The sequence below is a fragment of the Flavobacterium sp. RHBU_24 genome (assembly GCF_046613695.1).
Taxonomy (GTDB): Bacteria; Bacteroidota; Bacteroidia; order Flavobacteriales; family Flavobacteriaceae; genus Flavobacterium.
The window spans coordinates 57672-115342 of the sequence record NZ_JBKJHD010000006.1; the positions used below are offsets into that span (position 1 = coordinate 57672).

Annotated in this window: 45 protein-coding genes (2 of these 45 cut by a window edge); 33 read left to right on the plus strand and 12 right to left on the minus strand. The window is 44.3% G+C overall.

The window, feature by feature from the left end:
• Together ACLI09_RS07945 and ACLI09_RS07950 are read left to right on the plus strand one after the other, a co-directional pair.
• A protein-coding gene (locus ACLI09_RS07945) for an alpha-glucuronidase (protein WP_411419071.1) crosses the window boundary here: on the plus strand, nucleotides 1-1789 show its 3' portion. Its footprint begins 284 nt before the window's first position; only the last 1789 of its 2073 coding nucleotides appear in the window; its start codon lies beyond the left edge, outside the window; it ends in the stop codon at nucleotides 1787-1789.
• Between the two features lie 96 nt (nucleotides 1790-1885).
• Nucleotides 1886-2971, plus strand: coding sequence for a glycoside hydrolase family 43 protein (locus tag ACLI09_RS07950; protein WP_411419072.1), 1086 nt, complete (start codon nucleotides 1886-1888; stop codon nucleotides 2969-2971).
• Between the two features lie 137 nt (nucleotides 2972-3108).
• On the opposite strand, the gene ACLI09_RS07955 is transcribed toward ACLI09_RS07950, so the two are convergent.
• On the minus strand, nucleotides 3109-5517 hold the full coding sequence (locus tag ACLI09_RS07955; protein WP_411419073.1) for a sugar-binding domain-containing protein: 2409 nt from the start codon (nucleotides 5515-5517) through the stop codon (nucleotides 3109-3111).
• A gap of 61 nt (nucleotides 5518-5578) precedes the next feature.
• Nucleotides 5579-7492, minus strand: a complete 1914-nt coding sequence (locus ACLI09_RS07960) for a sialate O-acetylesterase (RefSeq protein ID WP_411419074.1) — start codon at nucleotides 7490-7492, stop codon at nucleotides 5579-5581.
• Nucleotides 7493-7806: 314 nt separating this feature from the next.
• On the opposite strand from ACLI09_RS07960, the gene ACLI09_RS07965 reads away from it, so the two are divergent.
• The 4 genes from ACLI09_RS07965 (at nucleotide 7807) to ACLI09_RS07980 (ending at nucleotide 12971) form a co-directional block, all read left to right on the plus strand.
• A complete protein-coding gene (locus ACLI09_RS07965; protein WP_411419075.1) occupies nucleotides 7807-9333 on the plus strand; it encodes a xylulokinase in 1527 nt (508 codons plus the stop codon).
• Complete coding sequence (gene xylA / locus ACLI09_RS07970; protein WP_411419076.1) at nucleotides 9305-10627, plus strand: xylose isomerase; 1323 nt, start codon at nucleotides 9305-9307, stop codon at nucleotides 10625-10627. Before ACLI09_RS07965 ends, xylA begins: the two co-directional genes overlap by 29 nt.
• A gap of 85 nt (nucleotides 10628-10712) precedes the next feature.
• Nucleotides 10713-11822, plus strand: coding sequence for a glycoside hydrolase family 43 protein (locus ACLI09_RS07975; protein WP_411419077.1), 1110 nt, complete (start codon nucleotides 10713-10715; stop codon nucleotides 11820-11822).
• A 24-nt stretch (nucleotides 11823-11846) separates the two neighbouring features.
• A complete protein-coding gene (locus tag ACLI09_RS07980) occupies nucleotides 11847-12971 on the plus strand; it encodes an endo-1,4-beta-xylanase (protein ID WP_411419078.1) in 1125 nt (374 codons plus the stop codon).
• Between the two features lie 210 nt (nucleotides 12972-13181).
• Here the strand turns inward: ACLI09_RS07980 and ACLI09_RS07985 are convergent, their stop codons facing one another.
• Nucleotides 13182-15803 (minus strand): glycoside hydrolase family 3 C-terminal domain-containing protein, encoded by a 2622-nt coding sequence (locus ACLI09_RS07985; RefSeq protein WP_411419079.1) that lies wholly within the window; start codon nucleotides 15801-15803, stop codon nucleotides 13182-13184.
• A gap of 681 nt (nucleotides 15804-16484) precedes the next feature.
• On the opposite strand from ACLI09_RS07985, the gene ACLI09_RS07990 reads away from it, so the two are divergent.
• The 3 genes from ACLI09_RS07990 to ACLI09_RS08000 all read left to right on the plus strand — a co-directional run bounded on the left by ACLI09_RS07990 (nucleotide 16485) and on the right by ACLI09_RS08000 (nucleotide 22737).
• A complete protein-coding gene (locus tag ACLI09_RS07990; RefSeq protein ID WP_411419080.1) occupies nucleotides 16485-19562 on the plus strand; it encodes a SusC/RagA family TonB-linked outer membrane protein in 3078 nt (1025 codons plus the stop codon).
• A gap of 12 nt (nucleotides 19563-19574) precedes the next feature.
• Nucleotides 19575-21533 carry a RagB/SusD family nutrient uptake outer membrane protein gene (locus tag ACLI09_RS07995; RefSeq protein ID WP_411419081.1) on the plus strand — a complete coding sequence of 653 codons (1959 nt, stop codon included), beginning with the start codon at nucleotides 19575-19577 and terminating at the stop codon, nucleotides 21531-21533.
• A gap of 157 nt (nucleotides 21534-21690) precedes the next feature.
• On the plus strand, nucleotides 21691-22737 hold the full coding sequence (locus ACLI09_RS08000; protein WP_411419082.1) for a LacI family DNA-binding transcriptional regulator: 1047 nt from the start codon (nucleotides 21691-21693) through the stop codon (nucleotides 22735-22737).
• 54 nt (nucleotides 22738-22791) lie between these two features.
• Here the strand turns inward: ACLI09_RS08000 and uxaC are convergent, their stop codons facing one another.
• Genes uxaC through ACLI09_RS08015 form a run of 3 tightly spaced genes read right to left on the minus strand, consistent with a single transcriptional unit; the run spans nucleotide 22792 to nucleotide 26225 of the window.
• Nucleotides 22792-24207 (minus strand): glucuronate isomerase, encoded by a 1416-nt coding sequence (uxaC, locus tag ACLI09_RS08005; RefSeq protein WP_411419083.1) that lies wholly within the window; start codon nucleotides 24205-24207, stop codon nucleotides 22792-22794.
• Nucleotides 24208-24223: 16 nt separating this feature from the next.
• Nucleotides 24224-25384: a mannonate dehydratase gene (uxuA, locus tag ACLI09_RS08010; protein ID WP_411419084.1), complete on the minus strand. Its 1161-nt coding sequence runs from the start codon at nucleotides 25382-25384 to the stop codon at nucleotides 24224-24226.
• A gap of 19 nt (nucleotides 25385-25403) precedes the next feature.
• Nucleotides 25404-26225, minus strand: coding sequence for an SDR family oxidoreductase (locus ACLI09_RS08015; protein ID WP_411419085.1), 822 nt, complete (start codon nucleotides 26223-26225; stop codon nucleotides 25404-25406).
• A gap of 425 nt (nucleotides 26226-26650) precedes the next feature.
• Between ACLI09_RS08015 and ACLI09_RS08020 the strand changes: the two genes are divergently transcribed.
• The 5 genes from ACLI09_RS08020 to ACLI09_RS08040 all read left to right on the plus strand — a co-directional run bounded on the left by ACLI09_RS08020 (nucleotide 26651) and on the right by ACLI09_RS08040 (nucleotide 34068).
• Entirely contained in the window at nucleotides 26651-27655 is a 1005-nt protein-coding gene (locus ACLI09_RS08020) for an SDR family oxidoreductase (protein ID WP_411419086.1), read from the plus strand.
• Nucleotides 27656-28104: 449 nt separating this feature from the next.
• The gene (locus ACLI09_RS08025) at nucleotides 28105-29010 is read left to right on the plus strand and encodes a glycoside hydrolase family 43 protein (protein ID WP_411419087.1); all 906 of its coding nucleotides are present in this window, start codon (nucleotides 28105-28107) and stop codon (nucleotides 29008-29010) included.
• 55 nt (nucleotides 29011-29065) lie between these two features.
• Nucleotides 29066-30187: an alpha/beta hydrolase-fold protein gene (locus tag ACLI09_RS08030; protein WP_411419088.1), complete on the plus strand. Its 1122-nt coding sequence runs from the start codon at nucleotides 29066-29068 to the stop codon at nucleotides 30185-30187.
• A gap of 110 nt (nucleotides 30188-30297) precedes the next feature.
• A complete protein-coding gene (locus ACLI09_RS08035) occupies nucleotides 30298-32877 on the plus strand; it encodes a glycoside hydrolase family 9 protein (protein WP_411419089.1) in 2580 nt (859 codons plus the stop codon).
• Nucleotides 32878-32898: 21 nt separating this feature from the next.
• The gene (locus ACLI09_RS08040) at nucleotides 32899-34068 is read left to right on the plus strand and encodes an alpha/beta hydrolase-fold protein (protein WP_411419090.1); all 1170 of its coding nucleotides are present in this window, start codon (nucleotides 32899-32901) and stop codon (nucleotides 34066-34068) included.
• Between the two features lie 153 nt (nucleotides 34069-34221).
• Here the strand turns inward: ACLI09_RS08040 and ACLI09_RS08045 are convergent, their stop codons facing one another.
• Complete coding sequence (locus ACLI09_RS08045; protein WP_411419091.1) at nucleotides 34222-35496, minus strand: Glu/Leu/Phe/Val family dehydrogenase; 1275 nt, start codon at nucleotides 35494-35496, stop codon at nucleotides 34222-34224.
• Nucleotides 35497-35842: 346 nt separating this feature from the next.
• Here ACLI09_RS08045 and ACLI09_RS08050 point away from each other — a divergent pair, with 346 nt between their 5' ends.
• Together ACLI09_RS08050 and ACLI09_RS08055 are read left to right on the plus strand one after the other, a co-directional pair.
• On the plus strand, nucleotides 35843-37252 hold the full coding sequence (locus ACLI09_RS08050; RefSeq protein ID WP_411419092.1) for an MBL fold metallo-hydrolase: 1410 nt from the start codon (nucleotides 35843-35845) through the stop codon (nucleotides 37250-37252).
• Nucleotides 37253-37321: 69 nt separating this feature from the next.
• Nucleotides 37322-38512: a redoxin domain-containing protein gene (locus tag ACLI09_RS08055; RefSeq protein ID WP_411419093.1), complete on the plus strand. Its 1191-nt coding sequence runs from the start codon at nucleotides 37322-37324 to the stop codon at nucleotides 38510-38512.
• A 108-nt stretch (nucleotides 38513-38620) separates the two neighbouring features.
• On the opposite strand, the gene ACLI09_RS08060 is transcribed toward ACLI09_RS08055, so the two are convergent.
• Complete coding sequence (locus ACLI09_RS08060) at nucleotides 38621-40234, minus strand: M1 family metallopeptidase (protein ID WP_411419094.1); 1614 nt, start codon at nucleotides 40232-40234, stop codon at nucleotides 38621-38623.
• 51 nt (nucleotides 40235-40285) lie between these two features.
• Nucleotides 40286-42343: a patatin-like phospholipase family protein gene (locus tag ACLI09_RS08065; RefSeq protein ID WP_411419095.1), complete on the minus strand. Its 2058-nt coding sequence runs from the start codon at nucleotides 42341-42343 to the stop codon at nucleotides 40286-40288.
• A gap of 167 nt (nucleotides 42344-42510) precedes the next feature.
• Between ACLI09_RS08065 and ACLI09_RS08070 the strand changes: the two genes are divergently transcribed.
• Nucleotides 42511-43659: a glycosyltransferase family 2 protein gene (locus tag ACLI09_RS08070; RefSeq protein WP_411419096.1), complete on the plus strand. Its 1149-nt coding sequence runs from the start codon at nucleotides 42511-42513 to the stop codon at nucleotides 43657-43659.
• A gap of 83 nt (nucleotides 43660-43742) precedes the next feature.
• The gene (locus ACLI09_RS08075; protein ID WP_411419097.1) at nucleotides 43743-45065 is read left to right on the plus strand and encodes a dihydrolipoamide acetyltransferase family protein; all 1323 of its coding nucleotides are present in this window, start codon (nucleotides 43743-43745) and stop codon (nucleotides 45063-45065) included.
• An 18-nt stretch (nucleotides 45066-45083) separates the two neighbouring features.
• On the opposite strand, the gene ACLI09_RS08080 is transcribed toward ACLI09_RS08075, so the two are convergent.
• Entirely contained in the window at nucleotides 45084-45716 is a 633-nt protein-coding gene (locus ACLI09_RS08080) for a hypothetical protein (RefSeq protein WP_411419098.1), read from the minus strand.
• 109 nt (nucleotides 45717-45825) lie between these two features.
• Between ACLI09_RS08080 and ACLI09_RS08085 the strand changes: the two genes are divergently transcribed.
• The 10 genes from ACLI09_RS08085 to ACLI09_RS08130 all read left to right on the plus strand — a co-directional run bounded on the left by ACLI09_RS08085 (nucleotide 45826) and on the right by ACLI09_RS08130 (nucleotide 51891).
• Nucleotides 45826-46452 (plus strand): M15 family metallopeptidase, encoded by a 627-nt coding sequence (locus ACLI09_RS08085; protein ID WP_411419099.1) that lies wholly within the window; start codon nucleotides 45826-45828, stop codon nucleotides 46450-46452.
• Nucleotides 46453-46550: 98 nt separating this feature from the next.
• Complete coding sequence (locus ACLI09_RS08090; protein ID WP_411419100.1) at nucleotides 46551-47327, plus strand: exonuclease domain-containing protein; 777 nt, start codon at nucleotides 46551-46553, stop codon at nucleotides 47325-47327.
• Nucleotides 47328-47333: 6 nt separating this feature from the next.
• Entirely contained in the window at nucleotides 47334-47945 is a 612-nt protein-coding gene (locus tag ACLI09_RS08095) for a fumarylacetoacetate hydrolase family protein (protein ID WP_411419101.1), read from the plus strand.
• Between the two features lies 1 nt (nucleotide 47946).
• On the plus strand, nucleotides 47947-48291 hold the full coding sequence (locus ACLI09_RS08100; RefSeq protein ID WP_411419102.1) for an Hpt domain-containing protein: 345 nt from the start codon (nucleotides 47947-47949) through the stop codon (nucleotides 48289-48291).
• A gap of 2 nt (nucleotides 48292-48293) precedes the next feature.
• On the plus strand, nucleotides 48294-49541 hold the full coding sequence (locus tag ACLI09_RS08105) for a CinA family nicotinamide mononucleotide deamidase-related protein (RefSeq protein WP_411419103.1): 1248 nt from the start codon (nucleotides 48294-48296) through the stop codon (nucleotides 49539-49541).
• A gap of 79 nt (nucleotides 49542-49620) precedes the next feature.
• The gene (gene rpmB, locus ACLI09_RS08110; RefSeq protein WP_054409746.1) at nucleotides 49621-49857 is read left to right on the plus strand and encodes a 50S ribosomal protein L28; all 237 of its coding nucleotides are present in this window, start codon (nucleotides 49621-49623) and stop codon (nucleotides 49855-49857) included.
• Nucleotides 49858-49892: 35 nt separating this feature from the next.
• The gene (gene rpmG / locus ACLI09_RS08115) at nucleotides 49893-50075 is read left to right on the plus strand and encodes a 50S ribosomal protein L33 (RefSeq protein ID WP_411419104.1); all 183 of its coding nucleotides are present in this window, start codon (nucleotides 49893-49895) and stop codon (nucleotides 50073-50075) included.
• 9 nt (nucleotides 50076-50084) lie between these two features.
• Nucleotides 50085-50237 carry a DUF4295 domain-containing protein gene (locus ACLI09_RS08120; RefSeq protein ID WP_411419105.1) on the plus strand — a complete coding sequence of 51 codons (153 nt, stop codon included), beginning with the start codon at nucleotides 50085-50087 and terminating at the stop codon, nucleotides 50235-50237.
• 97 nt (nucleotides 50238-50334) lie between these two features.
• Complete coding sequence (ftsY, locus tag ACLI09_RS08125) at nucleotides 50335-51288, plus strand: signal recognition particle-docking protein FtsY (RefSeq protein WP_411419106.1); 954 nt, start codon at nucleotides 50335-50337, stop codon at nucleotides 51286-51288.
• A 291-nt stretch (nucleotides 51289-51579) separates the two neighbouring features.
• Complete coding sequence (locus ACLI09_RS08130; protein ID WP_411419107.1) at nucleotides 51580-51891, plus strand: hypothetical protein; 312 nt, start codon at nucleotides 51580-51582, stop codon at nucleotides 51889-51891.
• Here ACLI09_RS08130 and ACLI09_RS08135 read toward each other — a convergent pair.
• Nucleotides 51888-52973: a serine hydrolase domain-containing protein gene (locus ACLI09_RS08135; RefSeq protein ID WP_411419108.1), complete on the minus strand. Its 1086-nt coding sequence runs from the start codon at nucleotides 52971-52973 to the stop codon at nucleotides 51888-51890. The two genes, ACLI09_RS08130 and ACLI09_RS08135, sit on opposite strands and share 4 nt — an antisense overlap.
• Before the next feature lie 453 nt (nucleotides 52974-53426).
• On the opposite strand from ACLI09_RS08135, the gene ACLI09_RS08140 reads away from it, so the two are divergent.
• Together ACLI09_RS08140 and ACLI09_RS08145 are read left to right on the plus strand one after the other, a co-directional pair.
• On the plus strand, nucleotides 53427-53846 hold the full coding sequence (locus tag ACLI09_RS08140; protein ID WP_411419109.1) for a lipocalin family protein: 420 nt from the start codon (nucleotides 53427-53429) through the stop codon (nucleotides 53844-53846).
• Nucleotides 53846-54142 (plus strand): DUF721 domain-containing protein, encoded by a 297-nt coding sequence (locus ACLI09_RS08145; protein WP_411419110.1) that lies wholly within the window; start codon nucleotides 53846-53848, stop codon nucleotides 54140-54142. Before ACLI09_RS08140 ends, ACLI09_RS08145 begins: the two co-directional genes overlap by 1 nt.
• A gap of 58 nt (nucleotides 54143-54200) precedes the next feature.
• Here the strand turns inward: ACLI09_RS08145 and ACLI09_RS08150 are convergent, their stop codons facing one another.
• Nucleotides 54201-54821, minus strand: coding sequence for a porin family protein (locus tag ACLI09_RS08150; RefSeq protein ID WP_411419111.1), 621 nt, complete (start codon nucleotides 54819-54821; stop codon nucleotides 54201-54203).
• Between the two features lie 95 nt (nucleotides 54822-54916).
• On the opposite strand from ACLI09_RS08150, the gene ACLI09_RS08155 reads away from it, so the two are divergent.
• The 3 genes in view from ACLI09_RS08155 to ACLI09_RS08165 are tightly spaced (at most 60 nt apart) and all read left to right on the plus strand, a layout consistent with a single transcriptional unit that may run on beyond the window.
• Nucleotides 54917-55816, plus strand: coding sequence for a site-specific tyrosine recombinase (locus ACLI09_RS08155; RefSeq protein WP_411419112.1), 900 nt, complete (start codon nucleotides 54917-54919; stop codon nucleotides 55814-55816).
• Nucleotides 55817-55876: 60 nt separating this feature from the next.
• Complete coding sequence (locus ACLI09_RS08160; RefSeq protein WP_411419113.1) at nucleotides 55877-57397, plus strand: ATP-binding protein; 1521 nt, start codon at nucleotides 55877-55879, stop codon at nucleotides 57395-57397.
• Nucleotides 57384-57671 carry the 5' portion of a response regulator gene (locus ACLI09_RS08165; protein WP_411419114.1) on the plus strand. Its footprint extends 120 nt past the window's final position, so the window shows 288 of its 408 coding nt (coding positions 1-288); the start codon lies at nucleotides 57384-57386; its stop codon lies beyond the right edge, outside the window. The genes ACLI09_RS08160 and ACLI09_RS08165 overlap by 14 nt, the downstream gene beginning before the upstream one ends.

A 57671-nucleotide genomic window follows, 5' to 3' on the forward strand; every position in this document is an offset into this window, starting at 1 on the left:
CGGACAGGGGTTACTGTATGGTGCTTACGAACTGTTGCGCCGCCAGCAAACCGGGCAGGCAGTATCAGGAGTGTCTAACCCGTCTTATAACCTGCGTATACTTAACCACTGGGATAACCTTAACGGCAGCATAGAACGCGGCTACGCCGGGGAATCTATTTTCTGGCGCAAAGGCGACAGCGCTTTTACCGTTACCGATGCCGATAAACAGCTTTGGCAGGAGTACGCCCGTGCCAATACGTCAATAGGTATAAACGGGGCAGTACTGAACAATGTAAATGCGTCGCCACAGATGCTTTCAACACAATATTTGCAAAGAGTAAAGGCTATTGCCGATGTGTTGCGCCCTTACGGAATAAAAACCTACCTGTCTATTAATTTTGCTACCCCTATAAAACTGGGCAACCTGCCTACTGCTGATCCGCTTGATAAAAAAGTTATAGCATGGTGGAAGGCTAAAGCGGATGAAATTTACAAACTGGTACCTGACTTTGGCGGTTTCCTTGTAAAAGCAAACAGCGAGGGGCAGCCGGGGCCGCAGGATTATGGACGTACCCACGCCCAGGGTGCCAATATGCTTGCCGATATACTTAAAAAGCACAACGGCATAATTATGTGGAGGGCTTTTGTATACAACGCCAGCGAAAAAGACAGGGCAAAACAGGCATACGGGGAATTTATGCCCCTTGACGGTAAATTTAGCGATAATGTTATCATACAGGTAAAAAACGGCCCTATTGATTTCCAGCCACGCGAGCCGTTTAGCCCGCTGTTTGGCGCGACGAAAAAAACACCGCTGATGCCCGAACTGCAAATTACCCAGGAATACCTGGGCCATTCGTACCAGCTTGCATTTTTAGCTACCATGTGGGAAGAATTTCTTAAAAGCGATACCTGGCAGGAAGGTAAAAACAGCACGGTTGCCCGTGTTACCGATGGTAGTGTTTTTAACCAAAAATACACAGCAATAGCGGGCGTGGCAAACGTGGGGCTGGATGCCAACTGGTGCGGGCATCATTTTGCGCAGGCCAACTGGTATGCCTTTGGCCGCCAGGCCTGGAACAATACCATGCCAGCCGCGGATGTGGCTAACGAGTGGGTAAAGCTTACGTTTTTGCCATCGGATGGCGAAACCGCCAAAGGCTGGGAAGATAATTTTTTAAAGCCCGTACAGCAAATGATGCTGGACAGCCGTGAGGCCGTGGTTAACTATTCGATGCCGCTTGGCCTGCACCACATATTTAGCGCGCATGAGCACTATGGCCCCGGCCCGTGGTATGCCCCGGCAAGGGTACGAAAAGACTGGACGCCGCCTTACTACCACCAGGCCGAAGCCGGCGGCATAGGCTTTAACCGCACCGCCACCGGCAGTAATGCCGTAAGCCAGTACCACGAGCCACTTGCATCAGAATTTGCCTCAGTAGAGAAATGCCCGGAGAAATTCTTGTTGTATTTTCATCACCTGCCATGGGATTTTAAACTGAAAAACGGCAGGGAACTGTGGGACGAGCTGTGCTACCGCTACCAGGATGGCCTGGATGAAGTACGCAACTTTCAAAAAACGTGGGATAAAGTTGCCCCTTATGTAGATGCACAGCGGTTTACAGAAGTACAAACCAAATTGCAGCGCCAGTGCAGGGATGCGCAGTTTTATAAAGACGGCTGCCTGCTGTACTTCCAGCAGTTTAGTAAGCGCCCAATACCGTATGATATTGAGCGCCCTGTTAATACGTTAGAATACTACGAGAAAACCGACCCGCTAACCATGCAGGAAGTGGTAAAGCAGTAAGACATTTTTTTGGGATAAATATTTCAGACTTTTTTAAAACCAGTAATAATTTGTAATGTGAAAAGTACCAAAGTTTTTTACACCGTTTTTATTTTAATGGCCTTTTCATGGCTTCAAGCCCAGGTGTACAATGAAAAACCCGTACCTGATAATCCTACGCACGAGTTTAGGTATACCAACCCCATTACGCGTGACAGTGCCATTGCCATGAGGGACCATTGCATTATAAAGGTAGGGGAGAAGTGGTACTGTACCGGAACGTCTGAGCCGGTGTGGACAGGTATCAACCCGGGGGTGCGCCTGCTGGAATCGGATGATTTAATTCACTGGAAACAACATTCATGGTTGATAGATTCTTCTAAACTTCCAAAGGACTGCCCGTATAATGGCAGGTTTTGGGCACCGGAAATTCATTTTATCCAAAATAAATACTGGCTTACCGTTAACAGCGGAAAGGTTACTAAGGAAGACCCCAAAGGGATGGCCACCCACAGCGTATGGTTATTCTCCTCAGATAAAGTTACCGGTCCTTATAAATTGGTTAATGGCCCTTTAACACAACAGTACAATAACGACTCTACCTTATTTGAAGATGAAGACGGGCAAACCTACTTATATTGCAGTGGCAACGGGTTGTTCCAGGCTAAAATTGACCTGAAGAGCGGGAAGCTAACCACCCCGATTACCAAGTTTCTCGATAAAAAGCAGCCAGGCTGGCCGGAATGGATGGTAGGCGGCATAGAGGGGCCTTTTGTAATTAAAAAAGACGGCACCTATTTTATGTTTTTCTCCACCTGGACACGCGGTTACGAGGTAGGCTTGTTAAAATCTAAATCGCCTTTAGGGCCGTGGGAACTTGCCGCGCCCGAACCCATCTTTGGCACACGCAAAAAAGGGTACAGGACCGACATGGCAAAATCTAACGGGTATGACGGGCTAATGTTTACGGATACCGAAGATCCTTACCAGGAAACGGGGCATAATGCCTTATTTATTGGCCCTGACGGTAATGTATGGAGCTCATGCCATTATTTCATGTATGAGAAACGGCCTTACCCTTACAGCCAGACCTTTGAAGCATGGGAAAAAGGCCCGCAAATGGGCATCGAACCGGTTTACTTTGAAAACGGACGGTTCTACATAAAGAGCGCAAGCTGGACCGAGCAGATAATCAGGTATTAAAGAATAGAAGTTGTTTCAAATAATACGGTAAACACCTTTCATTTATAATATAATAGCCAGTCATAAATAGATATGTACTGGCTATTTTTATGCTTAAATAGAGCGGAGGGATGAAATTGTTTAACCTTCTTATTCCCTTATTTTGCTTCTAAAGTAAGAGTCTGGCTTTGTAAACCGGGCGAAGTGGCTTTAAGCAGTATGGCACCTTTTTCCCTTTTACTTTTTATAATTACCAATGCCTGCCCTTTCCAGGCTTTACGGTGGGTAGCCATATAGGGGTCGATATCTTGTAAATTCGCGTTTGCCACGCCAACAATAGTCCCGGCACCTGTAGCCTCGAATGTAAGCTGGTTCTCCGCATTAGGCTGTGGTATGCCCTGTGCATCGGTAAGTTCGACCGTTACATAAATAAGGTCCTGCCCATCTGCTTTAAGCGTGGTGTTATCCGGCCTTAATTTTATTTTAGCTGTTTCTCCTGCGGTTTTTAATGTCCTTATCTCTGTTTCTTTGTCATTAACTATACCTACAGCCTTTAATTCTCCCGGCTGGTAGGGCATCTTAAATACCGCTTTAAACTCTTCATTTCGAGTAGTTGGCTTTTCGCCAATTAAGGCTCCATTGCAATAAAGCCGCACTTTATCATAATTAGAATATACCTCAACTTCAATACTTTTGCCTTCGTGCCCGGGCCAGGTCCAGCTTTCCCAAGTAGGCCAGACAGACCACATTGTTTCTTTAATTTCGCCATGATAATTATTAGGTTCTTTAACAGCGAGGTATATTTTTTTACTACTGCTGTAAAGGATTTCCCTGTAGTGAGAAATGGGTTTTCTCCAGCCAATAAGGTCTATATCGCCGCAATAGGCGCCGTGCCACGGAAAAAATTCTGCTTGCCAGTGTTGCCCTTCTATTTCACCTTTGTAGTAATACCTGCCTATGCTCGATTCGCCCAGGTAATCCATCCCTGTCCATACAAAATCGCCTATAACGTAAGGGAGGTCGTTTACCGCTTTCCAGTTGCTAAAAGCATCTCTGGGGAACGACTCCGTTTGTACAATTATACGGTTCGGAACCCGTTTATGGTCTTCTTCGGCATGGTACATCTGGTAATTATACCCTCCTATATCGTGTGCTGCAAATAATGGGTCGAATATTTCCCAGTCTTCATCCCATGCGGTCATCGCCGAAGTAACCGGACGGGTAGGGTCAAGTTTTCGTATCAGCCCGCCCAGCTTTTGGGCAGTTTCTATTGCTTCGGGCGATTTACGCTCAATGATTTCATTGCCCGTGCTCCAAAAAACAACAGATGGGTGGTTACGATCCCGTAAAACCATGGCTTCAATATCTTTTTGCCACCATGCATCAAAATAAATGGAGTAGTCGTATGTATTTTTTTTCTCCCTCCACCCGTCAAAAGCCTCATCCATAACCAGTAAACCTAAGCTGTCGCAGGCATTTAGAAATGCTTCAGATGGTGGGTTATGGCTGGTTCTTACCGCATTAAAACCTGCTGATTTCAGTAATGCTACTTTTCTAATTTCGGCATGGTCATAGGCCGCAGCCCCTAATGCCCCATTATCGTGGTGTACGCAGCTTCCGCTAATATTAATATGTTTGCCGTTTAAGACAAAGCCTTTATCTGCGCTGTATTCTATTGCGCGTATGCCAAATGATTGTGAAATTTCATCAACAATATTTTTGCCGTCTAATATCTTTATCTCTGCATTGTACAGGTAAGGCATATCCGGCGACCAAAGGTTAGGAGCATTAACTGCAATATTGGCCGAAACTTCTTTGTTTGAATTAGAGGGTATACTTACAGTCAACTCTTTGTTACCGGCTTTTTTATTATTGGCGTCATATAATTGGATAGCCAGTTGTACACTTTTAGATAAAGAAGTTTCATTTTGCAATACGGCTTTTACATTCACAGTAGCCTGTTTACGGTCAGCATGGCGTGTAGCAATAGCCACTCCCCATGGGTCTGTATGTACAGGGTTTGTTGCCGTGAGCCAAACATGCCTGTAAATGCCAGAGCCGCTGTACCACCGGCAATTTTTTTGCTGTGAGTTGTCTACCCGTACTGCAATGACATTATTTTGCCCAAACTTTACATAAGGGGTTATATCATAAGAGAATGATGAATACCCGTAGGGGCGGACCCCTAAAGATGTGCCGTTTATAAACACTTCGGAATTCATATAAACGCCTTCAAAATAAAGGCTTAGCTTTTTACCTTTCTGCAGCGCCGGAATCGTTACTGTTTTTCGGTACCATCCAATGCCTGCCGGAAGATACCCCCCATCTTTACCCATGGGGTTTTTGGCATCAAATGTACCCTCAATACTCCAGTCGTGCGGCAGGTCAAGGTTGCGCCAGCCAGCATCATTATAGTTTGCATTAGAAGCATCAGGATGGTCGCCCAATTTAAACTTCCAGTCGTAGTCGAACTTAGTTTTCCTGTCGGTACTCTTTTTCATTTGGGCATTCAGGCTGATGCTAACCAAGGCAAGCAACAGGGGTAAAAAGCTGATAATTTTTTTCATTTGTTGTGCTTGTAATATTGATTAAATATACCGTAAAATTTTATACATACTACCAGAATTATTATTCATCGGTTCGGAATGGTGCTGCGGGTAGTTTTTCAGTATTTATCAAATTAGGGTTTACCGGGTTATCAGCCCATGCGTACCGTACATATTTAGGGTCTGCAATGTCGTCGCTCCATACAATTACTTTAGAGCCCTCTATTTTTGCCTTAGCCCATACAAATTTTTTATCTGCCCCGGCTATTGCAAACTCTTCGGGTGCTTCGCCGTCGCTGGTAGTAAGCCCTGTAGGCGCATTGTCAAAAGATAGTATAATTTTATTCCCTTCTATAGTATACGATTTAAAAGTTGGACCCGTATACACTAACTTCTTGCCGTAAGCTACTTTTTCGGCGGCTAAGGCCAGGCGTTCGCCCACTTCTTGTTTCCGGTCAGGGTGTATGTCGTTCCATTCCCCCAAGTCGATAGTAACAGCCATTGCCGTATTAGGTATTGACAACGTTTTTGCCTGCGCCTCACGGAACAGTGCCCACTGGCTTTCTGAAGGCAGGTAACGGTAGTCCATAAACCCCGGCAGCTGCGCAAATATAAACGGCAGCTCTTTATTCCACTTACCACGCCAGTCTTTTATAAGTGCTGTTTGCAGCGTTGTATAGTCTTCGGCCTTGCCGGTATTGCTTTCGCCCTGGTACCATACAAAACCTTTTACCTTATAATTAATTATAGGGGCAACCATTGCATTATACAGTGCGGTAGGCTGGTTGTGCAGGGCTATGCCAAAGTTGACCGGCCTGCCCGACGGTGTATTTACACGGCCTACTTTATACTGCCAGTACCCTGTAAGGTTTATAGTGTCTTTAGCGGATGCTATATAGTAGGGCTTATCAGGTACAAAACCGCCTTTGCCCGAATTATTTGTTACCCTTACCGCAATCAGGTTCTTACCGGCCTGCAATATCCCCTGTGGCACCTCATAGCGGCGTTGCGGGTACATATAGGTGGTATTGCCTATTTTTTTGCCATTAATATACACTTCATCCGCATCAACTATGCGGCCCAGGAATACTTTAGCCTTATCAACCGTCATCGATTGTGGTACATCTATAGTGCGCCTGTACCACACCACGCCGTCGAGGTCGCGCACGCCCTGGTCTTCCCAGTAGCCCGGTATGGCAATAGTATGCCACCCTTTTTCAACATATCCGGTACTATACCATTGCTGTGTAATCCCCTTGTCTTCCGGTTCCGGCCTGCCGTTAGCTCCCTTTGCCGTTTGGCTGGCGATGTAGGCGGTATCTTTATTTTTAGTAACGGTTTCTAAAACATCAGGAAATTTTTTAAACCCGTCTTCGCTTATCCACGATTCAATGGGCGTGCCGCCCCAGCTTGCGTTAACAATGCCTATGGGCACCTTGTATTCTTCATACAGCTTTTTTGCAAAAAAGTAGGCTACCGCCGAAAAATCGCCAATATTAGCGCTGGTGGCTGTTTTCCATTCACCCTCCTTAAAATCATTTTGCGGCGCTAAAAGGTTTGTGGTATTGGGAACAAAAAACTGCCGTATCTGCACATTGTCCGCTTTAGCAATGTCTTCCGCATAGCGCACATTGTGAAGTCGCATTTGATGCACCATGTTAGACTGGCCCGCGCACAGCCATACATCGCCTATTAAGATGTCGTTTAATATTACGGTGTTTTTACCTTTAAACTCCATGGTATAAGGGCCGCCCGCTTTCATAGGGGGGAGCTTTACGCTCCACATTCCATCTTTGCCTGTAACGGCGGCATACGTTTTTTTATTAAATTTCAGGGTTACGGCTTCTCCCGCAGAAGCCCGGCCCCAGATTTTTAATTCTTCGCCGCGCTGTAGTACCATGCCATTCCCTACAATTTTAGGTAATGTAATTTGCGAAGCCATCACGGCAAACGACATGAGTGCACTGAAAAGGAACAGGAATTTTTTAAGTTTCATATAATGGTTTTATTGTAAAATTTTGAAATTATTGCCATTACGCGCAATTAAATACAAAGTAAAGATTCTGCCAATTAATTACGCATTTCTTTATTAAATATTAAAGAAATCGTTTTCGTGTTTTTTTTCGTTGTTTTTTCTTGCCAGTTTATACTAAAGAAGTATATTTGGGCAATCCTAATCCTTTACTATTTTATATCATTGAGTTGCGGTAAGATAGAACATGGGTTTAGGATATGGTCGTTTTGACAATAATATAAATAATTATATATTTGTCCCGCTTTTAAATATTAATAATCTTTATAATATAATATATGCTGTTTCTCGGTATTGACTTAGGAAGTTCTTCAATAAAACTATCTGTATATGACGCCGATAAAGGGCATACTTTAGCAGCAATCAGTGTCCCTGAACAGGAAATGGGCTTTTTTGCCGAAAACATCGGATGGGCCGAGCAGGACCCAATCCAGTGGTGGAATTATGTTAAAACAGGTATTGCCACGCTAAAGGCGGATTACAATATAAACTTTTCCCAGATTTCGGCTATAGGCATAGCGTACCAAATGCATGGGCTTGTGCTTACCGATGCGCAGCTCAACCCGGTAAGGCCATCTATAATATGGTGTGATAGCCGTGCAGCGCAAATAGGGGAGGATTTTTACAATAAGATAGGTCATAAAAAATGCCAGGACCGGATATTGGGCAGCCCGGGTAACTTTACGGTTTCTAAACTAAAATGGGTTCAGGAACATGAGCCTGAGTTGTTCTATAAAGCGGTACACATGCTGCTTCCGGGTGATTTTATAGCGGCAAAACTGTCCGGCCGTGCCCAGACTACCCCATCAGGCTTATCTGAAGCGGCACTTTGGAATTTTAGTGAAGGCCGCCTGGCTGTAGAAATTCTTGAGGCATTTGACCTCCCAACATCTATAATCCCTGAAATCGTGCCAACTTTTGGCGAACAGGCTACTATCAGCCCTGAAGTCGCACAGGAATTAGGTTTTAACCCTAACGTTAAAATAACCTACCGTGCCGGCGACCAGCCAAATAATGCGCTCTCATTAAACGTGCTTAAGCCCGGTGAAATAGCTACGACAGCAGGTACATCAGCGGTAATATATTCGGTTACCGATAAAGATGCCAGCGACGAGCAGAACCGCATCAATACATTCCTTCACGTTAACAATACTATAGAGGAAAAGCGAAATGGTGTGTTGCTTTGTGTAAACGGCTCGGGTATCCTATACAGCTGGCTGCGCAGGATAATGTCGCTGGGTAATAATGAGCCGGTTTCATACAACAAACTTAACGCGGAGGCCATGAAGGCAGAACCGGGCAGTAAAGGCCTGCGTTTTTACCCATTTGGTAACGGCGTAGAGCGTATATTTAATAATAAGCCCATATTTTCGGGTATCCAAAACCTTAATTTCAACATACACCAGTCGCCGGAGCTTGTACGTTCCGCTTGTGAGAGCATCGTTTTTGCGATGAACTATGGCTTTGATGTTATGAAAGAGTCGGGTGCGGGCGGCACAGTAGTGCGTGCCGGTATGGCTAACCTGTTTTTAAGCCCTGTTTTCAGGGAAATATTTGCTAACACTACTAATACTACTGTAGAGCTGTATAATACTGCAGGAGCAGATGGTGCGGCACGCGGCGCGGCATATGGTGCCGGGTTCTACAAAACGCTGGACGAGGCATTTACCGGGCTGCACTGCCTGGAGCGTATAGAGCCATCTACACAATTATCAAGTGTTTACACTGATATTTACCAGGAATGGAAAATGAATATTAACATTGAATATAAACAAAATGAGCAGTACAAAACAAGCTTACTTTAGTACAGTAGACAAAATAAAATTTGAGGGGCGCGAGAGCAATAACCCCCTTGCTTTTAAATGGTATGACAAAGACCTGGTTGTAGCAGGCAAACCATTAAAAGAGCACTTCAAATTTTCTATGGCCTGGTGGCATACCCTTGTAAACACAGGTGGCGACCCGTTTGGCCCCGGTACCGAAAAACATTCATGGGACAGCAACGAAGACGCTGTAACCCGCGCAAAAGATAAATTAGATGCCGGTTTTGAATTTATGGAAAAACTGGGCATCGAGTATTACTGCTTCCACGATGTGGATTTAGTAGACGAAGCCCCTACATTGGCTGAATTTGAGCAGCGTGTACAGGCGGTTGTAGCCTATGCTAAAGAAAAACAGGAAGAAACCGGCATTAAACTGCTTTGGGGTACCAGTAACCTGTTTAGCAACCCACGCTATATGAACGGTGCTTCTACTAACCCTAACTTTGATGTGGTTGCTTATGCTGCTGCACAGGCAAAAATAGCGATTGACGCTACTATTGCCCTTGGCGGTGAGAACTATGTGTTCTGGGGTGGCCGTGAAGGTTATATGAGCTTGCTGAACACTGACATTCAGCGTGAGCAGGACCACCTTGCTCAGTTCCTGACTATTTGCCGCGACTATGCACGCAGCAAAGGCTTTACAGGCAACTTCCTTATAGAGCCTAAGCCTATGGAGCCTATGAAGCACCAGTATGATTTTGACGCGGCAACCTGTATTGGTTTCCTTAACAAATACGGCTTACAGAACGACTTTAAACTTAACCTTGAGGTAAACCACGCTACGCTTGCAGGCCACACCTTTGAGCACGAAATGCAGATAGCCGCTAATGCCGGCATGCTGGGCAGCCTTGACGCTAACCGTGGCGATTATCAAAACGGCTGGGATACTGACCAGTTCCCTATAGATATTTATGAAGTTACACAGGCTATGCTTGTTTTCCTTCAGGCAGGAGGCCTTAAGGGCGGCGGTATTAACTTTGACGCCAAAATAAGGAGGAACTCAATAGACCTTGAAGATAAATTTATTGCCCACATTAGTGGTATGGATATTTTTGCACGCGGCCTTATAAGCGCAGAGCACATTTTGAAAAACACTAATTATACACAGCTTCGCAAAGAGCGCTACGCATCATTTGACGCTGGTAAAGGTGCGGAGTTTGAAAAAGGCGGACTTACACTGGAAGACCTTAGCGCTTATGCCCGCCAGAACGGTGAGCCAAAAGCATTAAGCGGCAGGCAGGAACTGTTTGAGCAGATTATTGCTAACGCATATTAATACATTATTTAAGCCATTTTAAAGATAACCCTTTAAAATGGCTTTTATCTTTTTAATTAACTATATCGATTTAGTAAAATACAATATGAAAAAACAAAATACAATAGTATATAACGCAGCAAAGTCAGTAATCCTTTTGTCGGCTGTGGCTGCAACCTCATGCAATGGTAAAGCCGATAAGGCAGCTGATACTGAGGCACCGAAAGAAGCCCCGGCTACAGAGAAAAAATTCTTGTCAGAGCCGCTGATTTCTGAAATTTATACGGCTGACCCTTCTGCCCACGTATTTGACGGTAAAATATACATATACCCGTCGCATGATATTGATGCGGGTATCCCTGAAAATGACAATGGCGACCATTTTGCCATGGACGATTACCACATCCTTTCTATGGACAGCATTGGCGGCAAGGTTACTGACCATGGTGTAGCGCTTTCTGTAAAAGATATCCCCTGGGCAAAACGCCAGCTTTGGGCACCGGATGTTGCTAAAAAAGGCGATACATACTATCTGTATTTCCCGGTAAAAGATAAAGATGACGTTTTCCATATCGGTGTTGCTACAAGCAAGTCACCTGCAGGGCCTTTTAAAGCCGAAAAGGAACCGATAAGCGGCAGCTACAGTATAGACCCTGCTGTCTTTACAGATGAGGATGGTACTTCATATATGTACTTTGGTGGTATATGGGGCGGACAGCTGCAACAGTGGGCAACCGGAAAATTTGATGCACAGGGCTCTAAAACAGACTCTAAACAGGAAGATAAACCGGCATTATCGTGCAAGGTGGTAAAACTGAGCAAAGACATGCTGCAGTTTGACGGTACCCCTGCCGATGTTGTAATCAACGACAAAGATGGTAAGCCTTTGTTAACTTCTGACCATGACAGGCGCTTTTTTGAAGGCTCGTGGATGCACAAATTTAACGGTAAATATTACTTTACCTATTCTACAGGCGATACGCATTTCCTTGCTTATGCCATAGGCGATAAACCTACAGGCCCTTTTACCTACCAGGGAACATTTATGAACCCGGTACAGGGATGGACTACGCACCATTCTATAATTGAGGTTAAGGGTAAATGGTATATTTTTTACCATGACACGCAACTATCGGGTAAAACACACCTGAGAAACATAAAAGTTACCGAGCTTACCCACAACGCGGATGGCACCATCGAACTTATAAACCCGTAGGTTAAACCATTAATAACTCATTTCATGAAATTAATAAAGAGGAGTATATTTTTATGGTCGTTTTTTATGGCTTGTGGCTTTACAAATGCCCAGGACGTAAAAGATACGTCGTTTAAAGATGCATTTAAAGGCAAATTTTATATCGGTGTCGCGCTTAACAGGTGGCAGTCTAACGGAAGCAATCCTGAAGAACAAAAGCTTATTAAAGCGGAGTTTAACAGTATTTCGCCTGAAAATGACATGAAATGGGAGAATATCCACCCCAGTAAAGACACCTATAATTTTGAACATGCCGATGCCTATGTAAAAACAGGAAAACAGATGGACATGTTTATTATAGGCCACACGCTGCTTTGGCATTCGCAAACCCCGGACTGGGTGTTTAAAGATGATCAGGGGAATTTACTTACCCGCGATGCATTGCTTAAGAGGCTCGAGGATCATATAAATACAGTGGTGGGGCGCTACAAAGGCGTTATAAAAGGCTGGGATGTGGTAAACGAAGCGCTGAACGAAGACGGCACGTTACGTAAATCTAAATGGTACAACATACTGGGAGACGACTATATAGTGAAGGCCTTTGAATATGCCCACGCTGCCGACCCTGACGCAGAGCTGTATTATAATGATTATAACTTATATAAAAAGGAAAAGCGTGCAGGCGCGGTTAAAATTGTAAACCAGCTAAAAGCAAAAGGCGTGCCTATAAAAGCAGTAGGGGAGCAGGGGCATTATAGTTTAACCGGACCGGCAATTAGTGAGGTAGAATCTACCCTGCAGGATTTTATAAAAGCGGGTGTAAATGTTAATATTACCGAGCTGGATATTTCTGTACTTCCTGATAAAGGAGCCAGCACCACAGCAGATGTATCTAACAATGCCGCATATAAAAAAGAGCTTGACCCGTATACTGATGGCCTGCCGAAGGATATAGAGAAAAAACTGGCAGACAGCTACCAAAGCCTGTTTAAGCTTTTTATGAAGTATGAAAACAAAATAGACAGGGTTACTTTCTGGGGCCTTTCAGACCGTAATACCTGGCTGAATAACTGGCCTATAAGGGGGCGTACAAATTACCCGCTGCCTTTTAACCGTGACCTGAGCGCTAAAACCCAGGTTAAAGAGGCAATTTTAAAGGCGGCCAAATAAATTTGGTGTCGCTACATCCTACCTCTTAAAGTTACATATTTAATACACAGAGCCTGCCGGAAATCATCCGGCAGGCTTTTTTTATTACGGTTATATTAGCCCACCTGAAAATAGGCTATAGAATACAAATACAGGATTTGATATACTATATAGCAACAAAAAAAGGGCAATCATGTTACCGATTGCCCTTTACTTTTTGCATTCTATTGCTTATTTAATATTCAGTGTTTTCTTAATCAGGCTGCTGCTCGATTTGTTTGGCTCGCCGGGCTGATAACCGCCTACGGCTATTTCTATATTGCCGGTAAACTGGGTGAGTGTACCATCTTCTGTAACATAAGACATATCTTCAGGAGATACATTAAAGGTTACTACTTTGCTCTCACCGGGTTTAAGGTTAATACGCTCAAAGCCTTTAAGCGCTTTTATGGGTGCTTTAATCTTAGCGTCTGTATTGCTAATGTACAGCTGTGCAACTTCGTCTCCGGCTACTTTGCCTGTATTTGTTACTTTAACCGACACTTTTACAGGCGCGCCCTTTTGTACTTTAGAAGGTAAATCTAATTTATCATACGCAAAGTTGGTATAGCTTAACCCGTACCCAAAACCATATAGCGGAGTGCCTTTAAAATAACGGTAGGTGCGGTTGTTCATAGTATAGTCGCTAAATGCAGGCAGGTCGCTGTCGCTTTTGTAAAAAGTAACGGGCAGCCTTCCTGAAGGGTTGCAGTCGCCAAATAAAATATCCGCAACCGCTGTTCCGGTGGCCTGTCCGCCATACCACGCGTTTAGTATTGCCGGTATATTTTCTGATTCCCATGGGGTTGCCACGGCACTGCCGGTCATCATTACAAATACCACGGGCTTGCCAGTTTTTTTAAGGGATTTCATTAACTCCGTCTGTATTGCAGGAAGTAGTATCGATGTGCGGTCGCCACCTTCAAACCCGGGGTCGTTTACCTTCATTTCCTCGCCTTCAAGCTGTGGCGAAATTCCTCCTACAAATACAAATGCGTCGGCGTCTTTATATTTGTTTGCGATGGCATCAAAATTGCTTTTAACATATTTTCCGGCGCTGAGCCTTATATGCCCGCTTCCATCGCCCTGAAAGTACTCAAGGGTTATGTTATACACTGTGCCTTTCTTAGCATCAAGCTCATAGGTTTTTGCACCCCAGCGGTTCCTTTCCCAGGCATCGAGCACTTTTTTGCCGTTAATTAGCAGCCTGTACCCGTCATCACCATCAACTTCAAAAGTTATCATATCATCCGCAGCGGGTTTGTAATTAGTAGAATACCGTGCTGAAAAGTTTTTTGCAATTATCGCGCCCGTTACCTGCTCGCCTTCCTGCCACATGTGCTCAGGTGTTTTTTCGGTGGTTACAACCGGCGTGCCGCTAAGCTGTACGTTATTAAAATATTCTGCTTTAAAGCCGGGTTTGCCATCATAGCTATATTCGCTACTTAAATCCTTGTAAGCAAGTATATTATTATTTGTAAAGTTTACCGCTTTTTCAAATACTACTTCAGTATTAGCGCCTACTTTATTTTTAATACCCTGCAGCACTGTTGACAGTTTTGTAGGTATACCATTATAGTTACCCAGTATAGATATAGCATTATCGGCATTAGGGCCTAATACCACTATCTTCTTTAATTGTTTGCTGAGGGGCAGGGTCTTATTTTCATTTTTAAGCAGCACCATTGATTGTTGTGCCATTTTTAAGGCAAGGTCGGTATGTTCTTTACGCTCCAGCGCGGCGCCGGTTATGTTACCGTAGGGATTAATAGAAACGGGATCGAACATTCCTAACTGAAAACGTACCATGAACAGGCGTTTTATAGAGATGTCTATTTGCGACTCCGGAATCATGCCGTCTTTAACAGCCTTAACAAGCGCTTTGTAAGCATCCGTACCACAATCTATATCAGTACCGTGAAACACAGCATCTGATGCTGCCGATTCGGCATTGGGGTGGGTTTTATGATTTTTAAAGAAATCATCGATGGCCCAGCAATCCGATGTTACATAGCCTTTAAATTTCCATTGGTTACGTAAAATGTCATTCATTAGTATATCGCTGGCGCAGCAGGGCTGCGTACGGAAAGCGTTATAGGCGCACATAACACCCACAACGTCAGACTGCGTAACCAGTTTTTTAAACGCGGGCAGGTAAGTGTCCCATAAGTCATAGGCGCTTACATCTACATCAAATACGTGCCTGTCGGGTTCCGGCCCACTGTGCACCGCATAATGTTTAGCACACGCGGCCGCTTTAAGGTATTTTGGATCGTTACCCTGCAGCCCCCGTACAAAGGCATCGCCCAGCATCGAGGTAAGGTAAGGGTCTTCGCCATAGGTTTCCTGGCCGCGGCCCCAGCGCGGATCCCTGAAAATATTTATATTGGGTGTCCAGTAGGTGAGGCCCATGTAACGATTTGTAGGACGGTCTTCCTTAATAGCTGTATTAAATATTGCACGCCCTTCGGTGGCTGAATAATCGGCCATCGTAAATAAAGATGTTTTATCAAATGTTGCCGCCATTGCAATTGCCTGCGGGTATACGGTAACCTTGTAAGGTGTGCGGGCCACCCCGTGCAGGGTTTCGTTCCACCAGTCATACGCCGGTATACCAAGGCGTTCTATGGCGGGAGACGCATTAAGCATCTGAGATACTTTTTCCTCCAGGGTCATGCGGCTTACAAGGTCGTCTACACGGGTTTCAAAACTTTTGTTATGGTCCTGAAAAGGGTATTGGTTTTGTGCGGCGCATTTATTGTGCTGAAATAAAATAATTACAGCGAGTACTGTAAATCGTTGATACAGGTTCATTTGTTTTAATTTTAGTTTTTAAGTGTTAATGGCAGATATTTATCAAAAATATGCCATGTGGTACAGATATGGTTATATACAATTAAATAGTTACGAATACGTTTTAGTGAATGGTATAAAAAAGCCTCATGAGGTGTTATAAAAAAGCTGCATTATGAATTTTTATTTAGCAGATTATAAACTCCGGTATAATACGATGGCCCGTTGGCAAAAAAACATTCTAATGATAATTTGCCTAAAATTAAAACATATTATAGTTATAGGCAAGTAGCCACAATTGAATAAATACAAATTAAGCAGGAGATATAATTTTATTAAATTACCTCAAAATAAAATATTCAATGAAACACACTTTTTATTGAATATTTGATTGTTTACCTGCTGTATTGTAAGTTATATCTAATATATTCTAATTATTGTAAAAATGTATAAAATACACTAATTAATTTACTAAAACGTATTCGTAGATTTTCGGATGGTTTTTGTGCTTGGTAAAAACTAAATTCTACTTTTGGTGCTGTTACCATAAGATGCTGTTTATTATTAAGAGTTGATATGTGGGGGGATGCGTATTGTTTTTTTACGAAATCGTTTTAGTTGCACACTACTCCATAATTAATATCTTAAATTATAAACAATCTAATTAATACAAAAATAACTAATAATTAACCGATTTAACTTATGGAGAAAATCTACAAAGTATCAATTTTATCAAAACGCTTGATACTCTTATTTGCGTTATTATGCATTCCGCTTAGTTATGCGCAGGCGCAGACTACCGTAACAGGAAAAGTAATTTCCGGGACAGACCAGTTAGGTATTCCCGGTGTAAGCGTTATGGTTAAAGGTACCACAAATTCAACTTCAACTGATGTTGATGGTAACTTTACAATCAGCGCCCCGCAAAACTCAGTTTTAGTGTTCAGCTCAATCGGGTTTACAACACAGGAAGTTGTTGTAACCCAATCAACAATTAACGTTACCCTAACAGAAGAGTCAAAGCAACTTGAAGAAGTAGTGGTTATAGGATACGGTACCCAGCGCAAAGAAGCGGTAACCGGTTCAGTAGCTTCAATAAAAGGTGACGCATTACGTGAAATGCCTACAGCTAACATTACACAGGCGCTACAGGGACGTGTTGCTGGTGTTGAAATTACGCAAACATCGAGCAGGCCGGGTGCCGCATTGCAAATACGCGTGCGGGGTGCGAGGTCGCTTGATGAGAATGCTAATAGCCCACTAATTGTACTTGACGGTATACCTTTTGGTGGTTCGCTATCAGATATTAACCCCGGCGATATTAAGAGCCTTGATATCCTTAAAGATGCTTCGGCAACTGCTATTTATGGTTCAAGGGGGTCCAATGGTGTTATCCTGATTACTACCAATAAGGGTGTAATGGGCCAGGAGGCTAAAGTTACCTACAACGGCTACACCGGGGTACGGACTGTATTTTCGAGGGTTCCGATGATGAGCGGCTCTGAATTTGCACAGCTTCGCGCAGATGCCGGTGTAATTGGGGTACAGTTTCAAAACACCGTAGACGAGTCTAATGATGTAAATACCGACTGGCAGAAACTTATCTTAAAGGATGCCGGTATGATAACCAGCCACGATATAGGTATAGCCGGTGGAACACCTAAAGGGAGCTATAATTTTAGTACCGGTTATTTTAAAGACGAATCAGTGATACCCTTGCAGGATTACGAGCGTTTTTCACTCCGTGGTGCATTCGACCAAAATGTAGGCGCTTTCCATTTTGGTATAAATACTACTAACAATTATGCAATAACCAATAATGGAGTAGGGGCTATGTATAATGCATTGTCTTTGTCTCCAATAATTAATCCGTATAACGAAGACGGAACCATTAAAGAAACGGTACAACAGCAAACTTCTGGAACACTATGGACACCAACCCGTGAGCGCTATGAAGCCGCGGGGGATAATTTTGTAAGCCAAAACAGGGCATTCAGTTCATACAACAGCCTTTTTGCCGAAGTTAAAATACCCGGCGTTGAGGGCCTTAAGTACCGTATAAACCTTGGCTTGAATTTCCGCCAGAGCTTTGATGGTAACTTTACAGGCAAAGGTACATTTAACGCGGTTCCCCAAACGGTTTCTACTGCCTCTATAGGTAATGCCAATACCAGGGAATGGACGGCTGAACATTTATTGACATATGACAGAACATTTGGCAAACATTCAGTTAGCGCTGTAGCTTTATATTCTGCGCAACAAAGAGAAGATAACAGGTCTACCGCTTCAGCAAGGGATATCCCTAACGACAATTTTCAATTTTACAGTTTAGGCCAGGCTAACATTATTGCCATTGCCCCTAATGAACAGACATATAGTAAAAGGGGCTTAATGTCATATATGGGCCGTGTAATGTATTCGTATGATGACCGCTACATGCTAAGTGCGGCTTACCGTTCAGACGGTGCGTCGGTACTGGCCCCTGGTAATCAATGGCATGCCTACCCGGCTATCTCTGTGGGGTGGAATATTAAAAAAGAGGCATTTATGGCTGGCGCTACTGCCATAGACCAGTTAAAGCTTCGTGCAGGCTACGGCCAGGCATCAAATCAGTCTATAGCTCCGTACACTACATTGGGGTCTTTAGGGACGCGCCCTTATAATTTTGGCAGCACAAATGTGTTTGGCCTTAATGTTAGTACAGCGCCTAACCCAAATTTAGGATGGGAATATACGGCAACATATAACTACGGTTTAGACTTTGGGTTCCTTAACGGGCGCTTAACAGGCACATTAGAATATTATAACCAGCAAACCAGCGATGTACTTATGAGCCTTGGCCTTCCCGCGACTGCCGGTACGGGTAGTTATTTAACTAATATTGCAAAAACGGAAAACAAGGGTATTGAGTTTTCTCTTAACGGTATCATTATAGATAACAAAGGCGGCTTTACCTGGGATGCAGGTGTTAACATATACGGCAACCGTAATAAAATTGTTAGCCTTGCATCGGGACAAACAAGGGATGAGGGTAACCAATGGTTTGTGGGGCATGCCATCAACTCAATTTTTGACTATAAGTACATTGGGCTTTGGCAGGAAGGTGATCCTTACAGGGACATTTTAGAGCCGGGCGGAAACGTGGGTATGATAAAAGTGCAATATACGGGAGAGTATAATACTGATGGAACACCGGTTAGGGCAATTGGCCCGGCTGACCGCCAGATATTAGATATAAACCCTAAGTACCAGGGCGGTTTTAATACCCACGTAACCTACAAGAATTTTGATTTTGCGGCTATTGGCGCCTTCCAGCATGGCGGTATACTGGTAAGCACGCTTTACGGCGGTTCCGGCTACCTTAATACCCTGAACGCAAGGTCTGGTAATAACGTTAGTGTTGATTACTGGACACCGGAAAATACCGATGCCAGATATCCGAGGCCGGGCGGTATACAGGGTGGAGATAACCCTAAATATGCGAGTACATTGGCCTATTTTGATGCCTCTTATGTAAAAATACGTACCCTCACACTGGGATATTCGTTTACACAAAAATTTATTAAAGATGCCGGAGTAGACAGGTTAAGGTTGTATTGTACGGTGCAAAACCCCTTTGTTATTTACTCGCCTTACTATAAAGAGTCGGGTATGGATCCTGAACCAAACTCTTACGGAAATGAAAACGTTGCCGTGGGCGGACCCCGCCGTATACCTATAGTAGGTACAAACACCCCGGTAACCCGTAATGTTATAATAGGATTGAATTTAACATTTTAAATAACTATGATTATGAAAAATAAATTTATTAAAATTTCTGTTTGTACCCTTGCCTTGTCTTTACTGCTGGGTTCATGTACAGACGATATACTTGATGAACAGTCCCGTACCGTATATACCCCAGACTATTTTAAGACAGAAGCGGGTGTAATAGGTGGGTTAACCGGTATGTATGCGCACTTACGCTACATGTATGGCCAGGCGTATTATTATAATGCCACCCTAACCGGTACTGACGAGGCTACCTGGGGGCAGTCTGCTGATGGTAACTTTAAGGATGCCGACCTTTCCGGTGTGGGCAACCTAAATTCAAGTAGCAGCCGTTCAGACGTATTGTGGAATACTGCCTTTTCTAATATTAATGCCGCAAATGGTATTATTGAGAATGCTTCAGCTGTGGGTATTAGTGAAGCCTTGGTTTCTGAAGCACGCTTTTTCCGTGCGTTTGACTACTTTTTATTAGTGCAGACTTTCGGCGGTGTACCGCTGGATTTGGGTTCTGGTGAACTGAAGTTTAATGTTAGCCAAAACCGTACGTCTGTAAGGAATACAGTGCCTGAAGTGTATACTAAAGTTATATTCCCGGATCTTGTAACGGCGGTAGCAAACCTTCCTGATGCAGGGCGTGTTACCGGTGGCGCGACAAAAACGGTGGCGCGACTGCACCTTGCAAAAGCCTACCTTACTTACGGATGGTGGCTTGAAAACCCTAATAATATACCTACATATCCTGAAACGCCGCGCACTGACCCTGATGGGCACAATGCACAGTGGTATTTCCAAAAGGCTTATGATATTGCTATTGAGGGAATTGATAACCCCGGGCCATTTGCACTACAGCCTACATTTTATGATGTTAACGTAGCAACTAATGACCGTAATAATGAAATATTGCTGATGGCAGACCATACTGAATCAAGCGAGATATTTAACGGAGGCAGCCTGACCTTTGGTAGCGGTGGGGCCCCAGATAATTTTGCAGGCTGGATGCTGACATGGAACTACACATCGTTGGTTAGCGGTACAACTCCCGCCTGGACAGCTAAGGTAAGTTCTGTTCAGCGCGAAGCGGCGCAGCCTTACGGCCGCCCGTGGGTGCGTATGGCGCCTCCGCAGGGTGTATTTAACAATACTTTTGCCGATAAAGTTAATGACTCGCGCTACGATGGTACTTTTACCACAGTATACAGAGGTAATTGGGATAAAACAACTCTTATCGGTACAAATCCTGTGTTATATGGTGCAAATGGTATTGCAGTAGAGCCTGGAGATGCTATATTCAGCTTCCTTAACGAAGAGCCTTCACAACCGATAGACTTTAGTAATACCACCTATAATAGCGGTATTGGTGCCGGTGTATTGCCGGGCAGGGCGGATTTTGTATTGCCTCCATCGCGCATAAGCCGCAGGGTATACCCGGGCCTTTGGAAATTAGGCCCTTACCGTACGGATAACGCCGGTGGGTTAGGCCAGCCTAACGCGGGCAGCACACGTCCTTTTAATGTGGCTAAATTCTCTGAACTTTACTTAGTGGCTGCCGAAGCTGCCGTAAAAGGCGCTGCTACCCAGCCGGGTAAAAGTGCAAGGGACCTTGTAAACGTGCTTCGTGCCCGTGCCGGTAAATGGCGCTATTCTAATGCCGATAACGCGGTATTTATCCAGGATAACAGTGCGGCTGCCGTCGCCGCGACACCTGCCGTAATAGACATTAATTATATACTGGCAGAGCGCTCAAGGGAATATTTTGGCGAAGGTTACCGTTGGTTTGACCTTGTGCGCACCCAAAAATGGAATGAGTTAGCCGGGACGTATACAATTTGTGGCCCCAATCTTACCGATGTAACGCCACAAACCTTTACCCGTACCATTCAGCCGTTCCATTACCTGCGTCCAATACCGCAAGGACAATTAGACGCTATGGACATGCCAGATGCAGATATTGAGGCCTACCAAAACCCGGGTTACGAATAATATTTATAGCATTTAAAATACATATGTTTGGGTTAACATAGAGTTTAGTTTTGGGTTAGTTGAGCATCCCGGTAGTTATACCGGGATGCTTCTTTATTTAATACTATATGTCATTTTAAACAAAAAAAAGTGATAATTTTATCTAAATTATAGGATTATGTCAAATATCACGATAAAAGATATTGCTAAGGCTTTAAACTTCTCAGTATCTACTATATCAAAAGCCTTAAATAACAGTTACGAAATAAGCCCGGTTACTAAAAAGATAATTACAGAGTATGCCAAAGCAAATAATTATACGCCAAACAGGTTTGCGAAAAGTTTAAAAGTGGGGCAAAGCACCTCGATAGGTGTTATAATATCCTCTTTTTTCAGTACTACATTCCTGGCGCAAATTATAGACGGTATTTATAAGGCATCGTATGAAGTGGGCTATGACATTATAATCATGCAAAGCTTTGAGAACGTTGAAAAGGAGCGGGCTTGCCTCGATACCCTCCTTGCCAAGGGTGTTGACGGAATTTTACTGGCGCCGGTTAGCGAAACTTCAAATTCTGAGTACCTTAATTATATTAACGATAACCTTTGCCCTATTGTTTTGTTTGACCGCATTAATCCTACCATAAACACCACAAAAATAGGGGTTAATGAATATAATGGCGCGTTAGAGGCTACACAGCACCTTATTAATATTAACAGGAAGAGGATACTTTTTATAACGGGTGATAAATTTGGGGAGAATAACCAGCGGATATTAGGGTTTAAAAAAGCCCTTAAAGATCTTGACATCCCTTTAAACTCAAGGTATATGGTATATTGTAACCTTGAAAATATTGAAGAACTGGATGCCAAAATTAGAAACTCTATACTTGATTTACGCGAAATGAATATAGGGCCTAATGCTATTTTTGGCGCCACAGACCTGATTACAATGCGTACCCTGGGAATACTTGCCGAAATGCACATTAAGGTTCCCGAGGAAATGGCGGTAATAGGGTTTGCCAATACGGATATAGCGTTTTCCATGAATCCGCCGTTATCTGCCATACGGCAGCCTGCAAGGGATATGGGCTACCTTTCCCTGAAGAAACTTATTGAACTTATCAACCTTGAGGCCGAGGGCAAGAAGCAGGTAAAGTTTGAAACGATACTTTTAGACACAGTGCTAAACATCCGTAAGTCTACGGCGTTACCCGGTGTATGAGTATAGCTTGTTGCAATTGAATTAAATATATGAGAACCCGTAACCTGTAATGTGTTATTTACCTTTATGTAAATTAAAATACCGGTTTGCATTGTGATAACAAATGTCTGAAATAATGCTGCCTATCCAGTTGATATCATTAGGTGTAAAGCCCTTCTGTATGTCCTGTGCGAAGAGGTTGCACAGCAACCTCCTGAAATACTCATGGCGTGAGTAAGAGAGAAACGAGCGCGAATCAGTAAGCATGCCTATAAATGTGCTTATAAGCCCCTGGTTAGACAAGGTATTTATTTGTTTTGTCATGCCGTCTAACTGATCTAAAAACCACCAGCCAGACCCAAACTGTATTTTTCCGCGTATTCCCTCATTCTGGAAATTACCGGCCATAGTGGCAAATAAGGTGTTATCTGCGGGATTGAGGTTATACAATACTGTTTTTGCCAGTTTTTCCTGCCGCTCCATGTGGTTTAAAAATGCCGAAAGCGTTTCTGCCTGCCTGTAATCGCCTATAGAATCGTAGCCGGTATCTGCCCCCAGCACAGCCACCATGTGTGCATTGCTGTTTCGCAGCGCACCAAGGTGAAATTGCTGAACCCAGCCTTTAGTATGGTACATTGCAGCCAGTTCGGTAAGTATGTAAAATGAAAAAGCTTCTTTAACTTCAGCTGCGCGGGTATCATTACCACGTAAAACTTCAATGAAAACAGCATCAATTTCCGGTTTTGAAAACGTGCCGGCCCCAGGTATACAGGATAGCCCATGATCGGCCGTAACACAGCCGGCAGCATCAAAATAATCAATACGCGCGCTGTATGCGGCAGTCAGCGAATTAAGGTCGGTAATTTCTATGTCTGAAACCTTGGCTAACGTAGTAACATAATTCCTGAAGTCGTTGCCTGAATGAATGTTAAAAATTTTATCAGGCCTGAACGAGGGAAGCACCTTTGTCTTAAAAGCACTTTTGCTTAATAAAAGGTGGTGTTCCAGCGAATCTACCGGGTCGTCGGTAGTGCCCACCATGGCTACGTTAAAATGCTGCAACAGCCCCTGTGTAGAAAAGTTATCCTGCTGCAGCTGGTCTTGTGTGGTCTCAAAAATGCGTCCGGCACTGTCAGGATTTAGCAGTTCCTCAATGCCGAAAGGGTTTTTAAGTTCCATGTGGGTCCAGTGGAATAAGGGGTTCCGCAACGTGTACGGAACCGTTTCACTCCACTTTTCAAATTTTTCACGGTCGGTTGCATTTCCCGTAATATAATGCTCCTGTACCCCTATGGCACGCATGGCACGCCACTTATAATGGTCGCCTTTTAGCCATATATCGGTTATATTTTCAAACTTTTTATCTGTAGCTATCGCCTCGGGCGACAGGTGGGAATGATAATCTATAATAGGCTGGTTTTTTGCAAAACCATGATATAATTGTTGCGCAATGTCAGACTCTAAAATAAAGTTATCGTTTAAAAATGCCATGTTTTACGTGTTATGTTTATTGGCCAATAATACCCAGTTCAAGGCCCCGCAATTCTGCCAGGCCGCGTAGCCTGCCAATAGCCGAATACCCCGGGTGTGTTGTTTTATTAAGGTCATCCAGCATCTGGTGGCCATGGTCTGGCCTGAAGGGTATCGGTGTATCGCGCTTACTGTTTTCGGCTACAATTGCCTTCATAATTGCATACATGTTTACATCGCCGTCAAGGTGGTCTGCTTCATAAAAATTACCCAGCGCGTCTTTTTTTACATTTCGTAAATGAATAAAGTTCACACGGTGCTTTACGGCTTCAAATATATCGGTAATATCATTTGTTACACCTGCCCCTAAAGACCCTGTGCAAAAGCAAATACCATTATGTTCTTCGTTTACCCCTTGTATTATATATTCTAAATCGGCTTTGTTGCTCGCAATCCGGGGCAGGCCTAAAATAGGGTAGGGCGGGTCGTCCGGGTGGATGGTCATGTGTATGCCCCCTTCTTTACATACTTCTGCAATTTCGCTAAGAAAGTAAAGCAGGTTTTCACGCAGGCCGTCAAAACCTATAGCCTGGTAGGTAGTAATGCTCTCCTGCAAACTTTCTAGGGTAACGGTGTCTTCTCCGGGAACACCCATTAAAACAACCTCGGTTAGCATTGCTTTTTCTTCGTCAGATATTGTGTTGTTGCGTTCCGCCGCCGCGGCAATTATTTCTGCGGAATAGTCGTTTTCCGCATTTGCCCTTTGTAGTATATATATATCAAAATAGGCCAGGTCTATCCAGTTAAAATAAAGCGCTTTAGAGCCGTCTTTCATTTCAAGGTCCAGTTTTGTACGCGTCCAGTCAAGCACCGGCATAAAATTGTAGCAAACTGTTTTAAGGCCACATGCTGCAAGGTTTTTAAGCGACTGCCTGTAATTGTCCAGGTACTTTTCAGCATCCTGGCTACGCGTTTTTATAGCCTCGTGTACCGGCACGCTCTCTACTACAGACCATGTAAGGCCGGCATCTTCTATCTGTTTTTTTCTTTTTAAAATTTCTTCAGTAGTCCACACCTGCCCGTGGGCAACGTGGTGCAGTGCCGATACTACCCCCGTAGCGCCCGCCTGTTTTACATCCTGCAGGCTTACGCTGTCATCCGGGCCATACCATCTCCAGGTTTGCTCTAATTTGTTCATATTAGTTATATCTAAAAAATTATACGCCGCTCCAGGCATTAAAACCACCATCCACAAAAATTCGTTCGCCGTTTACAAAGGCAGATGCATCACTTAGCAAATATACCAGCGTGCCGGACAGTTCTTCAGGTACGCCAAGGCGGGAGAAGGGTGTGCTGCTCACAAATTTCTGAGCCCTTTCGGTAAAGCTGCCGTCAGTGTTTGTAAGCAGTGTGCGGTTTTGCTCGGTAAGGAACACACCGGGGGCAATGCTGTTAACACGCACCTTATCGCCATAACGCAACGACATTTCGGTAGCCATCCACTTCGTATAGCCGTCTACACCGTGTTTTGCCACATTGTAGCCCAGTCCCCTTGTTATGGCCTGGCTGGCTGCCAGCGATGATATGTTTACTATGGCGCCCTTTCCTTTTTCGGCAATTACGCGGCCAAATATATGTGTAGGGATAATAGTACCGTACAGGTTAAGTTCTATGGCTTTAATAGTATCTGAAATTTCAGCGTCAAAAAGGTTTTGGTCGGGGCCTATGGTTGCACCGGGAAGGTTGCCTCCGGCGGCGTTTACAAGCCCATCTATAGTGCCGAAATGGGTAAGGATTTCATTTTTAGCCTTAAGTACTTCTGCTTCATCAAGTACGTTTGCTGTAATGGCAATTGCTTCGGCGCCTTCTGCATGTGCCTGTTCTACACGTAGTTGTGCTTTTTCTTCATTACGGCCTAAAATGGCGAGCCTGCCCCCGGCCTGGGCAATGGCTTTAACAAACGACTCACCAAGTATACCGGTAGCCCCGGTTACCACAATTACTTTTCCGTTAAGGGAAAAAGAATCTAAAATATTCATTGTTGTTTTGTTTTATAGGCTAAGCGTTACAAGGTGTCAATATTACCCCAAAAAATAATTTTATCTTACAACTTTCCAAAATATTAACTATAACGTATTCGTATTTTTTGCGTACGAACTACATAAAAACGCTGCCTGCAGGCTTATTTTAATTCGGCACATTTTTGTAAAAAACTTACACTAACTTAATAAACAGGCTACATTGTAAGCAGTATTTTTACTTAAGCAGGGGCTAATGCAAATAAAAGGTATTTATTTTAAATTTAAAAAGATAGTATTTTAAATGTTTGTTGTTTTATAGCGTTCCATTTATAGGGATAATCGTAATAATATAACCGCTAATAGTTTAAGTAACATTTAACCCCTTATTAAGGGTAGTTGTTACGGTGTACAATTATCTTTAGGATAAACTTAAAACGTATAGTATGGACACAGAGAATACAATGAGCCGCCGCAGGGCAATAGGGGGTATAGGGGCAGTATTAGCCACTGCCGCTATAAGCCCGGTTATGGCAGAAGAGCTTACAGGTGCAGGTTATAACCAGCCCTTAGCGCTGGATGACCCTACTACAAAATATGTAAGGCCGCCGTTTAAAGAGCAGTTGCAGCCCTGGCCGGGGCTTGCAGGGAAAATGGACCCGAAGCCGGACCATGGCGAAAAAAGCTATAAAGGCTCAGGCCGCCTTAAAGGACGTAAAGCGCTGATTACCGGTGGCGACTCGGGCATGGGCAGGGCTGCGGCCATTGCTTATGCAAGGGAAGGCGCCGACGTAGCCATTAACTATCTGCCTGCGGAGGAAGATGATGCCCGGGAGGTTATCGCGTTAATTAAGGCCGAAGGCCGCAAGGGGATTGCGATACCCGGCGACCTGCGTGATGAAGCATTTTGCAGGAGGCTGGTAGATGAGGCCGTTAAAGCGCTGGGCGGGCTTGATATACTGGTTAATAACGCGGCGAGGCAGCAAACAAAAGCATCTATACAGGACATAACCAATGAGGATTTTGACGCTACCATGAAGACAAACATTTACGCGCCTTTCTGGACGATTAAAGCTGCTTTACCCCACCTTAAGCCGGGTTCTGCTATCATTGGCACGACTTCGGTACAGGCGACCGACCCCAGTGAGGACTTATACGACTATGCACAAACAAAGGCCGCAACCACAAATTATGTAAAGTCGCTGGCAAAACAGCTTGGGCCAAAAGGCATCCGCGTAAACGGTGTTGCACCTGGCCCCATCTGGACGCCGCTACAGGTAAGCGGCGGCGCCACTATGGAGAAATTAACGCAGTTTGGTGGTGATACACCGCTGGGCAGGCCCGGGCAGCCCGCCGAGCTGGCCTCTATTTATGTGCAGCTTGCCGCTAACGATGCGAGTTATGCTAACGGGCAGATATATGCCGCGTCGGGCGGCGCCGGGCATCCTTAAATTTAGTGCATAGCCAAAAAACAAGGAATCCTGCTACTCTTAGCGGGATTTCATGTTTTTGGTTATGGCCTTACTGGGAGTGGCCAACTTTAAAAATATGCAAAATCGTGTCATGTATTAAACGTCATTAGCAAAAATTGAATTCACGTATTTTCAAAATTCATCCGTCATTTTATGCACTATATTTTTTATTGATTAAATTTTTACTGATTTGTTAATAAAAATAACAAATTGCAATGCCACTTATACTACTTCTATTTATATTTGTAATAAATACACTTATTATTTATACCATCATAACTGCATTATATCGTACTCTTAAAAGCCCATAAAGGCGGGCTCTAATGAGATTAAGATTATCATTAAATAGTTAACAAACCCAATAAACAAAAATGAAGAACAAGACCCAAATTTTATTTTCCTTGACGTGTTTTTTATCAGCTCTGACAATGACAGCGCAAAACCCCATTATAAAACATATTTTTACCGCCGACCCATCGCCCATTGTGCATAAAGGCACGTTATATTTATATACGGGGCATGATGTGGCAACCGAAGCGGATACCAATTATAAAATGGCCGACTGGCATGTGTTTTCTACAACGGATATGGCTACCTGGAAAGACCATGGGGCACCGCTTTCGCCCAGTACCTTTTCATGGGCTGAAGGCGATGCTTATGCAGCCCAGTGCATAGAACGAGATGGTAAGTTTTACTGGTTTGTTTCTACATTCCATAAAAAAGGCGATGTAAGCGGTGGCGGCGCAGCGATAGGCGTGGCGGTTTCAGACAGCCCTACAGGGCCGTTTAAAGACGCTATAGGCAAAGCCCTTATTATAAACGAAATGACCACGGATATGAAAATTTCGTGGGATGATATTGACCCTACCGTGTTTGTTGATGATGATGGCCAGGCCTATATGTTTTGGGGCAACGGGAGCTGCAAATGGGTAAAGCTTAAAAAGAACATGATAGAGGTAGATGGGGGGATAAACACCTTTAAGCCAAAAAATTATATCGAAGGGCCGTGGGTATATAAAAGAAAGGGTCTTTACTACTTAGTATATGCCAGCGCGGGTACAAAGCCCGAAATGATAGAATACTGCACGGCTACAAGCCCTACAGGACCATGGAACTACCAGGGCATCATCCAGGAAAATGTACCTAACAGCTTTACTACGCACCCCGGCATTATTGACTACAAAGGTAAATCATACTTTTTTTACCACAACGGCAGCCTGCCTACCGGCGGCAGCTACAGGCGCTCTGTTTGTGTAGATTATATGTACTATAATGAGGATGGCACTATCCAGAAGATAGTGCAGACTACCGAAGGCGTAAGTAAAATTAAATGACTTCAAAAACAAACCCAATAATAAATTTTTTTTAAACCAAACTAAAACAGTAATCATGAAACAGAATTCCATTGCCAAATTATGGGGATTTATGTTGTGTAGTTGCATGGCCTTTGCACAAACAAATGCCCCTGCCATTACCGAAGACTTTAAGCCTTCTACCGTTAACCAGCCGGGGCAGGAGTATCCGCAGGTCAATTCGCAGGGCTATGCCCGGTTCCAGATCGCGGCACCCGATGCCAAATCAGTTGTTGTAAGCCTGGGCCTGGGCGGCGCGAAAGGCGGTACAACCCTTGAAAAAGCCGAAGACGGCTTATGGAAGGGCACCACCGCGGGCCCTATGGACGAAGGCTTCCATTATTATCACGTAACGGTAGACGGAGGTGTTTTTAACGACCCCGGCGCCCTTAACTTTTATGGCTCTACCCGCTGGGAAAGCGGTATTGAAATTCCGGCCCACGACCAGGATTTCTATGCCTTAAAAGATGTTCCGCATGGTAACGTGCAGCAAATACTCTTCCCTTCAAAAAGCACTAATACCTCACGCAGGGCCTATGTATATACGCCGCCGGGATACCACAAGGATAAATCTAAAACGTATCCTGTGGTATATTTACAGCACGGCTGGGGCGAAGATGAAACGGCCTGGTCAAACCAGGGGCATGTTAATTTAATAATGGATAACTTAATTGCCGAGGGTAAAATAAAACCTTTCCTTATAGTAATGACCTACGGAATGACAAACGAAATTAAATGGGGCGGCATGTCCAGCTTTAAAATTGAGCCGTTCCAAACGGTACTTGTAGATGAGCTGATACCTTATGTTGATGCAAATTTCCGTACGGTTGCCACCCCGGCGGGCCGCGCTATGGCAGGCCTCTCTATGGGCGGTATGGAAACGCATACCATAACACTTAATAAGCCGGATGTTTTTTCGCACTACGCGCTGCTAAGCGGTGGTGTGTATAAGCCCGAAGAAATTAAAGACAAATCAAAAGTTAAGCTCATTTTTATAAGCTGTGGCAGTAAAGAAAGGCCGGAAGGGGTTAAAGACGCGGTAAAAACGCTTAAGGCAGCCGGCTACAATGCGGTTTCATACATTTCTGAAGGCACCGCACACGAATTTTTAACATGGCGCCGCAGCTTTAAGGAGCTGGCACCACTTTTATTCAAATAAAATACTTCCTGAGCACGTCCTGGCTTGTGTGTTAGCAGTAAAAAATATTTTTTACGTGAGCTAACCTGGCCAGGGCGGGTTCTTTTTTATAACCCATTGCTTTAAAAATTATGACTAAATATACTATTAACCCAAAAGTTTTTTTTAGTTTCAACCAGGCCTTATCCCAAAAGGGATTATTGTTTTTTTGCCTGTTCTGTGTATCGGGCATTGCCTTCTCCCAAAACCTAGTTTTAAATGATAAGGAGTATTTTGAAACCCCGGGCCTTAACGTCCTTGTTTTCAGTAATGAATATAACGGTATGTTTTATGACGAAAAAACAGCCGGTTTAGAGTTTATCCACCACGGGGTAAGAACGGTTACAGGCGGCGCGATACGCCTGCAAAACACGCCCGAACAGTGGGACCTAATCCCGAAAATGACAAGCCGTAAAGTAGACAGGGCAACTAACACCATTGAAGTGGGTCTGCGTTATGAAGAGTTTGACTTTGATTCAAGGTTTAGCGTTACCCCTAAGGGCAAAGGTTTTGTAATCAACGTTTTTTTAGATAAGCCGGTGCCAAAAGCCCTGGAGGGAAAAGCAGGTTTTAATATGGAATTTATACCTACCTCTTATTTTGAGGGCAATTATTTAGTGGACGGGAAAGCGGGAACGTTTCCGCGCTACCCCGCCAGCGATACACAAACCCTGCCTTCTTCACAGAAAATACAGCAGTTTGCTACCCATACCACATTTGATGACCGCGGCAGGAACGAATTTATTGTAACACTTCCGCTTGCAACGGGCAAGAACTTTATCCTTGCGCCTGAAAACCCTGAACGTACAGTTAAAATTGAGTCAGACGGCCAGGACGTGATGCTTTTTGACGGAAGGAACCTTGGGCAAAACGGCTGGTTTATAGTACGCAGCCTCCTGCCGGTAAACAAAACCGGCAAGGTGCTTACCTGGTATGTAGAACCTAATGCGATACCAAACTGGACCAGAAAGCCGGTGATAGCATTCTCTCAGGTGGGGTACATGCCCAGCCAGAAGAAAGTGGCGGTAATAGAACTTGATAAAAACGATAAGGCGTTACCGAAGGCATCGGTATTTAAGCTGAATGCTGATGGTAAGTTTACCGAGCAGCTAAAAGCAGACGTTAAAGTGTGGGGCCCTTACCTGCGCTATAATTATGCCCAGTTTGACTTTAGCGCCATTAAGGAAAAAGGGTTGTATTACATTCAGTATGGCGACCAGAAAACAAATACGTTCCAGATAGAGGATGACGTATATGCTAAAATATGGCAGCCTACCATGGATGTATGGTTCCCGGTGCAGATGGACCACATGGAGGTAAACGAAGCCTACCGTATATGGCATGGCAAGCCGTTTTTAGACGACTGCCTGCAGGCGCCGGTAAACCACGAACACTTTGACGGCTATAAACAAGGCCCTACAACCGAAACCAAATACAAGCCGTTAGAGCGTATCCCTAACATGGCGGTAGGCGGCTGGTTCGACGCGGGCGACTTTGACATACAGACTTTTTCGCACGTTAGCGTAATAAACAGTTTTGTAGAATCGTGGGAAGCATTTAAGGTAACCCGCGACGAAACGTATATCGACCAGAAAACCCAGTTTGTAGACATTCACCGTCCTGACGGGCAGCCCGATATACTCCAGCAGATAGAGCACGGCGCGCTGAACCTTGTGGCACAGGTTGAAAACATAGGCCACCCGGTAAGGGGTATAATTGTGCCCCACCTGCACCAGTACCACCATTTGGGTGATGCCTCTACCGAAACCGATAACCTGCCCTATAATCCATCATTAAAGCCGTATGAATCTAACGGTTCTTCAACCGGTACGCCGGATGACCGCTGGGCGTTTACTAACCGCTCTTCGTTTCTGGATTACCGCACGGCAGGTGCATTAGCCGCCGCAGGCAGGGCCTTAAAAGGGTATAATGATACACTTGCAGAGAAATGTGTAATGCTTGCCGCAAAGCTAAATGCAGAAGCTAACGAAATAGCAAAAACCGCAAAACCGGATGCCAGCCCGATGTCGCGCTGGGGCAGGGGGAGCGACATGATAGCCATGATGCAGCTGTACCTAAGCACTAAGGATGAGAAGTACAAAAAGGGTTTCTTAGACAAGATATGGAAGTTACTCGACGAGAATTTAGAGCCTAACATGAATGCTGCCCTCTTAGCCGTGCCTGCCATGGATAAAAAGTATAAAGAAAAATTAAGGGGCTATGTACTTAAGTATAAGGAAAAAATTGACAAGGATAATTCAGATAACCCCTATGGTGTACCCGTTGTAAAGAGGGGCTGGGGAGGTACTTCGCAGGTTATTAACTGGGCGAGTACAAACTACTACATCTATAAAATTTATCCGGATGTCCTTGATAAGGAATATGTATACCGCGGCTTAAATTACGTTTTAGGATGCCACCCGTATTCTAACCTGTCTTTTGTAAATGCGGTAGGCAACAAATCAAAAAAAGTGGCTTACGGTGGCAACCGTGCCGATTTTACAACCATTGCCGGGGGCGTGGTGCCGGGCCTTATTTTCCTGAAGCCGGATTATTTAGAGAATAAAGACGACTGGCCATTCTTTTGGGGAGAAAATGAGTGTATTATAGATGGTGGCGCCTGGTATGTTTTCCTTGCTAACGCAGCAAATGAGCTGGCAGCCACAAAGTAATAACTGTATAATAATAATGATATGAAATCAATTTTAAGCGCATTCATACTACTGTCCGGCTTGTGTATCCAAACGGCCCAGGGACAGGGAACACCAAAAGTGGCAGAAGATTTTAAACCCTCATCGGTTAACCAGGCGGATAAACAATTTCCGCAGGTAAATTCGCAACGGCGCGTGCGTGCCAGTATTGCTGCGCCAAATGCTACCAAGGTGCAGCTTGACCTTGGCGGTGTTAAATATGACATGGTAAAAGATGCCAACGGGGTGTGGACGGGCGAATCTGATCCGCAGGACGAGGGTTTTCACTATTACCAGTTAAATGTTGACGGCGCTTCGGTGCCGGATCCGGGCACGCTGTATTTTTATGGCGCGGGCAGGTGGGGCAGCGGTATAGAAATTCCTTCGGCAGACCAGGAATTTTTTGCCCTGAAAAATGTACCCCACGGCCTGGTGAGCGAAAATATTTACTTTTCCAAGCTTACCAATGCTTTCAGGCGTTGTTTTATATACACCCCGCCGGGTTATCATGAAAACGCAAAAAACCGTTACCCTGTGCTTTACTTACAGCACGGAAGTTTTGAAGACGAAACCGGATGGGCTTCACAGGGCAAGGCTAATTTAATTTTAGACAACCTGATTGCCGCAAAGCAGGCCACCCCCATGATTATTGTAATGGACAATGGGTATGCCTTTGCGCCGCAGAGCAAAGAGGCCGTGGCTAAAAAGGAAAGGCCGGAATCTGTTTTTGAGCAGGTACTGGTTACCGAGGTTATCCCTATGGTTGATGGTAAATTCCGTACCCTGGCCGACCGCGACCACAGGGCTATTGCCGGTTTATCGATGGGTGCCAACCAAACCATGCGCATTATGATGAACCACCTTGACACATTTTCGCACTACGGCGGATTTAGCGGTACCGCAAATTACCCCAGCAGTGATGCCCTTGATGCTTCAACGTTTTTAGACGGGAAATATAAAGACGGCAACGCGCTTAATAAAAAGATAAAGCTGTTCTGGCTGGGCCTGGGTACTAAGGAGCCTGTACCGTTCCCTAAATCAATTGGGGCGTTTAAAACCATGTTAGACCAGCAGGGTATTAAATATGTGTATTATGAATCGCCCGAAACGGCCCACGAATGGCTTACATGGCGCAGGTGTTTGTACCAGTTTGCCGGCAAGTTGTTTAAATAGGTAAGTCGAAAGTGTAAAAGTCGTAAAGGCGAAAGTATCTACAAGTATTATTTTTTACACTATATAATTTATACTGACCGCTACGTTATAAACAGTAAAAGAGGCTGATCATTATTATGACAGCCTCTTTTTTATTTAAATAAAATACTTTATTTATGGAAAAATACCCCTTTGCTGGTACGCCATCTCTATACGGGTAAGCGCCACTATGTAGGCGGCAGTACGCCAGTCGGTTTTATACTCTTCAGATGTGTGTACCACTTTGTCAAAGGCATCTTCCAGCTTTTTACGTAGTTTGGTAATCACGTCATCCATGGTCCATATCTCTCCGTTGCGGTTTTGCAGCCACTCATAGTAACTGCCTATCACACCACCCGAGTTACATAATATATCGGGTATAATTTCTACACCGTTAGCCAGCAGTATCGCCTCGCCTTCAGTATCTGTAGGGCCGTTGGCACCTTCAGCAATTACACGTGCCTTAATATTGCCTGCGTTCTCTTCGGTAATCTGGTTGCCCAGCGCCGCCGGTACAATAATATCACAATCAATACCAAAGAATTTGCTGCCGTCAAAATCATGGTCGGTATAACCATGTATGGTAGCATTGTCTTTCTGGTACTGTAGTAAATCTTCAGGATCCATACCGTCGGGGTTATATATGGTACCCGTAGCATCCTGAACACCTACCAGCACAGCGCCGTTTTTATTCATAAAATGCGCGGTCCAGTAACCTACGTTGCCAAAGCCCTGTACGATATATTTTTTGCCTTCAAGCGTAGTATTCCTTAGTTTAGCCCAGGCTTCAAGGGTTACCACCACACCAAAGCCCGTAGCCCTGTCGCGCCCCTCAAGCCCGCCTGAGCCTACCGGTTTACCGGTAACCACGTGCTGGTTTTTAGAACGCTCTGCCGGCGATTTGGTACTCATATAGGTGTCGGCTATCCAGGCCATCATCTGCGCGTTAGTGTTAACATCCGGCGCGGGTATGTCGTGTTCCGGGCCTATATTATCGCCCAGCGCATAGGTAAACCTGCGGGTTATCCTTTCAAGTTCGGCCTGGCTGAATTTTTTTGGGTCTATCTGTATACCGCCCTTGCCGCCGCCATAAGGCAATCCGGCTAATGAGGTTTTCCAGGTCATCCAGGTGGCAAGCGCGCGTGCAGCATCCAGGTCTACCGTTTCGTGGTAGCGAAGCCCGCCCTTATATGGGCCAAGCGCATTATTATGCTGTACACGGTAGCCCGTAAACACCTGTACATCGCCGTTATCCATCTTTACAGGAAAGTGTACAACTATTTCATTATTGGTAATTGCTAAAATTTTCTTTACGCTGGGGTCAAGGTTCATTACCCCGGCAGCCCTTTCAAACTGCCTCATAACGTTTTCATACATGCCCGTTTTGCGGACTTTAGTGGTTGTTGCCATACTTAAATTTACGACTTAATAACACGATTTTTTTGAACTCTTAAATTTCATTGCAAATATAAGAACAAAGGTAGCAGCAATTACGAAATACACAAAATATATTAACTTAAATTAAGATATTTTTAATTATAACTTTTATTAACATGCATTTAATAAATTTATAATAATTTTCATAAAACTGATTGCCGCCTTTTTTATACTGCCAAAGCGGTAAACGCATAAAATACTACAGGCAACCCCTGTCTAAAATTGGGGGTGGCATTAACATAAAAATGGTATCTTTGCAGCGGTACCCCTCAGGCCGTTTTAAGGTGCAATAAGAGGTACTTAAATTAAAATTTATAGCATGAAGATAGAACAGATATATACCGGATGTATAGCGCAGGCCGCTTATTATCTTGAAAGTAATGGCGAAGCGGCTATTTTTGACCCGCTTCGGGAGGTACAGCCCTATATTAGCCGTGCCGATAAGGACAATGCCACCATAAAATACATTTTTGAAACGCATTTCCATGCCGATTTTGTTTCCGGGCATATTGACCTTGCAAATAAAACCGGCGCACAAATAGTGTACGGCCCTACTGCAAGCCCGGAGTTTGATGCTGTTATCGCTGCCGACGGCCAGGAATTTACCGTAGGCAGTTATACGGTTAAAGCCATACACACCCCCGGCCACACGCTGGAAAGCACCTGCTACCTGCTGCTGGATGAAAACAAAAACCTGCACGGTATTATAACCGGCGACACCTTATTTATAGGGGATGTAGGCAGGCCCGACCTTGCACAGGCATTAACCGAAGAGCTTACACAGGAACTACTTGCATCACACTTATATGATTCGCTGCGCAATAAGATAATGCCCCTGCCGGATGAAACCATAGTATACCCAAGCCACGGCGCGGGCAGTGCCTGTGGCAAAAACATGAGCAAGGAAACCACCGATACCCTTGGCAACCAAAAGAAAGTAAACTATGCGCTGCGTGCGGATATGACCCGCGAAGAGTTTATAGCCGAGTTGCTGGATGGCCTGGGCCGCCCGCCGGCTTATTTTCCACAAAATGTATTGCTTAATATTAAAGGGTATGACAGCCTTGAACACGTTATAGAAAAAGGGGTCAAAGTCCTTAGCCCCGCTGAATTTGAGGCCATAGCCAGTGGAACCCACGCGCTGGTGCTTGATGTGCGTGGCGAAGATGATTTTGCCGCAGAGCACATACCGGGCTCGGTATTTATAGGGCTTAACGGCAGTTTTGCCCCCTGGGTAGGCGCCCTTATTATGGATGTTAACCAGCCATTGCTGCTGGTTACACCCGAAGGTAAGGAAGAAGAAGCCGTTACCCGCCTGGCACGTGTGGGCTTTGATAACTCGCTGGGTTACCTGAATGGCGGCCTTGAAGCGTGGAAACTGGCGGGGTTTGAAACCGATACGGTACAAACTATATCAGCTGAAGCGTTTGCCCGGGTGATGCAGGAAAAAGAGGCAATTGTAGTCGACTCACGCAAGCCATCAGAATTTGAAAACGGGCATGTAGTAAACGCGCTTAACATACCGCTTGATTTTATAAACGACCAGTTTGCGGAGGTGCCTAAGGATACCACTTTCTATATGCACTGCGCGGGGGGCTACCGTTCGGTTATTATGGCATCTATACTCAAGGCACGGGGGTATCATAACATGATAAATATAGATAAGGGCTTTGCAGCCATTAAAAATACCGATGTAAAGACCACTTTAAACCAGCAGGCATCAATATAATAGTAATGAGGTGTTTTTTGGCTTTATTTTTGAATATATTTGCGCTGATAAATAAAAAAAACAAAACAAATGAAAAAAATAGCATTGCTATTATCGGTACTTGCCTTTGCTTCATGCAAAAACCTGGCAGATAACCAATATGAAATTACAGGTAACGTAGACGCATCATGGGAAGGCCGTAATGTAATACTTGAAAAGCCGGGAGGCATGATGGGTACAACCCCGGTGGATACGGTAAAAGTAGAAGGTGGCCGTTTTGTGTTTACCGATACCGTTACCTCGCCGGATTATTACCTGATAAGCGTGGATGGCGTAAAAGACCAAAAGCTTGATTTTATACTGGAGCCGGGCGCTATAGAAGTTACCGTAGATAAAGATACCCTGCAAAAATCTAAAGTAGGGGGAACGTATAACAATGATAAACTTACTGAGTTTAAAGACCTGAGTAAGGGAATCAACAAAAAGTTTGAGGCCTTTGCCAAACTTAATAAGGATAAGTACATGGCTGCCATGCAGGCAAAAGATTCTGTTACCTCTAACAAGATAATGAAGGAGCAAAAGGTAATAATAGAGGAGGCGAATAAAAAATATGTAGATTTTATGAAAGCCAACCCTAAAGCTTTTTATAACCTTTATATTTTGCAGAATGTGGCCCAAATGGGTGTTACAAAAATGGAAGAGGCAAAAAAAATATATGAAAATTTTGATGCTTCGGTTAAAAAAACAAAACGCGGTAAAGAGGTAGCTGAAGTTTTTGCAAATTATGAAAAACAGCAGGCGGAAATGCAAAACCAACCTGAAGCTGCACCTGCTCCCGAAGAAACTGCCGAGCCTGCTGCCGGCCCTAAGGTAGGTGATGCAGCGCCACAGTTTTCGGCGCCTACCACTACCGGTAAAATGCTTGCACTTAAAGACGCGATGGGAAAAGTTACTATAGTAGATTTCTGGGCCTCATGGTGCCAGCCCTGCCGTGCGGAAAACCCTAACGTAGTGGCTATTTATAATAAATACCATGCTAAAGGATTAAACATTGTAGGCGTATCTCTTGACAAAACAAAAGATGCCTGGGAAAAAGCCATTGCGGCTGACAAACTTAGCTGGAACCACGTTAGTAACCTTAAATTCTGGGAGGAGCCGGTAGCACAACTGTATGCTGTAAACCAGATACCTACCATGTATGTGCTTGATGCAAAGGGAAAAATAGTTGCTAAAGACCTTCATGGCCCGGAACTTGAAGCTAAGATAAAAGAACTTTTATAAGCTTATTTTATTCAATATTATACAAAGAACCCTGCCATATGAGCAGGGTTCGCTGTTTTTTAAATGTACCGTAACGGTAATTATTTTTTAGGTACACCGTAAAGAATGCTACAGGTATTGTACCTTAACGTAGAACTTCTCATTGGCAACAGCTACATTGTCAAAGTTTGTTACGGTTGCAGGCAGCTTTTGCCAGGCATTAGTCGCGTTAAGCCGTATTGTTTTTCCTTCCACTACAAGTTCTACAGGCATGGCAAAATCCGGTTCGCCGGTTTGCCATTTATATTCTATGTTCTTGCCGTTAAGTTTTAATTGCAGTATGGGTATTTCGGTATAGCGCAGGTACTGGTTAAATACAGGCGTTAGCTTCAGGCCGGTCTCTTTATTAAAAAAGTCTACCACGGTTTTTGTATCTATTACCTGGTGTTTAAAGGTTGTTGCATAGTTATAAATTATTTTCCACCATTTATCATCATCGTTAACTATGTGGCGCATTGTATTCAGCATCAGCGCGCCTTTAAAGTACATATCGCCGCTGCCTTCTTTATTTACCCCAAAAACCCCTATAACGGGCTTATCGTTACGCACGGCAGAGCGCTCACCGTTTATGTAGCGCATGGCCTGGGCATAGCTGTAGTTGCACTCTACGTACACGCACTCGCTGTAGGTGGTAAAGCCCTCATGTATCCACATATCGGCAATATCCTTGCTGGTAATGCTGTTGCCAAACCACTCGTGCCCGCTTTCGTGGATGATGATATAGTCAAACGTCATCCCCACACCCGAGCCGGATAGGTCGTTACCCATATAGCCCATTTTATAATTATTGCCATATGCAATGGCACTTTGGTGCTCCATGCCCAGGTAAGGCGTTTCTACCAGCTTATAGCCGTCCTGGGTAAAAGGGTATGGGCCAAACTTTTTCTGGAAGCATTGCAGCATGGGCTTTACCTGTGTAAATTGCTTTTTTGCCTTTTCCTCGTTTGCTTTCAGTACATAATAATCAAGGCTCAGGCCGTCAAGCTCATCATGTATGTGGGCATAGTCGGCTATGTTTACGGTAATGTCATAATTGTTTATGGGGCTTTTCACCTCCCAGTCCCAGCGGGTGTAGCCATTTTTCAGGTCGGTACTGCCTGTAAGGCGGCCATTGCTTACATTCATCAGTCCGTTAGGCACCGCCACTTTTATGGTTGCCCCTTTATCGGGCTCATCAGTCTGGTGGTCTTTAACGGGGTACCAAAGGCTCGCCCCGGTGCCCTGTACCGCTACGCCCACCCAGGGCTTGCCGGCTTTATCTTTTGTAAATACAAAGCCGCCGTCCCACGGGGCCCTTTTTGCAATAACGGGTGTACCGCTGTAATAAAACCGTATGGTTTGCGATGTGCCTTTTGCAAGCATGGCAGGAAAGGTTATAAATACGGCATCGCTGTCCCGCTTATATTGCAGCTTTTTTTTATTGAAAACAATGCTGTCTACACCCATGTTTTCAAACAGGTCTACCTGTATTTTAGCAGTAGCCTCCACCACTTTAAAATCAATGTCATTAAAGCCGCGTATTGTTTTTTTTGCCGGGTCTATAGTAATATCCAGCCCGTAGTGCTGCACATCGTAGCTGGTGCGCTCCGGCCTCAGGCTGCCCTGCAGGCTGTCTTTATGGGTATACTGCGCAAAGGCTGCAGACGTGCATAACAACAGGGCGGTATAAACAAAATACTTCATAAAAGGGGAAATTTTATATATAAGTGGCTTCTTATGGCAGGGTGTTACAAATTATTTGCGGTCATCCTCTATCAGGCCCCGGGCTTCTAAATCCCTGATAACAACATCTATAATGCTGTCAGCCGCTGTTCCTTTTCCAAACCAAAGCGCAAGGTTAATATAAGCATTTACACCTTTGTCTGCAATTTTATCAACAAATTTTTCCCTGAATTTTGATTTTTTACGTAATGTTTTCAGTATTATACTGTTTTCATGCTTTTTTTCTTTTACTTCTACATTACCTACATTTTTAGCCACGGTTACGAGTCGTTTTATAATCTTTTTTTTAAGCCCAAGGACGTAGCTAAGCGTTATAGCAGGATAGTCATATTTTTTTTCTTCAGGAGGGGTATATACAGATCCATCAGCACCCACCCTTATATCGGGTAGTATGCACAAATATGTTTTTTGGGCGGTTGTACCAGCATTGCTTTCCCCGTCCAGCGTTGCTTCTTTCTTTGATTCGCCGGGAGCCACGTCAATCGTTAACTTACCATGCTCTTTTACGTCCTTATAACCGTATGCCAATATTGGGTTCCCGGCATTTTCAGGCACGGTAAAGTGCTGCTGTAAAAAGCGCTGGCAGTTACGGCGGCCTAAAAAGTAATCGTGTTTGCGAAATTCCTTACTAAAGAATCCTCCAAAACCCTCCAATGAGCCGCATGCTATGGCGTAATCCATTTTTACATCTACACCATTTATGTTGTCGTACCGCTCCGGCATAATTAAAAAACGGGTATAATCATCGCTAAGGTAAGCGCGTTTTATTTGTTCGTCTTTCATCATCAGCTGGCTGCGCATAGCCGTAATTATTGAAGGTAATACATTTCTCCAGGCCTTTTTAGGAATGTATTCAGGCACTTTTTTATCGTCGTCAGGAAAAGGGTCTATCATCAGCACCATACTTTCAAAAAGTGCTGCGCTCCGGTTCATTTTGGGCATAACAAACGAGTCTTCTTCTTTTTCTTCAATATTTTTTATTTCCTCGGTAGCTGTTGCTTCAGTAAGCGATGTTCCTAAGTTTGCTGCTCCTAATGCGGCTTTCGCTTCCTGTTCAGCCTTTTTTAATTCGGCTTTTTTTAATTTGGCTTCTTCTCTTAATTTTATTTCCCTGCGGTCTTCTAACAGCTGTTCGGTAATTTCATAAGGCTCGTTGTTAATTACCCCGCCATCTACGTTAAGCGATAAAAAATCGTCGCTTTCCGGTAAAAAAGTATAGTCTGTACCTGTAGCGCCCTTCATAAGGTTGAGGTACTTGCTGCTTTTAATGTAGGTGCTTTTGCGTGTAAGGTCGCGGCTTTCAAGCCCTACAGGAAAAGCCCCTGTACCCATTGCAGCACTTTTAAGTACGTTGCTGTTGCCTTTTTCATCAGAAAAATGTACCGGTATGCGTCCGTCCGGCAGGGTACCCGCAATTTTGCCCGCGCGGTCATCCAGTGTGAAAAAAGCGTAATCGCGGTGCATGCGCATATGGTGGGTACGATCGCCGCTGCTGGTCTTAAAATTAACCTTGTAAGAAAAGCCACGCAGGTTTGTTAGTGTAGTAAAAATATCGAGGTCTTTTGCTATGTAACGGCGTTCATACTTTACAGACACGCACTTATCAAGTATGTCTGATGCTATATCCTTTATAAAATTTGAGTTTAAGCCGGCACGTACCTCTTTTTCCTTATTTTCGATATTGTTTTCTATATCATCCGTGTTAAGGAGCAAATCCATCATATCCTGTTCCTTGGTTTCCTTAAGGTTTACCCAGGCATTATAAAGCGGGTTAGCTTTTGCAAGTGCCTCATTTTTTACAGTGTCCGTGGTAACTGGCGCAAACTGATCCTGCAGGCCCCTTGCAGTTATGGCTGCCGTCATTCCCCCGGCAGACGCGCCGCCCAGTACGTCAATCATAAAATTATGCTTCGGTATGCCGGTAAGCTTGCCTTCAGACTGCAATTGTTTTGCTTTTTCCCAATGCTCAAGGGCTTCGAGCAGATAATCCATTACGCCTGCGGTATAGGCCCCTGCAGAAATAGCCCCGGCCATGCAAATGCCGGCATGAAAGGTAGGTGTGGTACTCATGTGTAGGTTGTGTTTAGATTATTGGCTATAGGTGTAAATATATAAAATTTAAGGATAATATATTTAATGTATTGAAATTTAATTGTTTAGTAATGTTTTTTTGGCTTTTAGGTACTGTGCCCCTCTGTGCCTTATAAAAACATTGTATATTTTTTTATCTTTGTTTCATGCGCTTATCGGTTATTATACTTAATTACAACGTACGTTATTTTTTACACCTGTGCCTTGATAGTGTGCAAAAAGCACTTTCCGGCCTTGATGCCGAGGTAATTGTGGTAGATAACAATTCGCCGGACGACAGCTGCGCCATGGTAAAGCAGTATTTTCCCGGTGTAACCCTGATTGAAAATAAGGAGAACAGTGGTTTCCCGAAGGGAAATAACATAGGTGTGGCTGCTGCCAAAGGCGAATACATCTGCATCCTTAACCCCGATACCGTAGTAGCGGAAGACACGTTTAGCAAACTACTGGCATTTGCCGATAAAACGCCGGATATGGGCGCTACCGGCATAAAGCTTATTGACGGGCGCGGCGGTTTTTTACCCGAAAGCAAGCGCGGACTGCCCACCCCCTGGGTAGCGTTTACTAAAATAACGGGTCTGTATAAAATGTTTCCGGGAGTGCAGCGCCTTAATAAATATTATAACAAGGCGATTGCTGAAGGCGGCATTGGTAAAACCGATATACTGGTAGGGGCATTTATGTTTATGAAGCGCGGGCTGTACCTTGAGGTAGGCGGCTTTGATGAAGACTGTTTTATGTACAGCGATGATTTTGACCTGTCGTACAGCATTACCAAAAAAGGCCTGGCCAACTATTATTTTGGCCAGGCTACAGCCATTCACTTTAAAGGGGAGAGTACGGTTAAGGACGGGCTTTATATGCAGCGTTTTCGCGATGCGATGGGGTTTTTTTACAAAAAGCATTTCAGGTCGTACCCGGTTTTTGACCTGTTTATGAATGCCGGCGCATTTGCGTTTATGTTTGTTAAAAAGAACCGTAAGGGCGAGCAGGTAACACCTTTGCATTATATCCTGGTTTCCGGAAACGAAAAAATGGCGGATGATTTAAAATTTTTGCTGCAAAAACCTTTGCTAAGGGTAGGGGATATAAAAGAGGAAGCCGTATTTTTACAAAACAAAGGTGCGGAAGTGTTGTTTGATACGACTGTAGCCGGTTATACCCAAATCATCAGCTTTATGGACAAACATAAAACAGCCTTTACCTATAAGATAATGCCGGCGGGTGCGACATTTTTTACCGGCAGCAACAGCAGCGACGACAGGGGGCAGGCCCTGAGCCTTGAAAATGAATAAAAAGTAGTTGTGAATTATTTTTAGGTGAGATTTTTTATTAAATTCGCAAACATAAAATTAAAAAACACCTTTTGGTTAACAATATGGCAAAGTTTGAACTCAAATTGCCCAAGATGGGAGAAAGCGTTGCGGAAGCAACCATAACGAACTGGCTTAAAAAGGTGGGCGACCACGTGGCTGCCGATGAGGCGGTGCTTGAAATTGCCACCGATAAGGTAGACAGCGACGTGCCCAGTGAAGTTTCCGGTACGCTTAGCGAGGTACTTTTTAATGTAAACGATGTGGTACAGGTAGGGCAAACCATTGCTTATATAGAAACAGAAGGCGGCGTGGTGGTGGATGCCCCCGAAGAAAAATCTGAACAGGCCATACCCCATGTAGCTGAGATAGAACAGGCTGTAGCCGCTGCCAAGGCAACAGTTGCCGCGCCGGAAGATTTTTCGGAATCAGAGAAATTCTACTCGCCACTTGTTAAAAATATTGCAAGGGAAGAGGGTGTAAGCCTTGCCGAGCTGGAAAGTCTTAACGGTACCGGTAAAGACGGCCGCGTTACTAAAAATGATATACTGGAGTACGTTGATAAGCGAAAAAGCGGTCAGCTATTAGCTATCAGCCCTCAGCCCTCAGCTACAACGTCTCAACAACCAACAACCAACAACCAACAGCCAGCAACCAGAGTTGCTCCTTCAGTTAACGGCGGCGACGAAATCATAGAGATGGACCGTATGCGCAAGCTTATTTCGGGCTATATGGTGCAGAGCGTGCAAACGTCGGCGCACGTGCAGTCGTTCATTGAGGTAGATGTTACTAACATTGTAAAATGGCGCGATAAGGTGAAGACTGCCTTTGAAAAACGCGAAGGCGAAAAGCTTACGTTTACCCCTATATTTATGGAGGCTGTGGCCAAGGCGCTTAAAGACTATCCGGGGCTTAACATAAGCGTGGATGGCGATTACATCATCAAAAAGAAAAACATTAACCTGGGTATGGCCGCGGCCCTGCCGAATGGCAACCTTATAGTACCCGTGATTAAAAATGCCGACCAGCTGAACCTTGTGGGCATGGCTAAGGCCGTGAACGATTTGGGCAACCGCGCCAAGGCCGGCAAGCTAAAACCGGACGATACGCAGGGCGGTACCTATACGGTTACTAACGTAGGTACGTTTGGCAGTGTATTTGGCACCCCTATAATCAACCAGCCGCAGGTGGGTATACTGGCCCTGGGCGCCATACGCAAGGTGCCTGCTGTTATAGAAACCCCCGAGGGTGATTTCATCGGCATTCGCCAGAAGATGTTCCTGTCGCACAGCTATGACCACCGCGTGGTAGACGGTGCCCTGGGAGGCTCATTCGTTAAGCGTGTAGCCGAGTATCTGGAAGCGTTTGACGTGAACAGGGATTATTAAGATTTTAGAATTTTTATTTTATATTGAAGCCTCGCACAAGCGGGGCTTTGTATATAAATCAGAATTTTTACGTAAATTTTTCAGTGCTTTTTTCAGAGTTATCATAAACAATTTTTCATTGGGTTCGTATAACCGCTGCCCCATCTGGTCGGTGTAGGCTCGTGTTAGTTGAGAGTGTACCATTGTTTGGTTCTGTAAATCATATATACGTATAAAAATACGCATCTCGGTATTATTAGGGGGATAACCGGTAAGCTTGTCGATGCCTTGGTTCATTGTAACCGTTTCTGCCGATATGTCAATAAGGTAATTAAAGCCGGTAGTGGCATTAAGTATTTGAAGATCTTTCGCGTCAAGTTCCATAATCCCTGTATCCGGGAGCAATATTTTACCGCGGGCATCGTCTATAAAGGTAAAACGGTTGCCTAAATTTTTTTGTAGCGTATTTTTTGACAGGCTTTCCATCTTACTTTTTATTTTGCCGGAGACTGCAGGGTTCGTGTTAATGTTATTCAGGAGCCACTTGCCTGATGCCATAGCCATATACTTTTTGTCGTTTGCATATGAGGTATGCATTTGTGGAATGGCACACGAGCGACATAGCAGTAAAAGCAGTATGGCTAAGGTTGCCTTAAAAATAGTGTTTAGCATTTTACGGTTAATTGGGTTGATAATGCAAAGTTAAGATAAATAGTTTACCTCCCTATGGCATAATTATTTCTGTACGAATACTTATATTTGAAGTCTAGCTTAACCTGATATGAAGTACCTTTTCTATATTTTATTCTTCGCCCTTATCCCCAATTTGTTTGCCCAGCAACAACCCTCAATAATAGCCCCCTTCTCCACAGAATGGAGCGAAATACGCTTTGATTCGCTTGATGTTATCAATAAAATGGCCTATGCGGATACCACAAACTTTATGCACCAGAAGGTGTACCCCTGCGCCCGCTGCCTGCTGCGCCCTGAGGTAGCACAGGCGCTTGATAAAGCCCATACGTTGGCGACAGAAAAAGGCTACAGGCTGGTGTTGTTTGACTGCTACAGGCCGTATCCCATTCAATATAAAATGTATGAAATAGTAAACAACCCCAAGTATGTAGCTAAGCCGGGCAAGGGCAGCAACCACAACCGTGGCCAGGCGGTAGACATTTCGCTGGCTGATGCCGGGTGCAACCTGCTTGATATGGGCGGCGCGTTTGACGATTTTAGCGAGGTGTCGCACCCTGATTACAAGGGTATTTCGAGAAAAGCCCGCAAAAACCGCAGGCTGCTGCAAAGCATCATGACAAAGTCCGGCTTTAGCATCTACCCATATGAGTGGTGGCATTTTGACTATAAAAAGCAAACCTACCCCACGTCAGAATATGTGTGGGAGTGCCCGTAGCGGTAAAAGTATTTTTGCGATATTGCCCGTAAATACCTGCCCATATTCTTCATTTTATAATTTAGTACCCCTATATTTGTACTAACACAAAGTGATTTATGGAACTGAAACTACACCGCCCAATCTGTTTTTTTGACCTTGAAACTACCGGAACCGACATAACTAAAGACCGTATTGTAGAAATATCGATACTTAAGGTGTACCCAAACGGAAATAAGGAAAGCCGTACATGGCTGGTAAACCCGGAGCGTACCATACCGCCGGTAACCATAGCTTTTCATGGCATTACAGACGAAAAGGTGGCAAACGAGCCCACGTTTAAGCAACTCTCGCACCAGATATTTAACATGATAAAGGATTCTGACCTTGCCGGGTATAATTCTGACAGGTTTGATATTCCGTTATTAGCAGAAGAGCTGCTGCGTGCCGGGCTTGACTTTGATATGAAGAACCGGGTGGCGGTAGATGTGCAGACGATTTTTCATAAAAAGGAAGAGCGTACCCTGAGCGCCGCTTATAAGTTTTACTGCGGGCTTCCGCTGGAAAATGCGCACTCTGCCGCGGCCGATACCAATGCTACCTACGAGATACTGAAGTCGCAGCTGGAACGCTATCCTGACCTTGAGAACGACATGAAGCAATTGGCCGAATTTACCAGCCGTAAAAAGGCGGTAGACTTTGCCGGCTTTATAGCGCTTGATGAAAACGGGGCAGAGGTATTTACCTTTGGCAAGTTTAAAAACGTAAAGGTAGAGCAGGTGCTGGCGCAGGAGCCGGGCTATTATGGCTGGTTCCAGAGCGCTGATTTTCCGTTATATACCAAAAAAGTACTTACGGCAATAAAGTTGCGAAAACTCAATAACAAACTGGCATAGCATACTATGAAGATTATTTGCATTGGCAGGAATTATGTAAACCACATAGCAGAGCTGAATAACGAGCGGCCGGACGAACCCGTAATTTTTATAAAGCCCGATACCGCGCCGGTACAAAAGCAGTTCCCCTTTATTATACCGGAGTTTAGCAGCGCCGTGCATTATGAAATAGAAGTAATTGTAAAAATTAACAAGGTAGGTAAACATATAGCGCCTAAATTTGCCCATAAATATTATGACGAAATAAGCGTGGGTATCGACTTTACCGCGCGCGACCTGCAGGATAAGCTTAAGGCCAAAGGCCTGCCCTGGGAAAAGGCAAAAGCCTTTGACGGGTCGGCAATACTGGGCGATTTTATAGATAAAAACGGTTTTGAAACCGTAGACAATATTAACTTTGAATTGCTAAAAAACGGGCAAAGCGTACAAAAAAGCAATACCGGTTACATGCTCTGGAAGGTGGATGAACTGGTGGCAGAAGTATCAAAATACTTTACGCTGCGCACCGGGGATGTTATTTTTACCGGTACGCCCGAAGGTGTGGGGCCTGTGGCGCCCGGCGATGTACTGGAAGGATTTTTAGAAGAAAAGAAACTATTTAAGGTTCAGGTAAAGTAATATGGCATTACACTACAACTTATCAAAAGTATATGCGATTTCAGATAACGATCAGGAATTTGCAAAACAGATTGTTACCCTTTTTACCGAAGAGGTACCGGCTGAAATTAAGAACATTAAGAACGGCCTGGAAGACAAAGACCACACCATGGTATACCACGCAGCCCACAAAATTAAGCCCACGCTCGACCTCCTGGGTATGGAGCTGGCCTATGAAGATGTGCTTGCCATAGAAAAATGGGCCAAGGCCGAAGGCAAACGCAAGGAGATAAAAGATGTGGTAAAAAGCCTGAGGCAGCACGTAGAAAATACCCTTAAAGAAGTAAAGAAAAACTATAATCTTTAGTAATGAAGGCAGCAGTAGTAACCGTAGGCGACGAAATACTTATAGGCCAGATAACCGATACTAACAGTGGCTATATAGCAAAAGCGCTGGATAAAATAGGGATATCAGTATATGAAATGCTATCTGTAAGCGATGACCGCCGCCATATACTGGATACCCTGGCAATGCTGCAAAACAGGGTGGCCGTGGTAATTATTACCGGCGGCCTGGGCCCTACCAAAGATGATATTACCAAGACAACTTTTTGCGAATATTTTGACGACCACCTGGTGCGCAACGCCGATGTGGAAGCGCACGTTGTAGAGCTTATAGAAAAGGCGCTTAAGCGCCCCGCCAGCCAGATAAACAAAGACCAGGCGCTTGTGCCCTCTAAGGCAACCGTGCTGCACAATGCAGTGGGTACCGCGCCGGGCATGTGGATGAAAAAGGCCGACACCGTATACATATCGCTGCCGGGGGTGCCGTATGAAATGAAATATATTGTAGATACCGAGGTTATCCCAAGGCTTATAGAAGCCTATGAAAGGCCGTTTATACTGCACCAGACGATAATGACCTACGGACAGGGCGAAAGCACGGTAGCCGAACGTATTGAAAGCTGGGAGGTTAACCTGCCCAAGTTTATAAAGCTGGCCTACCTGCCCAGCCCCGGTAAGGTAAGGCTAAGGCTTAGCGGCACCGGTGTTGACGAAACATCCGTACGGCTGGCAATAGACCATGAAGTATCTAAATTGCGCGATATTATAGGCGATATAATTGTAGGGTTTAATGAAGATGAGCCCCTTGAGGTAATATTAGGTAGGATGCTCACCGAAAAAGGCCTTACCGTTTCGGCGGCAGAGAGCTGCACGGGCGGGCGTATTGGCACACTGTTTACCAGTGTTGCAGGTTCATCAGTATACTTTAAGGGCAGCGCGGTAACCTATTCTACCGATAGTAAAATAAGCGTATTAGGTATAGAGCACCAGCTTATAGACATATTTAGCGTGGTGAGCGCAAAGATTGCCGAAGTAATGGCCCTTAAGGCAAAAAAAATGTTTGGTACTGATTATGCCGTGTCTACAACGGGCAACGCCGGGCCGGCAAAAGGCGACTCGGCAGCGGGGGTAGGGGTGGTGTTTATAGGCATTGCAACGCCCACAGGCGCCTACAGCATTAAATGCGAACTGGGCCAGCCCCGCGAAAAAGTAATAGAAAGGGCTGCCAATAAGGCACTTGAGCTTATTTATCAGGAAATTTTAAAAAACTAATTATTTGTGTTTGCGTAATTAATTAGTTTTTCGTTTCTTTGCACCCTGATTTTGAATAACGATATAAAAGCGAGAAATAATGTCAAGAGTTTGTGCCCTTACCGGTAAAAAAGCGATGGTTGGAAATAACGTTTCCCACGCAATGAACAAAACTAAGCGCAAGTTTAGCGTGAACTTAGTAAAGAAGCGTTTTTATCTTCCTGAAGAAGACAGGTGGATCACTCTTAGGGTAGCAGCTTCTACTATCAAAACTATTAACAAAAATGGTATAGCCGCGGTTTTAAAAGAGGCCAAAGCTAACGGGTTTATTAAATAATCCGGGTACATCCTCAATAAATATAAAAAAGCACGATGGCAAAGAAAGGCAACAGAATCCAGGTAATTTTAGAGTGCACTGAGCATAAAAACTCAGGAGTTCCGGGTACTTCAAGGTACATCACTACTAAAAACAAAAAAAATACCCCGGACAGGCTTGAAATCAAAAAATTCAATCCGGTTCTTAAAAGGGTAACAGTACACAAAGAAATTAAATAATTATTAGTCATGGCAAAGAAAACCGTAGCATCGTTACAAACAGCTTCAAAAAGGTTAACAAAGGCTATCAAAATGGTTAAGTCGCCTAAAACGGGTGCTTATACTTTTGTAGAGAGCGTTATGACTCCTGAAGAAGTGGATGCTTTCCTTAAACAGAAGTAATATCCGCAACGATATATAGAAAAGCTACTTTCACACAACGAAAGTAGCTTTTTTATTTTCTATATTTATCCCGCTAAAACTTTAGACGAAGTAAACCATGAATTTTTTTAAAAAGATATTTTCTTCCGAAAAAAAAGAGACTCTTGATAAGGGCCTTGAGAAAACCAAATCCTCTTTTTTTTCAAAGCTTTCAAAGGCCGTAGCAGGTAAAAGCAAGGTAGATGACGAGGTGCTTGATAACCTGGAAGAAGTGCTTGTAGCCAGCGATGTGGGGGTAGATACCACCCTTAAGATAATAGGCCGTATAGAAGAGCGCGTGTCTAAGGACAAATACCTGGGCACCGATGAGCTTAACGGTATACTGCGCGAAGAAATAGCCGGCCTGCTAAGCGAAACCCATACCGGGGAGGCTACCGACTTTGAGGTACCTGCCGATAAAAAGCCCTATGTACTTATGGTAGTAGGCGTAAACGGTGTGGGTAAAACCACCACCATAGGCAAGCTGGCCTACCAGTTTAAAAAGGCCGGGCACAATGTGGTGCTTGGCGCAGCCGATACCTTCCGTGCGGCGGCTATAGACCAATTGCAGGTGTGGGCAGACCGGGTAGGGGTGCCTATAGTGCGCCAGCAAATGGGCAGCGACCCGGCATCGGTAGCGTTTGATACCGTGCAGAGCGCCGTAAAGCAGGGTGCCGATGTGGTAATTATAGATACCGCCGGGCGCCTGCACAACAAAGTAAACCTGATGAATGAGCTTACCAAGGTTAAGCGTGTAATGCAAAAGGTTATCACCGATGCACCGCACGATGTACTGTTGGTGCTTGATGGTTCTACCGGCCAAAATGCCTTTGAGCAGGCCAAGCAGTTTACGGCCGCTACCGAAGTAACCTGCCTTGCCGTTACCAAGCTTGACGGTACCGCAAAAGGAGGTGTGGTAATAGGCATATCAGACCAGTTCCAGATTCCCGTTAAATATATAGGGGTAGGCGAGGGCATAGAAGACTTACAGGTATTTAATAAGTTTGAATTTGTAGATTCTTTCTTTAAATAGAAAACAAAATATATAAGGCCGCGTTTGCGGCCTTTTTATTAACTTACCGTATTCATGGTCTTTAAGATGTAACTGTAGGGAAGGCTATATTGGAGGAATTTTTACCACAAAGGCACAAAGATTTTCACTAAGGACACTAAGCTGTTTGGGTAAAACTACACCGATAAGAACACAAAGTTTTGTGTTCTTCCGCCGAAAGCGGTTTTCATGGTGCACGTTGTGAAAATCTTCGTGTGTTTGTGGTAAAAAACAATTAGGATATCTGTTCAGTAAATAAAATCAGGTTAATAAATGAGCCAAACTTCTGCAAAAACTGCAAATTACATCGTGGCAGGCCTGGCTGTGCTGGGTATAGTATTTTGCTGGGTACAGCATTTTCAGGCAAAACAAACGCTCCGCAATCCGCTGATACCACAATCGATTTCTGAACTATATTTTAAGCCCGCGCTACTGTTTACAGTACTATATTCTGTAATTGCAATCATCCAGCTTTTAAGCGCCAGGTATAAGAAAGGGCAAACTGTAGCCGCTGTTTTAGGCTGTGTATTACTGGTAGCCGCCAGGATTTGCTACCCGTATGCAGTGAGCTGGTTTATGCCTTAATCAATCACATCACTTATTTTCTCCCAAAGCGTTTGGTCAAAGTCCGATAAGGCAAAGTTTGTACCATCAGCGGTTTCGCCCATTCGGATAATCACCATTTTTTTTGAGGGTATTACATATATCTTCTGGTCGTTTTTGCCCAGCGCCATATACATATCATCAGGCCCTGACGGAATTAGCGTGCCGTTAAACTCGAGCTGGCTTGCGGGCAGGTGGTAGGTTTCTTTACCGTTTAGCCACCACAGGTAGCCATACGCCTTATTGATGTTTTGCGATGTAGTCGTAGCTTCGTTATAATAGGCTTCCGGCACTACCTGCAGGGTATCCCATTTGCCTTTATTAAGCGATAACAGCCCAAAGCGTGCCATGCTCCGGCTAGTGCTCCAGTACACGCTAAGGGCGCCTTCCTCGCCGCTGGCAAGCCAGGTGCCCGTCATGCCTATCTTGTCCCTCAGGGAAGTATTAAAATATGCGCTCCAGGTTTGCCCGGTAGCGGCAGCCACCACATCCTGCATTTTTACATATACATTGTGGTAGGCCCAGCGGTTGCCCGCGTCGGCTACATACTGCAGGTTGGCCGGCGATACATCATCACCCAGCGCGTCATTAAGCCCGCTCGACATGGTGAGCAGGTGGCGGCAGGTTATCAGGTTTTCTTTTGCAGGTGGGGCGCTTGTCCAGCCCGTACCTAAATAATCAGATACCTTGTTGTTGATGTTTATATGGCCTTCCTGCTGCGCAATGCCGCTTACCGCTGTGGTAAGCGTTTTGCCCGCGCTCGCCCAGTACCAGGGGCTTGTGGCGGTGTGCCCGTTAAAATATTCTTCTATTACTATGCGGCCGTTAACCAGCACAATAAACGATTTGCTGTGCTTTAACTCCAGGTAGTCCAGCAGCGGCTGTATGGCATTTTCGTTCCATTGCAGGCTGGCCGGCGTTTTGGTTTCCCAGGTGTCTGCGTTATTTGGTGGAAAGTACATGGCCTCTTCCGGAAGGTTTCCGTCTGCGGGGCTATCGTCAGTTCTGCCGCATGAGGCCACTAGTATCGGCAGGGCAAAAAGCAGGGAAGCAATTTTTTTCATAAAAAATGGTTTACAGGCTAATATAGTAATTTTTTTGTCCTCACCCCAACCGTCTCTTTTGAAACAGTATTGCGAATGAGTCGTAAGCCACGATTTATACCGCGGAGATTCACGGAGCAAGCGCCGAGATACACAGAGTTTTTAATTTTAGATTGCGCTTACAGCGCGAGAACGCAAAGCAGTGTAGGGGCAGTATGCGTACAGCTCTCTGTACTCACACCAAAGGTGTTACCCTTTTCTTCTCTGAGAATCTCTGCGCTTGCTCCGGGAATCTCTGTGCTACAATAAAAAGATGTATCCAGGCGATAGTTCGGAGAAGAGGACTTTCATCAAATTTATTCGTTTTTTCGATACACAGTAGTCATCGACAAGACGGGAGAGCACTTTTATAGGTTTAATTTTTTAAAGAACATCGTCTAAATAATACTTAACTTTGCCTATATACGCATAACGATGAAAAAGGGTGTTTTATTAGTATTGTTTACGCTACTGGCGGTTTCGTGCCAAAAGAAATTTACCGCTGACGAATATAGCAAGCTAAACGGGTATTGGGAAATTAAGGAGGTAAAACTGCCCAATGGCGACAAGAAAGATTATAGCATAAACGAAACCATCGATTTTTTTGAAGTGAAGGATACTGTGGGTTTCCGTAAAAAGGTAATGCCCCAGCTGGATGGCAGTTACCGCGTTAACGACCTGAGCGAGAAATTCAGCATACATAATAAAGACGGGAAAACGTTTATAAGCTACAGTACCGAATATGCCAAATGGGAAGAAGAGCTTATAAGCCTTACCGATGCCGAACTGGTGGTAAAAAACCAGAATAATATAGAGTACCATTATAAAAAGCCACAACCCTTTAGTGTAAAATAATGGCCAAAAGGTTTAATGACAACAACCCGATAAGCGACGTGCTAAAAGAAATTATCCGTGCCAACAACCTGCAAAAGGGCATGGACAGGATAGATGTGCGCGATGCCTGGAAAAACATTATGGGCAATGGCGTAAACACGTATACGGGCGAGATACTGCTGCGTGGTACCGTGCTGTATGTGCAGCTTACATCGGCTGTATTAAGGGAAGAGCTGAGCTACGGCCGGGAGAAGATTATAAAAATGATAAATGAAGAGATGGGGAGGCAGGTAATTACCGATGTGATACTGCGCTAAATAATAACGGGGCCGCCTAAGCAGCCCCGTTACCAGGTATAATTAATCCTTCTTCTTTTTAGAATTTAAAGCCTACGCCTATTTGAAAAACAGAGTTTTTAATGTCGGCATCGTCATAAATTTCTGTTATGCCCTGCACATAACGTGCTGTGGCAAATAAACCCATCGGGGTTTGAAAAGTAAGGCCGCCGGCCACGCCAAAATCAAATGAGTTAGCCTCATAACGTGTGTTTTCAAGGTCAATGTCGCCGTCGTTAGAATTAGGGTTAAAATCAAACTCCTCATTCACCAGGAAGCTAAACTGAGGGCCTGCCTCTAAGCTAAGGCCTTCCATAATGTAAAACTTGGCAAGTACCGGCACGTTAATGTAATCCAGCTGAAACTCGGCTTTATCGCCATCGCCTCCCCTGAAATCGGCTTCTGCACCCTGGCCGGAATACAGGGCTTCTGCCTGTACAGAGAACATAGACGATACCGGCAACTCTGTAAACACACCCACGTGGAAGCTGGTGCGCGAATTTACGTTATCAATATCGTTACCGTTAAGTGTTGCAAAGTTTACACCACCTTTAACCCCAAAGCTTGCAGACAGGTCTGAATTGCTTGAATCCTGCGCGTTAACAGCTACTGCCGAACCTAATAATAGTGCGCTTACTGTAAAAATTTTAAATAGTCTCATTGTCAAAATTAGTTTTTAGTTTCTTGGCCAAAATTATATCTTTACTGTAGCCAGAATTACCAAAAATTTCCTAATTCACATATATTTAACCGCTGATGAAGCTGTGGGCTACCTACATAAATGACTACAAAACCTACCTTAAAATAGAGCGCGGGCTGTCATATAATTCGCTTACAAATTACCTTTTTGATATTAACAGGCTGGTTAATTACCTGGAGGATAAAAGTATAGAAATTTCGCCGGTTGCCATTACCGAAGAAACCCTGCAGGAGTTTATTTACCACATAGCGGGGGAATTAAACCCGCGGTCGCGTGCCCGGATAATTTCGGGCCTTAAGAGTTTTTTTAACTATTTAATGTTTGAAGGGTACCGCCAGGACATGCCCATGGAGCTTATTGAGGTGCCAAAAACCGGCCGGAAACTGCCCGATACCCTAAGCACTGCCGAAATAGACCGGCTTATTGCAGCCATTAACCTTGGCAGTAACGAGGGCGAGCGCAACCGGGCAATGCTTGAAACGCTTTACAGCTGCGGGCTGCGGGTATCTGAACTTACCGCGCTAAAGCTGTCTGACCTTTTTTTTGAAGAAGGTTTTATAAGGATAACGGGTAAGGGAAACAAGCAGCGTTTTGTACCTATAGGCAACGGAACCCAGAAGTTTATTACCGGCTATATTAACGATACACGGGCACAGCTTACCATAAAAAAAGGCCATGAGGATACTTTGTTCTTAAACCGGCGGGGCAGTGGCCTTACCCGTGCCATGGTGTTTACCATTATAAAAAGGCTGGCCGATAAAATAGGCCTTCAAAAATCCATCAGCCCGCACACCTTCAGGCATTCCTTTGCCACTCACCTGCTGGAAAACGGCGCCGGCCTGCGCGCCATTCAGCTTATGATGGGGCACGAGAGCATTACCACTACAGAGGTTTACATGCACGTTGACAGAAAATTCCTTGCAGAGGTAGTAAACAATTTCCACCCACGTAAGTAGCCAAAAAACCTTTTTTTATATTCTTACTATTTTTCAGTATTTTTATGATAAATTTACGGGATGAAGTTTTTTGATATGCCCGATGTAGACGGGGCAGAGAGTTTAAATGATTTTTATAAGAGGCTCCTTGACCAGGTGCCCGATGTAATATTTAAACTAATCTGGAAAGAGAAAAACCGATATGTATTAACTTTTTGCAGCGAGTCTGTAAAGCATATTTATGAGGTAAGCGTTGCCGAAATGCGCACTAAGCCCGCAGAGGTATTAAACGCAAGGGTACTGCCACAGTACCGCAGGCCATTTTATGCTGAACTTAACCGCGCAAGGAGGCTTATAATACCCTGGATGTATGAGTATGAAGTACTATTGCCAAATAAAGGAAAGCGATGGATGAAAGTTCATGCCAACCCTGAATTGCAAACCGATGGCAGCGTAGTTTTTTATGGCAGGATGAGTGATATAACACCACAAAAAGAGCAGCAGCTGCTCCTTAAGCATAGTGAGGAGCGCATAAAGTATGCCCTTGAGGCAGCATCCGAAGGGATATGGGACTATGACATTGTAAACAACACTATATTTTTTTCGGCCCAGTCTATGAAAATAATCGGGAAGGAAGAAAAAGATACGGTGTGGCCCCTGGAAGAATGGAAAAAGCGGATATATAAAGAAGACCTTAGAGGGCACAATAAGGCTACCGATGATTATTTTAAAAATAAAACACCCCGGTTTGAATATATATACCGGGTAAAAAATGAAACAACAGGATTCCGCTGGGTAATGAGCCGGGGAAGCTTTGTAGACGGTGTAAACGGCAAAGATAAAACCCGTGCCATAGGCACAATAAAAGATATTACAGAGCTTAAGGAAAAAGAAATAGAGCTGGCACGTACCATAACCATTATAGGCGAGCAAAACAACCGGCTTAGCAATTTTGCCCATATAGTATCGCACAACCTGCGCTCCCACGCCGGTAACCTTAAGATGCTTTTAGACCTGTTTAAAACGGCAGAAGAAAATGAGCGCGAAGAGATGCTGGGACACCTTGAAGGCATATCAGACGGGCTAAGCATTACCATAGGGCACCTTAAGGAACTGGTAGCCATACAAACGGAGGTAAAAAATGTAAAGGAAGATTTAAACCTGAGGCGCTACCTTAAGAATATACTTACTATACTGCACAATGAAATTATAAAGCATGGCGTTACTATAGAGATTAACATACCGCTGGATGTAACGGTTAATTATAATCCTGCCTACCTTGAAAGTGTTTTGCTTAATTTTACCACAAACGCCATTAAATATTCGAGCAGTGAGCGTGAGCCGGTTATTAATTATGACTTTGCAATAGAAAAAGGTAAAAAGGTACTATATATAAGCGATAATGGGCTGGGCATTGACCTTAAAAAGCATAAAAACGCATTATTTGGAATGTATAAAACGTTCCATAAAAATAAAAACAGCCGTGGTATAGGCCTGTTTATTACTAAGAACCAGGTAGAGGCTATGGGGGGGAAAATTGAGGTGGCAAGCGAAATAAACAAGGGTACCGTTTTTAAACTATATTTTAATGAGGAAAGTTGAAAAGATGTATGTTATTGATGACGATAAAATTTATCATTTTTTACTAAAAAACCTATTCAGGCAGAATAACATAGCGGCCACCCCGGTGTTTTTTAGTAACGGGCAGGATGCCATTGACCATATTAAAGCGAATAAAAATAATAACGCCGAACTTCCCGACCTTATTTTGCTTGATGTAAACATGCCGATAATGGACGGGTGGCAGTTTCTGGAAGAATATAACATGATGCTTGAAGAACTCCCTAAGGCAAGTACTATATTTATGATAAGCTCG

Excerpts from the sequence above, each read along its gene's own strand:
- ACLI09_RS07950 (WP_411419072.1), top strand. The coding sequence starts at position 1,886 with ATGGCCTTTTCATGGCTTCAAGCCCAGGTGTACAATGAAAAACCCGTA.
- ACLI09_RS07955 (WP_411419073.1), bottom strand. The coding sequence starts at position 5,517 with ATGAAAAAAATTATCAGCTTTTTACCCCTGTTGCTTGCCTTGGTTAGC.
- ACLI09_RS07960 (WP_411419074.1), bottom strand. The coding sequence starts at position 7,492 with ATGAAACTTAAAAAATTCCTGTTCCTTTTCAGTGCACTCATGTCGTTT.
- ACLI09_RS07965 (WP_411419075.1), top strand. The coding sequence starts at position 7,807 with ATGCTGTTTCTCGGTATTGACTTAGGAAGTTCTTCAATAAAACTATCT.
- xylA (WP_411419076.1), top strand. The coding sequence starts at position 9,305 with ATGAGCAGTACAAAACAAGCTTACTTTAGTACAGTAGACAAAATAAAA.
- ACLI09_RS07975 (WP_411419077.1), top strand. The coding sequence starts at position 10,713 with ATGAAAAAACAAAATACAATAGTATATAACGCAGCAAAGTCAGTAATC.
- ACLI09_RS07980 (WP_411419078.1), top strand. The coding sequence starts at position 11,847 with ATGAAATTAATAAAGAGGAGTATATTTTTATGGTCGTTTTTTATGGCT.
- ACLI09_RS07985 (WP_411419079.1), bottom strand. The coding sequence starts at position 15,803 with ATGAACCTGTATCAACGATTTACAGTACTCGCTGTAATTATTTTATTT.
- ACLI09_RS07990 (WP_411419080.1), top strand. The coding sequence starts at position 16,485 with ATGGAGAAAATCTACAAAGTATCAATTTTATCAAAACGCTTGATACTC.
- ACLI09_RS07995 (WP_411419081.1), top strand. The coding sequence starts at position 19,575 with ATGAAAAATAAATTTATTAAAATTTCTGTTTGTACCCTTGCCTTGTCT.
- ACLI09_RS08000 (WP_411419082.1), top strand. The coding sequence starts at position 21,691 with ATGTCAAATATCACGATAAAAGATATTGCTAAGGCTTTAAACTTCTCA.
- uxaC (WP_411419083.1), bottom strand. The coding sequence starts at position 24,207 with ATGGCATTTTTAAACGATAACTTTATTTTAGAGTCTGACATTGCGCAA.
- uxuA (WP_411419084.1), bottom strand. The coding sequence starts at position 25,384 with ATGAACAAATTAGAGCAAACCTGGAGATGGTATGGCCCGGATGACAGC.
- ACLI09_RS08015 (WP_411419085.1), bottom strand. The coding sequence starts at position 26,225 with ATGAATATTTTAGATTCTTTTTCCCTTAACGGAAAAGTAATTGTGGTA.
- ACLI09_RS08020 (WP_411419086.1), top strand. The coding sequence starts at position 26,651 with ATGGACACAGAGAATACAATGAGCCGCCGCAGGGCAATAGGGGGTATA.
- ACLI09_RS08025 (WP_411419087.1), top strand. The coding sequence starts at position 28,105 with ATGACAGCGCAAAACCCCATTATAAAACATATTTTTACCGCCGACCCA.
- ACLI09_RS08030 (WP_411419088.1), top strand. The coding sequence starts at position 29,066 with ATGAAACAGAATTCCATTGCCAAATTATGGGGATTTATGTTGTGTAGT.
- ACLI09_RS08035 (WP_411419089.1), top strand. The coding sequence starts at position 30,298 with ATGACTAAATATACTATTAACCCAAAAGTTTTTTTTAGTTTCAACCAG.
- ACLI09_RS08040 (WP_411419090.1), top strand. The coding sequence starts at position 32,899 with ATGAAATCAATTTTAAGCGCATTCATACTACTGTCCGGCTTGTGTATC.
- ACLI09_RS08045 (WP_411419091.1), bottom strand. The coding sequence starts at position 35,496 with ATGGCAACAACCACTAAAGTCCGCAAAACGGGCATGTATGAAAACGTT.
- ACLI09_RS08050 (WP_411419092.1), top strand. The coding sequence starts at position 35,843 with ATGAAGATAGAACAGATATATACCGGATGTATAGCGCAGGCCGCTTAT.
- ACLI09_RS08055 (WP_411419093.1), top strand. The coding sequence starts at position 37,322 with ATGAAAAAAATAGCATTGCTATTATCGGTACTTGCCTTTGCTTCATGC.
- ACLI09_RS08060 (WP_411419094.1), bottom strand. The coding sequence starts at position 40,234 with ATGAAGTATTTTGTTTATACCGCCCTGTTGTTATGCACGTCTGCAGCC.
- ACLI09_RS08065 (WP_411419095.1), bottom strand. The coding sequence starts at position 42,343 with ATGAGTACCACACCTACCTTTCATGCCGGCATTTGCATGGCCGGGGCT.
- ACLI09_RS08070 (WP_411419096.1), top strand. The coding sequence starts at position 42,511 with ATGCGCTTATCGGTTATTATACTTAATTACAACGTACGTTATTTTTTA.
- ACLI09_RS08075 (WP_411419097.1), top strand. The coding sequence starts at position 43,743 with ATGGCAAAGTTTGAACTCAAATTGCCCAAGATGGGAGAAAGCGTTGCG.
- ACLI09_RS08080 (WP_411419098.1), bottom strand. The coding sequence starts at position 45,716 with ATGCTAAACACTATTTTTAAGGCAACCTTAGCCATACTGCTTTTACTG.
- ACLI09_RS08085 (WP_411419099.1), top strand. The coding sequence starts at position 45,826 with ATGAAGTACCTTTTCTATATTTTATTCTTCGCCCTTATCCCCAATTTG.
- ACLI09_RS08090 (WP_411419100.1), top strand. The coding sequence starts at position 46,551 with ATGGAACTGAAACTACACCGCCCAATCTGTTTTTTTGACCTTGAAACT.
- ACLI09_RS08095 (WP_411419101.1), top strand. The coding sequence starts at position 47,334 with ATGAAGATTATTTGCATTGGCAGGAATTATGTAAACCACATAGCAGAG.
- ACLI09_RS08100 (WP_411419102.1), top strand. The coding sequence starts at position 47,947 with ATGGCATTACACTACAACTTATCAAAAGTATATGCGATTTCAGATAAC.
- ACLI09_RS08105 (WP_411419103.1), top strand. The coding sequence starts at position 48,294 with ATGAAGGCAGCAGTAGTAACCGTAGGCGACGAAATACTTATAGGCCAG.
- rpmB (WP_054409746.1), top strand. The coding sequence starts at position 49,621 with ATGTCAAGAGTTTGTGCCCTTACCGGTAAAAAAGCGATGGTTGGAAAT.
- rpmG (WP_411419104.1), top strand. The coding sequence starts at position 49,893 with ATGGCAAAGAAAGGCAACAGAATCCAGGTAATTTTAGAGTGCACTGAG.
- ACLI09_RS08120 (WP_411419105.1), top strand. The coding sequence starts at position 50,085 with ATGGCAAAGAAAACCGTAGCATCGTTACAAACAGCTTCAAAAAGGTTA.
- ftsY (WP_411419106.1), top strand. The coding sequence starts at position 50,335 with ATGAATTTTTTTAAAAAGATATTTTCTTCCGAAAAAAAAGAGACTCTT.
- ACLI09_RS08130 (WP_411419107.1), top strand. The coding sequence starts at position 51,580 with ATGAGCCAAACTTCTGCAAAAACTGCAAATTACATCGTGGCAGGCCTG.
- ACLI09_RS08135 (WP_411419108.1), bottom strand. The coding sequence starts at position 52,973 with ATGAAAAAAATTGCTTCCCTGCTTTTTGCCCTGCCGATACTAGTGGCC.
- ACLI09_RS08140 (WP_411419109.1), top strand. The coding sequence starts at position 53,427 with ATGAAAAAGGGTGTTTTATTAGTATTGTTTACGCTACTGGCGGTTTCG.
- ACLI09_RS08145 (WP_411419110.1), top strand. The coding sequence starts at position 53,846 with ATGGCCAAAAGGTTTAATGACAACAACCCGATAAGCGACGTGCTAAAA.
- ACLI09_RS08150 (WP_411419111.1), bottom strand. The coding sequence starts at position 54,821 with ATGAGACTATTTAAAATTTTTACAGTAAGCGCACTATTATTAGGTTCG.
- ACLI09_RS08155 (WP_411419112.1), top strand. The coding sequence starts at position 54,917 with ATGAAGCTGTGGGCTACCTACATAAATGACTACAAAACCTACCTTAAA.
- ACLI09_RS08160 (WP_411419113.1), top strand. The coding sequence starts at position 55,877 with ATGAAGTTTTTTGATATGCCCGATGTAGACGGGGCAGAGAGTTTAAAT.